This is a genomic window from Methylocapsa sp. S129 (genome assembly GCF_009765995.1).
GTDB lineage: Bacteria > Pseudomonadota > Alphaproteobacteria > Rhizobiales > Beijerinckiaceae > Roseiarcus.
The window spans coordinates 66,640-123,359 of sequence record NZ_LMUI01000023.1; the positions used below are offsets into that span (position 1 = coordinate 66,640).

The 56,720-nt window shown below is 62.0% G+C and carries 53 protein-coding genes and 1 tRNA gene (1 of these 54 running past the window's edge); 29 read left to right on the forward strand and 25 right to left on the reverse strand.

Annotated features, from left to right (window positions below; all coding sequences use genetic code 11):
• Positions 1–412: 412 nt before the first annotated feature.
• Both GSQ90_RS14925 and GSQ90_RS14930 read right to left on the reverse strand, forming a co-directional pair.
• On the reverse strand, positions 413–1,204 hold the full coding sequence (locus tag GSQ90_RS14925; protein WP_158815641.1) for a PIG-L deacetylase family protein: 792 nt from the start codon (positions 1,202–1,204) through the stop codon (positions 413–415).
• Positions 1,205–1,207: 3 nt separating this feature from the next.
• Positions 1,208–2,503: a glycosyltransferase gene (locus tag GSQ90_RS14930; protein ID WP_158815642.1), complete on the reverse strand. Its 1,296-nt coding sequence runs from the start codon at positions 2,501–2,503 to the stop codon at positions 1,208–1,210.
• Positions 2,504–2,697: 194 nt separating this feature from the next.
• Between GSQ90_RS14930 and GSQ90_RS14935 the strand changes: the two genes are divergently transcribed.
• From GSQ90_RS14935 to GSQ90_RS14960, 6 genes are all read left to right on the forward strand, one after another.
• On the forward strand, positions 2,698–3,207 hold the full coding sequence (locus GSQ90_RS14935; RefSeq protein ID WP_158815643.1) for a hypothetical protein: 510 nt from the start codon (positions 2,698–2,700) through the stop codon (positions 3,205–3,207).
• A gap of 5 nt (positions 3,208–3,212) precedes the next feature.
• Entirely contained in the window at positions 3,213–3,656 is a 444-nt protein-coding gene (locus GSQ90_RS14940) for a curli assembly protein CsgF (RefSeq protein WP_158815644.1), read from the forward strand.
• A gap of 37 nt (positions 3,657–3,693) precedes the next feature.
• The gene (locus tag GSQ90_RS14945; protein WP_158815757.1) at positions 3,694–4,599 is read left to right on the forward strand and encodes a CsgG/HfaB family protein; all 906 of its coding nucleotides are present in this window, start codon (positions 3,694–3,696) and stop codon (positions 4,597–4,599) included.
• Between the two features lie 363 nt (positions 4,600–4,962).
• Positions 4,963–6,789, forward strand: a complete 1,827-nt coding sequence (locus GSQ90_RS14950; RefSeq protein WP_158815758.1) for a hypothetical protein — start codon at positions 4,963–4,965, stop codon at positions 6,787–6,789.
• A gap of 187 nt (positions 6,790–6,976) precedes the next feature.
• Entirely contained in the window at positions 6,977–7,423 is a 447-nt protein-coding gene (gene csgH / locus GSQ90_RS14955) for a curli-like amyloid fiber formation chaperone CsgH (RefSeq protein ID WP_158815645.1), read from the forward strand.
• 89 nt (positions 7,424–7,512) lie between these two features.
• On the forward strand, positions 7,513–8,181 hold the full coding sequence (locus GSQ90_RS14960; RefSeq protein WP_158815646.1) for a hypothetical protein: 669 nt from the start codon (positions 7,513–7,515) through the stop codon (positions 8,179–8,181).
• 94 nt (positions 8,182–8,275) lie between these two features.
• On the opposite strand, the gene GSQ90_RS14965 is transcribed toward GSQ90_RS14960, so the two are convergent.
• Complete coding sequence (locus GSQ90_RS14965; protein WP_158815647.1) at positions 8,276–8,581, reverse strand: DUF4189 domain-containing protein; 306 nt, start codon at positions 8,579–8,581, stop codon at positions 8,276–8,278.
• A 306-nt stretch (positions 8,582–8,887) separates the two neighbouring features.
• Between GSQ90_RS14965 and GSQ90_RS14970 the strand changes: the two genes are divergently transcribed.
• The 3 genes from GSQ90_RS14970 to hpnH all read left to right on the forward strand — a co-directional run bounded on the left by GSQ90_RS14970 (position 8,888) and on the right by hpnH (position 11,002).
• On the forward strand, positions 8,888–9,280 hold the full coding sequence (locus GSQ90_RS14970; protein ID WP_158815648.1) for a DUF805 domain-containing protein: 393 nt from the start codon (positions 8,888–8,890) through the stop codon (positions 9,278–9,280).
• Positions 9,281–9,426: 146 nt separating this feature from the next.
• The gene (locus GSQ90_RS14975; protein WP_158815649.1) at positions 9,427–9,669 is read left to right on the forward strand and encodes a hypothetical protein; all 243 of its coding nucleotides are present in this window, start codon (positions 9,427–9,429) and stop codon (positions 9,667–9,669) included.
• Positions 9,670–9,838: 169 nt separating this feature from the next.
• Positions 9,839–11,002: an adenosyl-hopene transferase HpnH gene (gene hpnH, locus GSQ90_RS14980; protein WP_158815650.1), complete on the forward strand. Its 1,164-nt coding sequence runs from the start codon at positions 9,839–9,841 to the stop codon at positions 11,000–11,002.
• Here the strand turns inward: hpnH and GSQ90_RS14985 are convergent.
• The 6 genes from GSQ90_RS14985 to hpnA are packed head-to-tail and all read right to left on the reverse strand — an operon-like array spanning position 10,940 to position 16,775.
• Positions 10,940–11,638 (reverse strand): hypothetical protein, encoded by a 699-nt coding sequence (locus GSQ90_RS14985; protein ID WP_158815651.1) that lies wholly within the window; start codon positions 11,636–11,638, stop codon positions 10,940–10,942. The two genes, hpnH and GSQ90_RS14985, sit on opposite strands and share 63 nt — an antisense overlap.
• Entirely contained in the window at positions 11,638–12,897 is a 1,260-nt protein-coding gene (gene hpnE, locus GSQ90_RS14990; RefSeq protein WP_158815652.1) for a hydroxysqualene dehydroxylase HpnE, read from the reverse strand. Before hpnE ends, GSQ90_RS14985 begins: the two co-directional genes overlap by 1 nt.
• Positions 12,897–13,724 (reverse strand): presqualene diphosphate synthase HpnD, encoded by an 828-nt coding sequence (hpnD, locus tag GSQ90_RS14995; RefSeq protein ID WP_158815653.1) that lies wholly within the window; start codon positions 13,722–13,724, stop codon positions 12,897–12,899. Before hpnD ends, hpnE begins: the two co-directional genes overlap by 1 nt.
• Positions 13,721–14,599 (reverse strand): squalene synthase HpnC, encoded by an 879-nt coding sequence (gene hpnC, locus GSQ90_RS15000; protein WP_158815654.1) that lies wholly within the window; start codon positions 14,597–14,599, stop codon positions 13,721–13,723. The genes hpnD and hpnC overlap by 4 nt, the downstream gene beginning before the upstream one ends.
• The gene (locus GSQ90_RS15005; RefSeq protein WP_158815655.1) at positions 14,596–15,768 is read right to left on the reverse strand and encodes a glycosyltransferase; all 1,173 of its coding nucleotides are present in this window, start codon (positions 15,766–15,768) and stop codon (positions 14,596–14,598) included. Before GSQ90_RS15005 ends, hpnC begins: the two co-directional genes overlap by 4 nt.
• Complete coding sequence (gene hpnA / locus GSQ90_RS15010) at positions 15,765–16,775, reverse strand: hopanoid-associated sugar epimerase (protein WP_158815656.1); 1,011 nt, start codon at positions 16,773–16,775, stop codon at positions 15,765–15,767. Before hpnA ends, GSQ90_RS15005 begins: the two co-directional genes overlap by 4 nt.
• 407 nt (positions 16,776–17,182) lie before the next feature.
• Here hpnA and GSQ90_RS15015 point away from each other — a divergent pair, with 407 nt between their 5' ends.
• The 3 genes from GSQ90_RS15015 (at position 17,183) to GSQ90_RS15025 (ending at position 20,572) form a co-directional block, all read left to right on the forward strand.
• Positions 17,183–18,556 carry an NAD(P)-dependent oxidoreductase gene (locus GSQ90_RS15015; protein ID WP_158815657.1) on the forward strand — a complete coding sequence of 458 codons (1,374 nt, stop codon included), beginning with the start codon at positions 17,183–17,185 and terminating at the stop codon, positions 18,554–18,556.
• 11 nt (positions 18,557–18,567) lie between these two features.
• Entirely contained in the window at positions 18,568–19,878 is a 1,311-nt protein-coding gene (preA, locus tag GSQ90_RS15020) for an NAD-dependent dihydropyrimidine dehydrogenase subunit PreA (RefSeq protein WP_158815658.1), read from the forward strand.
• A 271-nt stretch (positions 19,879–20,149) separates the two neighbouring features.
• On the forward strand, positions 20,150–20,572 hold the full coding sequence (locus tag GSQ90_RS15025; RefSeq protein WP_158815659.1) for a DUF2314 domain-containing protein: 423 nt from the start codon (positions 20,150–20,152) through the stop codon (positions 20,570–20,572).
• A gap of 66 nt (positions 20,573–20,638) precedes the next feature.
• Here GSQ90_RS15025 and GSQ90_RS15030 read toward each other — a convergent pair whose 3' ends face one another.
• The 4 genes from GSQ90_RS15030 to GSQ90_RS15045 form a co-directional block, all read right to left on the reverse strand.
• The gene (locus GSQ90_RS15030) at positions 20,639–24,127 is read right to left on the reverse strand and encodes an indolepyruvate ferredoxin oxidoreductase family protein (protein WP_158815660.1); all 3,489 of its coding nucleotides are present in this window, start codon (positions 24,125–24,127) and stop codon (positions 20,639–20,641) included.
• Positions 24,128–24,259: 132 nt separating this feature from the next.
• Complete coding sequence (ilvN, locus tag GSQ90_RS15035) at positions 24,260–24,811, reverse strand: acetolactate synthase small subunit (RefSeq protein WP_158815661.1); 552 nt, start codon at positions 24,809–24,811, stop codon at positions 24,260–24,262.
• Positions 24,808–25,281 carry an endonuclease domain-containing protein gene (locus GSQ90_RS15040; protein ID WP_158815662.1) on the reverse strand — a complete coding sequence of 158 codons (474 nt, stop codon included), beginning with the start codon at positions 25,279–25,281 and terminating at the stop codon, positions 24,808–24,810. The genes ilvN and GSQ90_RS15040 overlap by 4 nt, the downstream gene beginning before the upstream one ends.
• Before the next feature lie 89 nt (positions 25,282–25,370).
• Complete coding sequence (locus GSQ90_RS15045) at positions 25,371–27,143, reverse strand: acetolactate synthase 3 large subunit (RefSeq protein ID WP_158815663.1); 1,773 nt, start codon at positions 27,141–27,143, stop codon at positions 25,371–25,373.
• 389 nt (positions 27,144–27,532) lie between these two features.
• Here GSQ90_RS15045 and GSQ90_RS15050 point away from each other — a divergent pair, with 389 nt between their 5' ends.
• Positions 27,533–28,024, forward strand: a complete 492-nt coding sequence (locus GSQ90_RS15050; RefSeq protein ID WP_158815664.1) for a MarR family winged helix-turn-helix transcriptional regulator — start codon at positions 27,533–27,535, stop codon at positions 28,022–28,024.
• A gap of 5 nt (positions 28,025–28,029) precedes the next feature.
• On the opposite strand, the gene GSQ90_RS15055 is transcribed toward GSQ90_RS15050, so the two are convergent.
• The 3 genes from GSQ90_RS15055 to GSQ90_RS15065 form a co-directional block, all read right to left on the reverse strand.
• Positions 28,030–28,839, reverse strand: a complete 810-nt coding sequence (locus tag GSQ90_RS15055) for an ATP-binding cassette domain-containing protein (protein WP_158815665.1) — start codon at positions 28,837–28,839, stop codon at positions 28,030–28,032.
• A gap of 11 nt (positions 28,840–28,850) precedes the next feature.
• Entirely contained in the window at positions 28,851–30,176 is a 1,326-nt protein-coding gene (locus GSQ90_RS15060; RefSeq protein WP_158815666.1) for a sugar ABC transporter permease, read from the reverse strand.
• A 142-nt stretch (positions 30,177–30,318) separates the two neighbouring features.
• Positions 30,319–31,383: a substrate-binding domain-containing protein gene (locus tag GSQ90_RS15065; protein WP_371418382.1), complete on the reverse strand. Its 1,065-nt coding sequence runs from the start codon at positions 31,381–31,383 to the stop codon at positions 30,319–30,321.
• A gap of 283 nt (positions 31,384–31,666) precedes the next feature.
• On the opposite strand from GSQ90_RS15065, the gene GSQ90_RS15070 reads away from it, so the two are divergent.
• Positions 31,667–33,082 carry a di-heme oxidoredictase family protein gene (locus GSQ90_RS15070; RefSeq protein ID WP_158815667.1) on the forward strand — a complete coding sequence of 472 codons (1,416 nt, stop codon included), beginning with the start codon at positions 31,667–31,669 and terminating at the stop codon, positions 33,080–33,082.
• Between the two features lie 71 nt (positions 33,083–33,153).
• Positions 33,154–34,800 carry a CRTAC1 family protein gene (locus tag GSQ90_RS15075; RefSeq protein WP_371418383.1) on the forward strand — a complete coding sequence of 549 codons (1,647 nt, stop codon included), beginning with the start codon at positions 33,154–33,156 and terminating at the stop codon, positions 34,798–34,800.
• A 51-nt stretch (positions 34,801–34,851) separates the two neighbouring features.
• Here the strand turns inward: GSQ90_RS15075 and GSQ90_RS15080 are convergent, their stop codons facing one another.
• Positions 34,852–35,223: a hypothetical protein gene (locus GSQ90_RS15080; protein WP_158815668.1), complete on the reverse strand. Its 372-nt coding sequence runs from the start codon at positions 35,221–35,223 to the stop codon at positions 34,852–34,854.
• Between the two features lie 220 nt (positions 35,224–35,443).
• Positions 35,444–36,067 (reverse strand): TetR family transcriptional regulator C-terminal domain-containing protein, encoded by a 624-nt coding sequence (locus tag GSQ90_RS15085; RefSeq protein WP_210254902.1) that lies wholly within the window; start codon positions 36,065–36,067, stop codon positions 35,444–35,446.
• A 223-nt stretch (positions 36,068–36,290) separates the two neighbouring features.
• Here GSQ90_RS15085 and GSQ90_RS15090 point away from each other — a divergent pair, with 223 nt between their 5' ends.
• From GSQ90_RS15090 to GSQ90_RS15125, 8 genes are all read left to right on the forward strand, one after another.
• Positions 36,291–37,538, forward strand: coding sequence for a Zn-dependent hydrolase (locus GSQ90_RS15090; RefSeq protein WP_158815669.1), 1,248 nt, complete (start codon positions 36,291–36,293; stop codon positions 37,536–37,538).
• Between the two features lie 37 nt (positions 37,539–37,575).
• Entirely contained in the window at positions 37,576–39,003 is a 1,428-nt protein-coding gene (gene hydA, locus GSQ90_RS15095) for a dihydropyrimidinase (RefSeq protein WP_158815670.1), read from the forward strand.
• 1 nt (position 39,004) lies between these two features.
• Positions 39,005–39,823: an ABC transporter ATP-binding protein gene (locus tag GSQ90_RS15100; RefSeq protein ID WP_158815671.1), complete on the forward strand. Its 819-nt coding sequence runs from the start codon at positions 39,005–39,007 to the stop codon at positions 39,821–39,823.
• Between the two features lie 84 nt (positions 39,824–39,907).
• Complete coding sequence (locus GSQ90_RS15105) at positions 39,908–40,894, forward strand: ABC transporter permease (protein WP_371418384.1); 987 nt, start codon at positions 39,908–39,910, stop codon at positions 40,892–40,894.
• Positions 40,891–41,667, forward strand: a complete 777-nt coding sequence (locus tag GSQ90_RS15110) for an ABC transporter permease (RefSeq protein WP_158815672.1) — start codon at positions 40,891–40,893, stop codon at positions 41,665–41,667. The genes GSQ90_RS15105 and GSQ90_RS15110 overlap by 4 nt, the downstream gene beginning before the upstream one ends.
• 29 nt (positions 41,668–41,696) lie before the next feature.
• A complete protein-coding gene (locus tag GSQ90_RS15115) occupies positions 41,697–42,689 on the forward strand; it encodes an ABC transporter substrate-binding protein (protein WP_158815673.1) in 993 nt (330 codons plus the stop codon).
• 128 nt (positions 42,690–42,817) lie between these two features.
• Positions 42,818–43,273, forward strand: a complete 456-nt coding sequence (locus GSQ90_RS15120) for a DMT family transporter (protein ID WP_158815674.1) — start codon at positions 42,818–42,820, stop codon at positions 43,271–43,273.
• A 246-nt stretch (positions 43,274–43,519) separates the two neighbouring features.
• Positions 43,520–44,746 (forward strand): hypothetical protein, encoded by a 1,227-nt coding sequence (locus GSQ90_RS15125; protein ID WP_158815675.1) that lies wholly within the window; start codon positions 43,520–43,522, stop codon positions 44,744–44,746.
• A 36-nt stretch (positions 44,747–44,782) separates the two neighbouring features.
• On the opposite strand, the gene GSQ90_RS15130 is transcribed toward GSQ90_RS15125, so the two are convergent.
• Entirely contained in the window at positions 44,783–46,384 is a 1,602-nt protein-coding gene (locus tag GSQ90_RS15130; RefSeq protein WP_158815676.1) for a glucan biosynthesis protein, read from the reverse strand.
• Positions 46,385–46,550: 166 nt separating this feature from the next.
• Between GSQ90_RS15130 and GSQ90_RS15135 the strand changes: the two genes are divergently transcribed.
• Positions 46,551–46,997, forward strand: coding sequence for a DUF983 domain-containing protein (locus GSQ90_RS15135; RefSeq protein ID WP_158815677.1), 447 nt, complete (start codon positions 46,551–46,553; stop codon positions 46,995–46,997).
• 3 nt (positions 46,998–47,000) lie between these two features.
• Positions 47,001–47,735: an SURF1 family protein gene (locus GSQ90_RS15140; RefSeq protein WP_158815678.1), complete on the forward strand. Its 735-nt coding sequence runs from the start codon at positions 47,001–47,003 to the stop codon at positions 47,733–47,735.
• Between the two features lie 10 nt (positions 47,736–47,745).
• On the opposite strand, the gene GSQ90_RS15145 is transcribed toward GSQ90_RS15140, so the two are convergent.
• A tRNA-Val gene (locus GSQ90_RS15145) sits at positions 47,746–47,820 on the reverse strand.
• 216 nt (positions 47,821–48,036) lie between these two features.
• Here GSQ90_RS15145 and GSQ90_RS15150 point away from each other — a divergent pair.
• The 3 genes from GSQ90_RS15150 (at position 48,037) to GSQ90_RS15160 (ending at position 50,008) form a co-directional block, all read left to right on the forward strand.
• Entirely contained in the window at positions 48,037–48,318 is a 282-nt protein-coding gene (locus tag GSQ90_RS15150) for a type II toxin-antitoxin system RelE/ParE family toxin (RefSeq protein ID WP_246731620.1), read from the forward strand.
• A gap of 50 nt (positions 48,319–48,368) precedes the next feature.
• Positions 48,369–48,710, forward strand: coding sequence for a DNA-binding transcriptional regulator (locus GSQ90_RS15155; RefSeq protein ID WP_158815680.1), 342 nt, complete (start codon positions 48,369–48,371; stop codon positions 48,708–48,710).
• Between the two features lie 260 nt (positions 48,711–48,970).
• A complete protein-coding gene (locus GSQ90_RS15160; RefSeq protein WP_158815681.1) occupies positions 48,971–50,008 on the forward strand; it encodes an aspartate-semialdehyde dehydrogenase in 1,038 nt (345 codons plus the stop codon).
• 664 nt (positions 50,009–50,672) lie between these two features.
• Here the strand turns inward: GSQ90_RS15160 and GSQ90_RS15165 are convergent.
• A complete protein-coding gene (locus GSQ90_RS15165) occupies positions 50,673–51,590 on the reverse strand; it encodes a LysR family transcriptional regulator (protein WP_158815682.1) in 918 nt (305 codons plus the stop codon).
• Positions 51,591–51,709: 119 nt separating this feature from the next.
• Between GSQ90_RS15165 and GSQ90_RS15170 the strand changes: the two genes are divergently transcribed.
• Positions 51,710–52,558 carry an oxidoreductase gene (locus GSQ90_RS15170; RefSeq protein ID WP_158815683.1) on the forward strand — a complete coding sequence of 283 codons (849 nt, stop codon included), beginning with the start codon at positions 51,710–51,712 and terminating at the stop codon, positions 52,556–52,558.
• A 43-nt stretch (positions 52,559–52,601) separates the two neighbouring features.
• On the opposite strand, the gene GSQ90_RS15175 is transcribed toward GSQ90_RS15170, so the two are convergent.
• The 4 genes from GSQ90_RS15175 to atpA form a co-directional block, all read right to left on the reverse strand.
• Entirely contained in the window at positions 52,602–53,000 is a 399-nt protein-coding gene (locus tag GSQ90_RS15175) for a F0F1 ATP synthase subunit epsilon (protein ID WP_158815684.1), read from the reverse strand.
• A 234-nt stretch (positions 53,001–53,234) separates the two neighbouring features.
• On the reverse strand, positions 53,235–54,677 hold the full coding sequence (atpD, locus tag GSQ90_RS15180; RefSeq protein ID WP_158815685.1) for a F0F1 ATP synthase subunit beta: 1,443 nt from the start codon (positions 54,675–54,677) through the stop codon (positions 53,235–53,237).
• A 56-nt stretch (positions 54,678–54,733) separates the two neighbouring features.
• On the reverse strand, positions 54,734–55,603 hold the full coding sequence (locus tag GSQ90_RS15185; protein ID WP_158815686.1) for a F0F1 ATP synthase subunit gamma: 870 nt from the start codon (positions 55,601–55,603) through the stop codon (positions 54,734–54,736).
• 155 nt (positions 55,604–55,758) lie between these two features.
• On the reverse strand, positions 55,759–56,720 hold the 3' portion of the coding sequence (gene atpA, locus GSQ90_RS15190; RefSeq protein WP_158815687.1) for a F0F1 ATP synthase subunit alpha. The gene runs 568 nt beyond the window's last position; only the last 962 of its 1,530 coding nucleotides appear in the window; the start codon falls outside the window, past its right edge; its stop codon occupies positions 55,759–55,761.

Below are 56,720 nucleotides of genomic sequence, written 5' to 3' on the forward strand. Positions count from 1 at the left end.
ACCGTTTTGAGAGAAAGTCGTTTTCCTTCAATGTTTTACGGCGAATTGACCCACCTTGGGAGTTACCATTTTTTCGTAACTCCCAAGGTGGGTGGTCTGGAATTTCTTGGCACTGATATCATTAGGTTTTTCGAAGCCGATGTCGGGCGGAATCGTTAAAATTGGGTGAAAAGCCGACGAATCGTTCGTCTCGGGGGCGGCCGTTTTGAGAGAAAGTCGTTTTCCTTCAATGTTTTACGGCGAATTGACCCACCTTGGGAGTTACATTTTTTCGGTTTTTCGCTTGCAAGCCATTGATTTTATTGAATCACGCCTGATTAAAATTTGCAAAGGCTTGGCGGGCGTCAGAAATTATCCAGCCATTTCAACGACCCTAAAAACGCTGACTTGTGCGCACCGCGCTTTTCCCGCGTTAGGCAAGGCCATCGCCCATCGGCCGTCCGGCGGCCTTGAGATAGGCGCCGATCGCCGCTGACACTTCCTCCGGCCGCGTGAAGTCGACGCGCGGATGCCGGAACGGCACCCATTGGTGCCGGGCGTACCAGAGCGTCCCGGGATGCGGCGGCCGGCTGTAATCGTAAGACGCCAGCTTTCGCCAGCATTCCCGGGCGGTTCCGACATAGTTCAGGTTCTGCCGCTCCGAGGCGTAAAGGCGCAGCAGGTCGCTTTTTCGCGCCTGCTCATTAGGCGTCAGATCGATCGTCTGTTCGCCGCCGTCGGGAAAGGGAAAGCGCTGCGCCTGAGCCTTGGCGCCGAAGAAATTATATTCGGCGAATTCCAGCACGCTCAATTGATCCCTAAACAATTGCCCGAGCGCGTTCAGGCCGTCGTGATCGGGATTGCCGCCTTCATAGGCGGGCAGCCAGATCTGATCGGGCCCGCAAGCCTCGATCGCCGCGCGCATCTCGTTGTGAACCTGCGGCAATTCCCGCCACAGGCGCCGCGTCGGGCGCGCCGACCAGCCGACCGACGACAGCCCCAGGCTCGCGGCGGCGGCCTCGCCCTCCGCCCGGCGACGAGCGACATCGTCGGCATGGCGCCCGCGCCGCCATGGCCAGACGGTGTCGCGCGCCAGACAGCCGTCGGTCAGATAGGCCGCGAAAACCTCCGCGCCCCGCCCTTTCGCGCGGCCGATCGCCGCGGCGCAGGCCACGACCTCGTCGTCGGGATGGGGAACAAAAATCAGGATGCGCCGACCGAACATGTCCTACACAATCTTCAACGCCGCCCGCCAGCCGCCCAGCAAATCCTCTCTCAGCACGTCGCGCCAGCTCGCCAGATGGCGGGCGCTATAATCGAGCGCCGCCGCGCGCATGGCCGGGAGGCTGTCGCCATTGTCGGCCAGTTCGCGCAGCGCCGCCGCCCAGGATTCCGCGCCGCCTTCGACTATGCGGATCGCCGGCGTATCGCCAAAAACCGCGGCCGTGCCGCTGCCCTGAGCGACAAGCGCGGGACAGCCCGAGGCGATCGCCTCGGTCGTCGCCATGCTGCCGATTTCCACCTCGGATGGCAGCGCGAGCAGATCAACGCTGGCGTAGAGCCGCGCAAGCCTCTCCGGCTCGACAAAGCCGAGCAGGCTGACATGGCCGCCGAGCCGGCGCGCCGCCTCGTCCGTCATCGGGCCGATTCCGGCGATCATGAGATGCAGCTCAACGCCCGCGGCGATCGCCCGCTCCGCCGCTTCGATCAGGACCGGAACATTCTTGCCGACATCGACGCGTCCGACAAACAGCGCGACGAGGCGTCCCTCGGGAATCGCGTAGTCGCGGCGCATGCCCTCGCTATCCCGGCGACGCGGATCAAACATCGCCTTGTCGACGCCAAGACGCAGGTTTCTGACCCGGGCGTCGCCAAGAACGCCCGTCGCCAGTTCCCGGTCCCGCGTACGCGTGACGAAGGCGCAGGCGCAGGCGCATTGGCCGAGATGGCGGCGCAGGCGGCGATCCATCACCAGGCCGCGTCGTTCGGGCGCGTCCCAATCCTCGATCAATTTGTTCTTCGCCCAGGGCCAGCGCGCAAAAAGCCTGTCGATGGTCTGACGCGTAAAAATGCGCGCATAGACCGGCGTATCCGTGTGGATCGATGTGGTCAGCGGGATGGCGCGCCGGCGCGCGATTCGCTCGGCGGTTCGCGCGAAGGCGAAGAAACCGTCGGTCGTATGGATGAGATCGTAATGGGGCAATTCGCGCGCCAGACGCGGGTGATAAGGCGCAAGATCGGTGTGGTCGGGGACGTAAGGAAGAAATGTCAGCCGCGCCGTGCTGAACACGGGAGGCAGATGGCGCAGCCGGACATGTGGGGAGAGAATTTCGTCGGGCCCACCGCCGGAAAAATAGACCGTGAGGTCGAACGGCGGATTGCCGGCCTCGGCGGCGGCCGCCGCCGCCAGGCGCTCCCACCATTTGACATGCCCCCCCGCCTGCGCCGAACGCGGCAGATCGACGAGCGCGGCTATGCGGAGCGGGCGTTGCTGGGCGGGAGGCGAAATCGGGGAGACGTTCATGAGGCGAGAAAGCAAACCAGAATCAACAAAAAGGGCGAACGACCAGGCAGCGGTCGGTCCAATCAAGTGAGTTACGCGTCCTGATCGCCGGGCGCCACCAAATTCAGAAGAGGCCGCCAGAGCCGCCGTCTTAAAAGTGTAGCCATTCGCCCCCTATGTGCGCCCAACTCAACCGCGACAGAGGAAGTTTTGCAATGATCGCATTGTGTGCGAATGCGGCGCGAGCCATAGCGCCGGCCAGCGTCGCGATCCTGTCCGTCCTGATTTGCTTGGTCGCCGGTCCCGTCGAAGCGCAGCAGGCGAATTCCGCCGCGCCTGATTCCTATACGAACCTGTCGCAATATCTTCTCGTCGGCGCCCAGCCCGCGTCGCAACAGGCGGCGGCCGCGTCAACGCCTGCGGCCTTGTCGTCATCCGTGATTCAGACAGGGCAGAACAACAATGCGAGCGCCAGTCTCTCCGGCGCCGGCAATATCACAATTCAGTATCAGAACGGCGCGAACAATTCCTCGACCCTGGTCGTCAACGGCGCGCAAAATTCGGTTGCGACATCGCAGATCGGCAATTCAAACACAACGTCGATCAGCGTGGCCGGCAATGGCAATTCGATCAGCAATCTTCAGGTCGGCTCCGGCCTCTCCTATCAAATTCAGGTGATCGGAACCGCCGCGCCGGTGTCCGTCCAGCAATACGGAAGAAAGTAGAACCCATGGCGTTTGGCTTCTCGATCTTCCGCTCGCGCGCTCTTTTTGTCGCCGCCGCGCTTCTTGCAATGGCGGGTTCGGCGGGAGCCGGCACGCTTCTCTATACGCCGACGAATCCGTCATTTGGCGGCAACCCTAGCAATGGTCCCAATCTCCTCGCCGTAGCCCAGGCGCAGAACCAGTTCACCCAGTCCAAGTCGACGGCCGGAACGACCGCTTCCGCGGCGCTGACGCCCGGACAGATTTTCGCCCAGCAATTGACCAGCCAGCTCTATTCCTCGCTCGCCAACAAAATCACGGAGGCAATCTTTGGCGCCAATGCGGCGCCGAGCGGCACATTCAGTTTCGAAGGAACGACGATCACCTATCAAACGGTGGGCGGCAATATCGAGATTTCCATCAACGACGGCTCGACCATCACGAACGTCACCGTGCCGGCGGGGCCCTGAGGCCACGGCTTCGGGCGGAATCACAAATCAGGACATGATGATGCGACGAGGCGTAGGATGTTTGGCGCTCTTGTGCGTGGCCGTGCTGCTGGCCGGCTGCGCGGTGCGGCCAGGCGATCGCGATCTTCCCGAGCAGGCGCCGGTTCAAACGCCGGCGTCGCCGACCGCGCTCGATCTGCAAGCCCTGCCTCCGCCTGCGCGCAAGCTCGATATCGCTGTCTATTCGTTTAACGATCTGACCGGCAAGAACGAGCCTAACGATACGGTGGCGGAGTTTTCCCGCGCAGTGACGCAAGGCGGCTCGGGCTTCGTGGTCGATGCGCTTCAGCGCGCGGGCGGCGGGCGTTGGTTCACGGTCGACGAGCGCACCGGTCTCAATGATCTCCTGCAGGAGCGGCAGCTTGTGAAGGCGACGCGCGCCGAATTCGAAGGGGAGAACGCCCGGCCGCTGCCGCCGGTGCGCTTCGCCGGCCTCCTGCTCGAAGGCGGCATTCTCGGCTTCGACGGCAATATCACCACCGGGGGCGTCGGCGCCAATTTTCTTGGCATCGGCGCCGACGTGCAATATCGACAGGACAACGTCATCGTCGGCATGCGCGTCGTTTCCGTGCAAACCGGCGAGGTCTTGACCAGCGTCACGACAACCAAGACCGTTTATTCGATCGGTCTCCAGGCGAATGTCTACAAATTCGTGTCCGCCGATCAATTGCTCCAGGCGGAAGCCGGCATTACGCATACCGAGCCGACCCAGCTTGCCGTCCGCCAGGCCATCGATCTGGCGGTCTATGCGACGATCATGCAGGGCGTGCGCAAGAACATCTGGAATTTTGCGGATCGCCAACGCGGTCGCGCGCTTCTCGACGAATATCAGGCGCGCGACGCGATCGTGACGTCTGGGATTCCCGGCAAGACAAACGACAAGGCGGCGGCGCCGCAAGGCTGAAGATTGCCTTCGATGCGCCGCGAACCCATACGTTCGCAAGTGATAATCTGCACGGAAGATACCTGACTAGGCCGTTGTTAAAATTAAAAATAACGCTGATATTATAATTATATGACCACGATATGTAAATATATAATCACGCATAATTGAATTGTTACAATATTAAGACATAATATTTCTATATACACATAACATTCATATTTCACTAATCTGTCATTATTGCTAATTATATAATTATCTATTGCGCATATATCATCTAATAGTTTAAAAATTAACGAGGTATTAACCTAAGGTCGCGGCACTGCCCCGGCTGTTAATGCCTGGCTAGGGGGGCGATGGCGCCTCCGGTAATGGAGTACCAAAATGAAAAAGCAGCTCTTGCTCGCCTCGGGGAGCCTCATCGCGGCTACGGTCGCGACGCTCGCCTATGCCGGTGACAACAATTCGGCCGCGGTGGACCAGACCGGCTCCCAGGAGACGGCGACGATCACCCAGTCCGGCGACAACAACCTCGTCGGCCCAGCCGCGACGCAGCCCATCTACCAGACCGGCGCCGGCGACAATCTGAGCGTGACCCAGTCCGGCGCCCAGAACACTTTCGACGGCAATGACGCCAAGACCGGCTCGCTCGTCCAGACCGGCGCGGGCAACGCCGCCGCCGTCACCCAATCGGGCGCGGCGAGCTCCGTCCGCCTGACGCAGTCGGGCAACAGCAACGGCGTGTTCAACAGCCAGACCTCATACGCCTTCTCCGTTTCCGGCCCGACCGACGTCATCAACCAGAGCGCCAACAACAGCACGGTCGCCCTGACCCAGAGCGGCTCCAACAATATCTTCGCCCTCACTCAGGCCGGCGCCAACAATACGATCGCCGTGACGCAGCAGGACGTCGGCAACCAGGCCGTCGCCAATCAGGGCGCCGGCTATACCGGCGGCGCGATCACGATCACTCAGAGCGACGGATCGCCTGCGACGGCCGGCAATTACGCTTCCGCCCAGCAGACCACCGGCGCTGGCGGCGTGACCACGATCAGCCAGGTCGGCGCGCGCAACTACGCCGCCTCGACCCAATCGTCGAACAATGGCGTCGTAACGCTCAATCAGACGGGCGCGTCCAACTCCGTCAGCGGTTCGCAGGCGGGCGTCTCCGACACCGTCACGACGATGCAGATCAACGCCGGTTCGTCGATCGACGGCAACAATATCCTGTTCGGACAGGGCGCGGGCACGGGCAGCAACCTGAACCTGAACCAGAACGGCTCCTTCCTCGCCGCCAACGCCACCCAGACCGGCGACAATAACGTCATCAGCTCGATCCAGACCGGCGCCGGCAACAATTTCAACACGGCCCAAAACGGCGCGACCAACGTGGTCACGAATAATCAGAGCGGGACGTCGAACTCTTTGATGGTCGGTTACGGCGGCCTCGGCCAGAGCCAGACCGGCAACGGCAATAACGTCACCAACAACCAGTCGGGCGACTACAGCACCGCCTACGTCGAGCAATATGGCAATGCGAACACGATCTGGAACCTGCAGACCAGCACCGTGCAGCAAAGCGGCAACGACGTCAGCGTCACTCAGGGAACTTATCTGGGCGCCGCCAACAACAGCTCCGTCGCGGACTCGCAGACTGGCGACCATGACAGCCTGACCGTCAGCCAGGCCGGCGCCGCCGACACGTTCACTTCGAGCCAATCGAACTCGTTCGATTCGGCAAACGTCGCGCAGACCGGCACAGGCAACAGCGTCAACAACGTGCAGTTCGGCGCGAACGATACGGTGACCGGCGCCCCCATCTCCGTCAACGGCCTTACTTTCCCCGGCGCTGCCGTCCAGACTGGCAACAACAATAGCGTCAGCACCACCCAGGCCGGCGCGAACGAAAGCCTCACCTTCGCGCAGGTCGGAAACAACAACAGCCTGATCAACGGCCAATCCACCGCCAACGACACGCTGGTCGCGTTGCAAACCGGCGACAACAACCTCATCAATTCGAACCAGTACGGCAGCGCCATGCAGGTTGCGTCCATCACGCAGACTGGCAATGGCAATACCGCCTATGGCACGCAGGCCGGAGGCGGCAACAACACCGCCACCGTGGGGCAGTACGGCAACAGCAATTACGCCGCTTATCAGCAGACAGGCTCGGGCAATGTCGTGACAATCACGCAGGGCGTGAAGCACTGAGCTATAGGGCCCGAGCAAGTTCCTGGAGGGGCGTCGACGACGCGCTCTCCAGGCGCTCCGCCGCCGAAGCAGCGTCAAGCAAGCTTCAAGGCTTGCTTGATTTTTCAAGATCTCAAGCGGCGCTGATTTCGACCGAACCCGCACGGTGTTTGTGACGCCAGGCGACAAACAAGGCAGGGAAGCCGACGTGCTTTTTTTTCAGCTCCAGACAAGACGACGCAATACGTTTGTCATGTTGGCGGCGTTGCTGTCGTCTTCCGTCATTGGGGCCGGCGCCGCCGGCCAAACCCTGGGCATCCATGCCATGAGCGTCCTGGCGCAAGCGTCTTCCGGCCCCCTTCGATGCGAAATTCGCAAGGACGCGGCGTCCGGCGCCGTCGAATTGACCGGAATCATTGTCGGCGCCCGCCACATCGTCGGCGCTTTCCGGTTCGTGGTGACGAAATCCGGGAAAGCCGGCTCGTCGAACATAGCCCAAAGCGACCGCTTTGATCTCGATCCCGATAAGGAAAAGACTGTCGGCCATATCCAGATCGGTCTCGAACGCGACGGTCATGTCATCGCGGACCTGTCTGTCCGGTCCGACGATGGGCTCGAATGCCGGGCGACGGCGCAAGTGGGACAGTCAGATTGATGGTGAAAGAAAACTTGAACAAGCCGTGTGGCGCAACCGCGCTTTCATCTTCAAGGCGAATGGACCACGCGGGTTCGCCGTGGCGCGCCATGCGCCTGTCGCCAGCTATAGCAGCGTCGTCGATTGTCGGCGCCGCGTCTTTGCTGTTTGTCGCGACGGCTCACGCACAGCAGGCCGCGCCCACGCAAACGAAACCCGTCTCGGCAAGCGGCGTGCAACTGGCCGCGCAAGCCGGACAGACGCCGCCGCCGCGCTGCGACGCCAATTGCGTGCGCGCTAATGCCGGCAAGGCGGCGGACGCCTGCGCGCCGCGCATCGAGGCGGAGGCTCCCAGCGACTTCGAATGGTTGACCCGGCCTACGCCCGGCATCTTCCAACAAGCCGATCCTTCCTCGCCCAGTGATTCGATCGTTCGCTTTCGAGGCGATTCGATCCGCTTCATCACGGTGGACAAATCATGGATGCGAGTGAGTTACGAATGCGCGTATGATGTCGGGACCCAATCGGTGGCCTTCGTACATGTGCGCTCCGGTCGCCTCGACCAGCCCCTCACAGCGGCTGCCGCGCAGCCGGGGACCGGCGGCGCGCCGGCAAGCGCCGCTGTCGCGACGCCCGCGCCGTCGACGGCCCATGCGGTAATGCCCCAGCCCGCCACGATCGCCGCTGCAATCGCGGCGGCGCTACGCCCCAAACCGCATGTCGGCGAGCCGAGCCCGGTTGAAATCCAGCAAGAGTCCGCCAATCCGAGGCTCCACTGAAGCGTGCTTTCCGCGCCGACCTCGGGCGTTCAATCGGCCCTGGAATTCAAGCGGGAAAGCACGCAAGCGTCAGGCTCAGGCCGCAGCCCGCGCCCTAATTGCAATCCGAGATCACGATCTTGCAATCGCCCTTTTGGCAAGCGCTCATCGCGCCGTCCTCGGCGCCCTTCTTTGTCGGCGATTTCCCCCAGCCGGCGTCATGGCCGTTTGAGGCGAAAGCGCCGCATTGTTGATAGGTCACCATCGATTTGCAGCCCTTGCCGCCGGCTTTGACGCAGAACTTCTGGGCGGTTTCGACCGCTTCAGCCTCGGTGTCCGCCCCGCCGACGCCATAAGCGGGCTCCGTCGTCGACGCTGAGGCGTCAACTGAAATCGCGCCCCAAGCATAGTCAGCCGCCAAGGCCGGCGCCCCGATAAAAAGCGTACTGACGCAAAGGCCGAGTCCAATACTCTTCATATATGTGGGGAACATGATTTGTCTTTCGCTGACGCGCCAGTGAAACGGCGTTTTCGACCAAAGGCTTTCGCGAACTCCTGTCACACGCGGTTTTTTCCAGCAATCGAAATCGGCGTCGCGGAAGCCTCCCAAAGAAAAAAATGATGCGTTCCAGCTCGGACGGCCAGAGACATTATCGTCATTCGCTATTCACAATCGGATTTCCTCATGCGACCCTACCTGTGTCTGGGAATTTCTTTGGGGGGCGTTATGAATAACTTGCTATTCTCCTATGCGGGGCGGATCAACCGGGCCAAATTCTGGCTCGGCGCCGTCGTTTTGATGGTTCTCGACGCGATCGTGTTTTCGATCGTCGGGGCCTATAGCTCAATGAGCGAGGATCACGATTCGATTGCCTTCATCGTGCTGGCGGCGATTTGCGTCGTGGTTTTGATCGCCACGATCTATGCTTCGGTTTGCCTGGGCATCAAGCGTTACCATGACCATGGCAAGTCGGGCGTCTGGGTGCTCATCCAGTTCGTGCCCGCCATCGGCGCGCTCTGGTATTTTATCGAGGCTGGGTGCCTGCGCGGCCAACCCGGCACAAATATCTATGGCCCCGATCCGCTTGATTCGTCCAACCGCCTCGCCTCGGCCTATTGATCTCGCCGATATCGATATTGGCGCCGCGGGCCGCCTCGAGCATGCGCTTCGAGGCGGCCGCCGTTTGCGCGCGAAGGGATCCGCGTCTGTAATGTCTCGACAGCCGCCGACAAAGCTGAGAACCCGAGGCGAATCTGGAGGAAAGCATGATGAAAAAATCGATATGGGCGGCTTTGTTTCTTGTTTTGGGCGGTTTATCGGCCGCCCATGCGCAGTCCGACATGAGCTGCGCGGATCTGCTCAAGGTCAACGCGCAGCTCGACGCGGCGACCAAGGCCGAGATGGCCAAGGACGCCACCGCCGCCGCGATGGACAAAAAAATCAACGATTACTGCGTCAAAAATCCGACAGCGAAGGCTTCGGAAGCCATGGAGAAGGCGCTGCAGTAATTTGTCGCGCCTAAATTCGACGCCTGGGAGGCCGCCCCGCACGCGGCCTCCCTTGTTTCGCCACGAAGATGAGCCAATTCCCCTCATGGCGCGATTGCTGTAGGGAAGGCGGATCGAACGACGAGCCACGAGCCTCCCGTCACTGAACTCGGTCTGAAGGATTCATCGCTTGGGCATACCTATGATGCAGATGGCGCGTGTCGGCGCCTATGTGCTTCGCCAGCGGATCGCCGGCGTCAAGCGCTACCCGCTGGTGCTTATGCTGGAGCCGCTGTTTCGCTGTAATCTTGCCTGCGCGGGCTGCGGCAAGATCGATTATCCCGACAAAATCCTCAATCAGCGCATTTCGGTCGCTGACAGCATTGCGGCGATCGAGGAATGCGGCGCCCCGGTCGTCGTTATCGCCGGCGGCGAGCCGCTGCTGCACAAGGAACTGCCGGAAATCGTCACCCAGGCCCTGGCGCGCGGCAAATATGTCACTGTCTGCACCAATGCGCTGCTGCTGGAAAAGAAACTGGCGCAATATAAGCCGCATCCGCGCTTCAACTGGTCGATCCATCTCGACGGCGACCCGGAGATGCACGACCGCTCGGTGTGCCAGAAAGGCGTCTATGATCGCGCCGTGGCGGCGCTGAAGGCGGCCAAGGACGCCGGCTTTCGCGTCAACATCAATTGCACCTTGTTCGATGGCGCGGATCCCACGCGCGTCGCCGCCTTTCTCGACGAGACCAACCGGCTCGGCGTCGAAGGCGTCACCATTTCGCCCGGCTACGCCTATGAGCGCGCGCCCGACCAGAAGCATTTTCTCAACCGCACCCGCACCAAGCAGCTCTTTCGCGACATTTTCGCCAAAGGGAAAACCGCGAAGGGCAACGGCAGCAAGGCCTGGGGCTTCTATCAATCCTCGCTTTTCCTCGATTTTCTCGCCGGCAATCAGAGCTATCATTGCACGCCATGGGGCAACCCGACGCGCACCGTCTTCGGCTGGCAGCGGCCTTGCTATCTCTTGGGCGAGGGCTATGCCGCGACTTTCAAGGAGCTGATGGAATCGACCGATTGGGACAAATATGGCGTCGGCAATTATGAAAAATGCGCCGATTGCATGGTCCATAGCGGTTTTGAAGCGAGCGCGGTCACCGATGCGCTCAATCACCCCCTGAAAATGCTGAAAATTGCGATCACGGGCGTGCGCACCGACCAGCCGATGGCCCCCGATATTGCGCTCGACAAGCAACGCCCGGCCGAGTTCGTGTTCTCACGCCATGTCGAATCAAAGCTCGCCGAGATCGATGCTGGCGAAACCCGCGCCAAGCAGCGCGTGAGCGCGAACTAACGCGGAAAAAGCCCTGCGCGAATCGAGCCCGAGCCGGACCAACGCCGGCAATTGGCCGGGGTCGCGGGCCAGTGCAGCGAACACGGCGGCAAAATCGACAGCGCCGTCCGCCCGCATCGCGACGAGCGCGGCGGGCGGCAACGGGCGATGCGCGGGATCGGCGATCGCGCGCAGAACAGCGAAAGGCAAGCCGTGGCGCTCGGCCGCCCGCGCTACGACCGCCGATTCCATATCGACAGCCCAAGCGCCGGTCGCGATCATTAACGCGGCCTTGGCGGGGGGATCGGCCACGGGTGCGTCGACGCCTACCAAGTCTGTCTGAAAAACAGCGGTTTTCATCGCCCGACCAAAGGCCGCCAGGCCTTTGATCATCGCCGCACGCCAGATCGGATCGCATGCTAGGCGACGTACGCCGTCGCGCACGCCCTCCGCGACGACCAGATCGCCAGGCGACATTTGCGGTGCGAGCGCGCCCGCGACGCCGAAGCTCAAAAGGCGCCGCGCGCCCCTCGCGATCCCGATCTCGAGATCGGCGGCGAGCCGGTCGGCGCGTCCCGCGCCAACAAGCGTCGCAGCGCCCGATGCGCTGACTATTCGCGCCTCGGCGGCAAGGCCCGTGACGATCAGAAGCGACATCAGACGGCGCCGAACCATTCCATCGCCGATCGCGCGGCCGCCTGTCCCGAGCGAACCGCCCCTTCGATCGTCGCCGGCAGCCCGGTCTGCACATAATCGCCGGCGAGCAGGAGATTAGGCCATTTTGTCTCCCTCACGGGGCGGCGCGCGTCTTCCTCCGGCGAAGCCGCGAAAGTGGCGCGCCGCTCCTTGATGATGCGCCAGGACGGCAAATCGTCGGAGAGGCCCGTCAGCCCGGCGACCTCGCGCCAAAGGTCGGCGGCCAATTGTTCGCGCGGCGTCTCCATCAGGCTATTGGCGTCGCTGACCGTCACGGAAAGATGGTCGGGATAGGCGAACAGCCATTGGACTTTCGCATTGACCACGCCAAGAATCGGCGGCGTGTTGGCTGGCGGGGCGATATTGAAATGGGCGTTGAGAATGGCGTTGAAAGTCTGAGGCGCTGAGAGGCCGGGCACAAGCGTCGCCGCTATATGAGCAGGCGTCGCCAGCACCATCATGTCCTGCCCGCCAAGCGCGATCGAATCGTGCTCGAATTCCAGCGCCGCGACCCGATCCTCCGCGAAACTCAGCGCACGCAACCGCCGCTCGAACCGAACCTGCGCGCCGCCCCGCCGCAACAGTTTCAACGCGGGATCGACGAAGGCGCGCGACAGGCCGTTGGCGGCGACCAGCGGATGGCAGGCGCGCCCGCCGCGCGCCAATGTCTCGCGCAGGATCGCCGCGGCGAGCGCGGCCGATGCGCCCCTCGGATCGGTATTGAGCGCCGCAAGAAAGAACGGGCCCCACAAGCGTTCATAGAGCGGTCCCGAACATTCCATCACATCGCCGACCCTCGCCTGCCCGGGCCCTCGAAGCAGCCGCGCGACAGATAAATAATCGGCCGCGCGCGTCCGCGGCACGCGGCGGCTTTCAACGAGCAGCCACCACGGCAGCCGCCCTTCATTGGGGCGCAACGTCCAACGTTCGCCGCTCGCCATATCGGCAAAAGCAATCTCGCAACGCTTTGGCCCGCGCAGCTCATGGCGCGCGCCGATCGCATCGACATAGGCGAGCGTGGACTTGTTGCCCGACAAAAGCAGATGATTGCCGTTGTCGATCGTCATGCCCATGGATTCATCGAAATAGGAGCGGCACCGTCCGCCCGCCTGCCGCGACGCTTCATGCACGACGATATCGAAAGGGCTTTGGCTCAGCGCCACCGCCGCCGAAAGGCCCGAAAGTCCGGCGCCGATAATATGAATGACCGGGCGTTGCATCAGAAAAGTCCGTGCCGGACGATTGCGGCCAAAAGGCGGGCGAGCGGAATATGCACGCGCGCGCGCGGCGGCGCGAAACCGCGTCGAACGAGGCGTTCCAGAATGGCTTCATAGGCCGCCGCCATCAAGCGAGGCGCGCGCACGGCCGCGCGCGGGCAAGCATCCATGACTTCGCTGGCCAAGCGATACCGACGTTGCGCTTCCTCAACCAGAGGACGCGTGGCGATATCGATTGCCGGAGAGGCAAGCACGACAGCCGGATCGCTCGCGTCGATGCCCGCTTTATCCAGCGCCTCGCGCGGTAAGTAGAGGCGCCCGAGCGCGCAATCTTCGTCGAGATCGCGCAAGATATTGGTCAATTGCAGCGCTCGGCCGAGATGTTCGGCGAGCGCATGGCCGGCGCGGGCGTCGAGGCCGAAGATGCGCGACGAGAGGCGGCCGACCGCGCAGGCGACGCGATCGCAATAGAGATCAAGCGTCGCCCAATCGGGCGCGCGTATGTCGGCCGCCACATCCATATCCATGCCGTCAATAACGGCCAGAAAATCGTCGCGCTGAAGGTCATAGGCGCCGATCGAACGCGCCAACCCAAGCAACAGGGACGGCGTCCGGCCGGCGAAAATCGCATCGATATCAGCCCGCCAGGATTGCAGCTCGGCATGCCGCCCTTCGCGCGCACGCCCGCAATCGTCGGCGATGTCGTCGACCGCGCGGCAGAAGCCGTAAACATCAAACATGGCTTGCCGCTTGTCGCGCGGCAGAATGCGCATTGCGGCGTAAAAGGAACTGCCGCGCGGCGCAGGCGGACTGGGCGCCGTCGCGCTCATTTACCTCTCGCTCCAACAGCCGCAGGCCGGCCTTCGCCCCTGGCGCGCGCGATCGCGCCCTCCGCGGCGCCGACCAGGCTGGTCCAGAGGAATGCGCCCTTGCCCGGATGGACGCGCTCGCTCAGCGGATCACATTTCATCAACCGGCCGACATTGGCGCGCGCGAGCCTGACGATCGCGCCGATTTCGCAGGCCAGGCGCCAATCGTTGACGCGACCGCCGAGGTCCGCGCCCCGGTCGAGAAGCGCGCCCGTCTTTTGCGCGAGATCGACGATCGCGGCGCGCAATCGCGGCGAGGCGCGCGGCGCCGCCAGATCATCATAACTCGCGCCCGCGCGTTGGAGCGCATCTTCGGGCAGATAGATGCGGTCCAGCCGCGCGAAATCCTCGGCACAATCTTGCAAATGATTGATGACCTGCAGGCTGGCGCAAATGGCGTCGCTCGCGGGCCATAAAGATGCGCTCTCGCCGTGAACGTCGAGCACGAAACGGCCGACCGGCATGGCCGACAGCGCGCAATAGTCCATCAAATCCGACCAGTCGCGATAGCGGCCTTTTGTAACGTCAAGACGAAAGGCGCCGATCAGGTCGCGCGCATGGGCCTGGCTCAGATTGCGCGACGCCAACGCGGCGCGCAGCGCGACCGCTTCAGGTTCCGAGTTGCGCGCGCCGGTCAGGCTCGCCTCTAGCGCGTCGAGCGCATCGAGCTTGGCCTGCGGCGGTAAGCTTGGGTGATCGGCGACATCGTCGGCTTTGCGCGCAAAACGATAGAAGGCGAGAATGACGGCGCGAAACTGAGGCGCGATAAGGCGCGAGGCGACGGGGAAATTCTCGTCGCGCTCCGTCTTGCCCGATTGCGCCTCGCCCGCCTTCATGCCTTCTCTCCGCCCGCGCTGTTGATCGCCTGCGCGCGGCCCTTCCATAGACCGCCGCGCCCGCGCCAATAGAGGTAAGCGGATTTGAGCGTGAAGGCCAGATAGGCGGCGGCGATCAACGGCAGGACTAGGCCCCATGACGTTGCACGACCGTAGAAACGCAACATCGGTTGGAAAGCCAGCGCCATGAAAATCCAGGCGATGAGACCGATGAGAGCGGCGACGTCCGATGCGAACAGAGCGACGACCGGAGCGACAAGAAACGTCACAACCATACCGGCGGCGACGCCGGCGAGTTTGATAAAGGAATAGTCAAGCTGCGCATAGGCCGAGCGCGCGACCATCGCGCCGATGTCGCCAAAACGCGGATAGGCGCGCAAACTGACGACCCCACGCGTTAGTCCCAGCGCGATCGCTCCATGGCGCTTCATCAGCGCGGCGAGCGCGCAATCGTCGATCAAGGCGCCGCGCATCGCCTCGAATCCGCCCGCGTGCAGCAGAGCCTGGCGATCCGCCAACATGCAGCCGCCCGCCGCGGCCGCCGTGCGAGCCCGGGGATCGTTCACCCAAGCAAAGGGATAAAGCATCTGGAAGAAGAAAACGAAGGCGGGGATCAGCGCGCGTTCAGCGCGGCTCTTGCAGCGCAGTTTCGCCATCAGCGACACAAGCACGCAATTGCCAACCTCCGCGCGGCGCACGAGCGCGCTCAGGATATCGGGCGCGAACGCAATGTCCGCGTCGCAAAACAGAAGGCGCTCTGGAGGCGCGGCGCTCTTGCCGACTTCTTCAAGACCCTGGCGCATCGCCCAGACCTTGCCGCTCCACCCCGGCGACCGCGGCGCGCCGCGCAATATCGTCAAGCGCTCTTCAGCGCCGCACGAGATCGCCGCGGCCTTGGCGACCTCGCTGGTCCCGTCGCTGCTCTCGTCATCCACAAGCACGATCGAGAACTGGCCGCGATAGTCCTGACGCAATAGGGAAGCAACGCATTTGCCGACGCATTCCGCCTCGTCCCGCGCCGGAATGATCGCGACGACATCGGGCCAGCGCAGCGGATCCGCATCCTGCGCCCAGAATTCGTCGCGTTCGCGCGCGCGCCAGAAGGCCCCACGGGCCAAAAGCAGATAGGCCCAAATCGCAAACGCGATGACGGCGAGAACAAGGTTCATCGGAGCATCCCTCGCTGTCTGAACCAGGACAGCGCGTCGCCCAAACCTTCGCGATGAGGGCGATGGCGATAGCCAAGCTCGCGTTGCGCTTTGGCCGAGGAAAAGAACATATGGCGTTTGGCCATCCTCAGGCCGTCGCGCGTGATGAACGGCTCACGGCCGGTAAAATGTGCGATTGCCTCCGCCACGAAGGCGACAGGAAACAGGGGCGCGCGCGGCAACTTTATGCGCGGCGGCTTTCGTCCAACCGAAGCGGCGATTTCGGCAAGCATGTCGCCAAGAGAGACATCGTCGCCGCCCAGAATATATCGCTCGCCGATCCGCCCAAATTTCAGCGCCGCCAGATGACCCGATGCGACATCGTCGACGTGAACGAGATTGAGGCCGGTGTCGACGTAAGCGGGCATCCGTCCGCGCGCCGCCTCCAGCAGGATGCGCCCGGTCGGCGTCGGCCGCCCGTCGCGCGGACCGATCGGGGTCGAGGGATTGACGATGATGGCGGGAAGTCCCTGCGCGACCAGTGTTTCGACAAGGCGTTCAGCGGCGATCTTGCTGCGCTTATAGGCGCCGATGGCATCGCCCTCATCCAGGCCGACGCTTTCGTCGGCCGGGGCCCCATCCGCGCGCGGCGCCAATGTCGCGACACTGCTGGTATAGACAATGCGCTCGACGCCCGCATGCGCCGCCGCCTGCATCGCGTTGCGCGTTCCCTCAACATTGGCGGCGATGATTTCATTGGGATCGCGCGCCCAGAGCCGATAGTCGGCGGCGACGTGGAAGAGATAGCGCACCCCCTCCATCGCCGCATTCATCGCAACGGGATCGCGCATATCGCCCCGGGCAATCTCAACATCGTCCCGCGGCAAATTCGCAAGCGGGCTCGTCGCACGGACAAGCGCACGGACGGGGACGCCTTGCGCGAGCAACGCCGCCACGACCGCCGAACCGACAAAACCCGACGCGCCCGTGACAAGCACACGGTCGCTCACGCCAATTTCAACTGCCATGGCGCCTTGTGCATTCGATGAGTTTGATCCCCGGCGCCATCGCCGGGCGGACTGAATAGGCGCAGATGTGGCGCCTTTCGATCAAATCGTCTACCGCGCCACCCGAGAGCGCCTTGATGCGTCTAAGCATGCCGTCTTTTTCAATGATCGCCCTAGCTGAACTCAAGAAGCGCCCTCCCCTGTCAGGCGCGCAAACTAACAAAGGCGTCGCCAGGAACAAAGGATGATTATGCCGCCTGCTTAGGCCATGAGGCTATTGTTCAGGCGCCGGCGCCCATTGAATCTGCGTGCAATGAATCCTGTCTGATGTCGACTTGACAAGGCGCGTATGGCGCGCGAGCATCTTGACCGTTTGGTCAAGATTGTGCCGCGGTCGTGCTCGGCCGCGCCAGCCGCCGGGGGCTTGAATGACGACGGTCCGTGAGACGAATGCGCTGCCGGGCGTCGCCGCCGGCCTTCTCGACGCCGAGACGTTGGCCGCGAATTTCGGCGACCTCCATCCACCCCTCGGCCGGCACGAAGCGTTGGTGGAAGCAGACCGCTGTTACTTCTGCTACGACGCGCCCTGCCAGCAGGCTTGTCCGACCTCCATCGACATTCCGCTGTTCATCCGCGAGATCGCCGCTGAAAATCCGCTCGGCGCGGCGCGCACCATTCTCGAAGAGAACATCATGGGCGGCATGTGCGCCCGGGTCTGTCCGACCGAAACGCTGTGCCAGGAAGCCTGCGTGCGTGAGGAGGCCGAAGGCAAGCCAGTGCGCATCGGGCTTTTACAGCGTTACGCCACCGATGCGATCATGCAAACGGGCAGGAATCCGTTCACCCGCGCCGCGCCGACCGGCAAGCGGGTCGCGATCGTCGGCGCCGGCCCTGCCGGCCTGTCCTGCGCCCATGCGCTGGCGGTGAGCGGACATGACGTCACAATTTTCGAGGCGCGCGACAAATCGGCCGGCCTCAACGAATATGGCATCGCCGCCTATAAGACGCCCGGCGGTTTCGCACAAAAAGAAGTCGATTTCATCCTGTCGATCGGCGGCATTGAAGTGAAGCATGGCGTTGCGTTGGGTCGGGATATCGACCTCGCATCGCTACGGCGCGATTACGACGCGGTTTTTCTTGGCCTCGGCCTCGCCGCAGTCAACAAGCTCGGTCTGACCGGCGAAGCGGCGAGCGCCAATGTGCTCGACGCCGTGAACTATATCGCCGAGCTTCGCCAGGCGGAGGACCTTGCCAGCCTCCCGGTCGGGCGGCGAATCGTCGTTATCGGCGGCGGCATGACGGCGGTCGACGTCGCCGTCCAGGCTAAATTGCTGGGCGCGGAACTCGTGACGATCGTTTACCGCCGTGGCCAGGAGCATATGAAGGCGAGCGGCTACGAACAAGACTTGGCCCAGACGCATGGCGTGCTGATCCGCACATGGGCACGCCCCGTCGCGCTTGAGGACGCTCATGGCAAAGTGAGCGGCGTTGTTTTCGAGCGCACGCGCGATGAAAACGGCAAACTGGTCGGCGCCGGCGAAACCTTCCGCCTTGACGCCGATATCGTGTTCAGCGCGATCGGCCAGTTGTTGACGCCCTCTTCCTTCGGCGGCGAGAGCGCGCTCAAAGGCAAGGACGGACGCATTCTGGTCGATGAAGAGCGCCGCACCAGCGCGCCCGGCATATGGGCGGGCGGCGATTGCATCTATGGCGGGCAGGATCTGACTGTCGGCGCGGTGGAAGACGGCAAGCAGGCGGCGCGCTCGATCGACGCGGCTTTGCGCGCCGGCCTCAAGAGCTGAAGGAGCAAGCCATGGCGGATCTCAGCACAAGTTTCCTTGGCATCAAATCTCCGAACCCATTCTGGCTCGCCTCGGCGCCGCCGACTGACCGCAAGACCAATGTCGAGCGCGCGTTTCGCGCCGGCTGGGGCGGCGTCGTCTGGAAGACGCTTGGCGAAGCGGGGCCTCCAGTGGTCAATGTTTCCGGCGCGCGCTATGGCGCCGTCTACGGCCCGGACCGGCGTCTCATGGCGCTCAACAATATCGAGTTGATCACTGACCGCGATCTCGAGATCAATCTGCAAGAGATCAAGGAGGTCAAACGCAAATGGCCGGACCGCGCCTTGGTCACATCCTTGATGGTGCCTTGCGACGAGAGTTCCTGGCAAAAGATTCTGGCGCGCGTCGAAGAGACGGAATGCGACGGCGTCGAGCTTAATTTTGGTTGCCCCCATGGCATGTCCGAGCGCGGCATGGGCGCGGCGGTGGGCCAGGTGCCCGAATATATCGAAATGGTCGCGCGCTGGTGCAAGGCCCACACGCGCATGCCCGTCATCGTCAAGCTGACGCCCAACATTACCGACATCCGCGCGCCGGCAAGAGCGGCGAAAGCTGGCGGCGCGGACGCGGTCTCGTTGATCAACACCATCAATTCACTGATGGGCGTTGATATCGACGCCATGGCGCCGATGCATGCCATCGAAGGCAAGGGCACGCATGGCGGCATGTGCGGGCCGGCGGTTAAGCCGATCGCGCTGTCGATGGTTTCCGAAATCGCCCGCGACCCGGAAACGCGCGGCTTGCCGATATCGGCGATCGGCGGCGTCACCACTTGGCGCGACGCCGCTGAATTCATCGCGCTTGGCGCAGGCAACGTGCAGGTCTGCACCGCGGCGATGACCTATGGCTTCAAAATCGTCCAGGAGATGATTTCCGGCCTCGGCAATTACATGGTTTCGAAAGGCTATCGGACGATCGAAGACTTCCGCGGCCGAGCCGTGCCGAACGTCACGGACTGGCAATATCTCAACCTCAACTATGTCGCCAAGGCCGAGATCAATCAGGACCTCTGCATCAAATGCGGGCGCTGCCACATCGTGTGCGAAGACACATCGCACCAGGCGATCTTTCCGATCGTCGACGGCAAACGCAAGTTCGTCGTCAATGACGACGAATGCGTCGGCTGCAATCTGTGCGTTCTCGTCTGCCCGGTTGAGAGCTGCATCACGCTGGTGCATCGCACGCAAGGCGTCGATCCGCGCACGGGGCTCGATTACGACCGACCGGCCGCCAACTGGACGACGCATCCCAATAATCCCGGCGCCGTGCCGGTGGCGGGCTAGGGAGCGCGTCGCCAATCATCAGGGGGGACGGATCGAAAATGGCCGCCGACCGGGCGTTGATCTCGACGGCGGAAACGGTGATTAAATCCTGTGATTAGCGACGGAGAAAGTCGTGCGCCTTCCTTCACGAAGATCGCTCCACTTGATTCACATTCGCCCGACGCTCCAGGTCTGGATATGGTCGTCGCTTGCTTTGGCCTCGTTGCATTCGGGGATGGCCTTTGCCGACGATCCCAATCCGGTCCCCAAAGTCCCAAAGGGAGATCCCGCCATGAGCGCGGCTTTCGCTCACGCAGCGACCGGGCTCGATGATTTTTTCGCGAAATGGCGTCATCCTCCGAAGGGCGCGCAACGGTTTTCAGTCAAGATCGGCTTGATGGACGTTCCAGGCGCTCCAGGTTACGCCCTCGTGCGGCCAGATGCGTTTCCGGCCGGTCAGGTCGAATGGTTCTGGATGCACGATCTGCGCGCCGATGGCGCGGGCTTCTCGGCGCAAATCGGCAATGACGCCGAGGAACTGCACAACGTATCCTTCGGCCAAACCATCCGTTTCACGCGACAGGATATTGGCGACTGGACGTATTTCCAGAACGGCAAGATCATCGGCAATGCGACGGCCTGCCCCGCGCTGGCGCATGCCTCGGCCGAAGAGCGGCGCCAGATGAAAGAACAATACGGCCTAAACTGCGACTAAGGCGTATCATAGGTCGGTTCCAGACGGCGGCAAGAGTAAGCCTGCCCCGCTTGGAGCATGCCACGGCTATTCTGCGGCCTGCCGCTGAACCGGCGGCGCGCGCCAAGCCTCCAGCAGGCGATCCCATTCCTCGCGCACGCCAGCAACGCTCCGCGCTTTCACATGCCCATAGCCGCGTATTCTCTCGGGCAGCGCGGCGAGAGAGAGCGCGATCGCGTGATTGCCCGGCGTCAAGCCGACGACCAGTTCGCGGCATAAAGCCTCGTAATCGGCAATCAACGCGCGCTCTTCGCGCCGATCCTCGCTATAGCCGAAGATATCGAACTTCGTTCCGCGCAAGAACCGTAGCGTCGCGAGCAGCTGAAACGCTTTCATCATCCACGGTCCGAAGCTCATCTTTTTCGCTTCGCCCGTTACCGAATCCTTGCGAGCGAGCAGCGGCGGCGCGAGATGAAATTCAAACCGCAAATCGCCTTCAAAGGCTTGCGCGACCTGCTTTTGGAACGAGCCGTCGGTATAGAGTCGCGCAACTTCGTATTCGTCCTTGTAGGCCATCAGCTTGAACAGATTGCGCGCCACAGCTTTTGCAAGGCCCGTCGCATTCGGCGCGCGTTTGGTCTCGGCGTCCGCAACCTGCGCAACAATCTGCTTGTAGCGCCCAGAATACGCGGCGTTCTGATAAGACATCAGGAACCCCGCGCGGCGCGCGACAATCGCCTCCAGGCTTTGTTCGTCCACAGGCGCCGTCTCCGCGCCGCTGCGAAGGTTAGCCCCAACCGTCGCCGGATCGGCGGCAGCCGCGCGGCCCCAATCGAACGCCGCGAGATTCATCGCCACCGCTTCGCCGTTAAGCTCGATGGCGCGACGGATCGCTTCGGCGGAAACCGGCACATAGCCGGCCTGATAGGCGTAGCCGAGCACGAACATATTCGCGCCGATCGCGTTGCCGACAAGCGCATTGGCCGCCGCCGTCGCGTCGACGAATTTCGCGCCGCCCCCGCTTGCCGCGCTGATCGAGCGTTTGAGGCGTTCGCCGGGCAGCGAATAATCGGCATTGCGGGTGAAATCGCCGGGATACAGTTCGGCGCTGTTGACGATGAACCCGGTCTCGACGCCGCGCACAGCGGCGAGCACTTTCTTGGCGCCCGACACCACGAGATCACAGCCCAGAATGAGATCGGCGTCGCCGGCGGCCACGCGAATGGCGTGGATGTCTTCCGGCTTTCGGGCCAGTTTGACATGGCTGAACACAGCGCCGCCCTTTTGCGCAAGGCCCGCCATGTCGATCATGCCGCATCCTTTGCCCTCGAGGTGCGCCGCCATGCCGATGATCGCGCCGATCGTGACGACGCCGGTGCCGCCGACGCCGGTGACGATGATCGAATAGGGCTTGTCGCCGATCTCGCGCCGGACCGGCTCTGGGCTCGGCGGCGCGGCTTTAGCTTTGCCGACGATTCTTTTCGGTTTTGCGCCATGGACTGTGACGAAGGACGGACAGAAGCCATCGGCGCAGGAGAAATCCTTGTTGCAGCTCGACTGGTCGATCGCACGCTTGCGGCCAAATTCGGTTTCCAGCGGCTGTATTGAGACGCAATTGGATTTGACGCCGCAATCGCCGCAGCCCTCGCAAACGAGTTCATTGATGATGACGCGCTTGTCGGGATCGGGATATTCGCCGCGCTTGCGGCGCCGACGCTTTTCGGCGGCGCAGGTCTGGTCATAGATCAGCACGGTGGCGCCGGAGACCTCGCTGAGTTCCTTCTCGACCGCGATAAGATCGTCGCGCGCACGCAATGTCACGCCGGCCGGCCAATCGGTCCCCGTCGGATATTTGCTGATGTCATCGGCGACGACGACAACGCGTTTGGCGCCGTCGGCGGCGACCTGCCGGGCGATCTGCGGCACGTTGAGGCCGCCTTCGTGCCGCTGGCCGCCCGTCATCGCCACGGCGTCGTTGAACAGGATTTTGTAAGTGACGTTGACTTTCGAATCGATCGACCAGCGCAGCGCGAGCGCGCCCGAATGGTTGTAGGTGCCGTCGCCTAGATTCTGGAAGACGTGCCCGCGTTTGGAAAAATGCGATTCGCCAATCCAATTGGCGCCTTCGCCGCCCATTTGCGTGAAGCCATCGGTGCCGCGGTCCATATATTGAGCCATGAAATGGCAGCCGATGCCGGCATAGGCGCGCGCGCCTTCGGGAATCACCGTCGAACGATTATGCGGGCAGCCCGAACAGAAATAGGGCGTGCGCGCCGCAACCTCCTTGATATCGGCAAGCGCCGCCTGCGAACGTCTGACATGAGCGACGCGCGCGGCTAGCTCATCGCTCGGATGAAACTTCAACAGGCGCTCGCCGATCGCAATGGCGATATCGTTGGGATCAAGCGCGCCTTTAACGGGGAACAACCAGTTTCCGGCCTCGTCTTTTTTGCCGATGCAAGTCGGTTGGTTCGGCTCGCCATAAAGTTCCTCGCGCACCTGCACTTCGATCAGCGAGCGCTTTTCTTCGACGACGATGATGAGCGAAAGACCGCGCGCAAATTCGCGCAACGCCACAGGTTCGATCGGCCAGGCGCAGCCGAGCTTGTAGAGGCGCAGCCCAAGCTCATTGCACTTGATTTCATCAATGCCGAGATCGTCGAGCGCTTGTCTCGTATCGAGATAGGATTTGCCGAGCGTGATGATGCCGATCTTGGCGTCCGAGCCGCCCGACGCGATGATGCGATTGAGCTTGTTGGCGGCGATCCAGGCGACGACAGCGGCGCGCTTATGCTCCTGGAGGCGTGCTTCCTGTTCGAGAATGCCGTCGGGCGTGCGAATGTTCAGGCCGCCCGGCGGCATCGGGAAATCGGCGGGCGCAATCGGCGTGACGCGATCCAATGACGTGTCGACGACAGCCGTCGATTCGATCGTGTCCTTGATGCATTTCAGGCCGACCCAAACGCCGGCATAGCGGCTGAGCGCCCAGCCGAGCGCGCCGTAATCGAGCACCTCCTGCACGCCCGCCGGCGACAGGATCGGCATCATGACATCGACGAAGGCGAATTCGGACTGATGCGCCGTCGTCGAGGATTCGGCGGTATGGTCGTCGCCCATCAAAGCGAGCACGCCGCCATGGGGCGAAGTCCCTGCGAGGTTAGCGTGGCGGAAGACGTCGCCACAACGGTCGACGCCCGGTCCCTTGCCGTACCAGAGCGAAAAAACGCCGTCGAAGCGCCCCTCGCCACGCATCTCCGCCTGTTGCGCGCCCCAGACGGCGGTGGCGGCGAGTTCCTCGTTGAGGCCCGGCTCGAAATGGATATCGTTCGCCTTAAAGAGCTTGGCGAGGCGGGTGAATTGCAGATCGAGGCCGCCGACCGGCGAACCGCGATAGCCGGAGATGAAGCCGGCCGTGTTGAGCTTCGCGCGGCGGTCGCGCTCTTTTTGCGCAAGAAGCAGGCGCGCGACCGCCTGCGCGCCGTTCAGCAACACCGGCGATTTCGTCAGATCGAAACGGTCGCCAAGCGAAATGTCGGATAGAGCGGCCGCCGGCGAATCAAAAGGAACGCGATCCATGACCTCTCCCGCCGCCCGAATCGGGCGGATGCGGATTGGTTCCGCTTCGGCCTGAATTTGTGCCGTCCGGCGGCCAAATGCAAGACGCGCGGTTTTCCAGCTTTACCTGGAGATCGCTAGCGACAGCCGCCCTCAGATCGGCTCGGGCCCGCGCGAAATGGCGGCTATGCCGGTGCGCGAAACTTCGACGAGGCCGACCGGACGCATAAGTTCGACAAAGTCATCGATCTTGCGCGGCGCGCCCGTCAGTTCAAAAATGAAACTTTCGATCGTCGCGTCAATGACTTTGGCGCGAAACGCCTCGGCTAGGCGTAGCGCCTCGACGCGGTTTTCGCCCTTGCCGCGCACCTTGACCATCGCCAGTTCGCGCTCGATCGCCCGCACTGTCAAAGTTAAATCGGTCACCGAATGGACCGGCACCAAGCGTTCAAGCTGATGACGGACTTGCTCAACCACCTCGGGCGTGCCGGAGGTGGCGATCGTGATGCGCGACAGATGCGTCTCATGTGTGACTTCGGCGACCGTCAGGCTTTCAATGTTGAAGCCGCGTCCCGAAAACAGGCCGACAACCCGCGCCAGAACGCCAGGTTCATTATCGACCAGCACCGAAAGCGTGTGACTCTCGGCGTTCGATTTGCCGATCGCGGAGGAATAAGGAGAGGGCGGCGTAGCGGGAGCGTTCATGTTTCTGCTTCCTGTTGCATTAATCTCTTCTCCCCGCTCTGCGGGGAGAAGGTGGCGCGAAGCGCCGGATGAGGGGCAACGCCGACGTCTGGCGTTGGCGTCTTAAAACGTTCGAACGGTTCAAGTTTCCCTTCGAGCGCGGCGAAGATTGTCTCGCATACACTGTCGATTGCGCGAAGCGCGTCGGCGTTCCAGAAGCGCAAGACAGAATAGCCCTGCGATAGAAGAAAAGCGTCACGCTTTGCATCGTGTGCGCTGTCGGCATGCTGACTTCCGTCAAGCTCGACGATGAGCTTCGACTCACGGCAGGCGAAGTCGGCAAAGTATGGGCCAACCGGCGCCTGCCTTACGAACTTCACGCCGTTCAGACGGCGATTGCGCAAGCGGAACCAAAGCTTGCACTCGGCATCGGTCGAGACCGCGCGCAGCGTTTGCGCGCGAGCGGTTGTTGGCAAATCTCTGGTGCGCATCGGGTGCCTTCGAAGGTTGGCGCCGCCCCTCATCCGGCGCTGCGCGCCACCTTCTCCCCGCGCAGCGGGGAGAAGGATTGGAAAAGGCCTCACACCAGCATCTTGCCTTTCTCATCGATGACGCTGCCGATTTCGATGCCGGCGTCGTCGCCGAGATCGGCGAGCAGCATTTCGTTATGCGCTTTGCCCGACGGAATCATCGGAAAGCAATTCTCCTTCTGATCGACGAGGCAATCGAAAATGACCGCCTGGGGCGTATCGATCATTTCCTTGATCGCGGCGTCGAGATCGGCGGGGTCGCTGCAACGGATGCCATGGGCGCCATAAGCCTGCGCGAGTTTGACGAAATCGGGCAGCGATTCCGTGTAGCTCTCGGAATAGCGTCCGCCATGCAGCAATTCCTGCCACTGGCGCACCATGCCCATATATTGATTGTTCAAGATGAAGATCTTCACCGGCAGCCGATATTGCGCGGCCGTCGACATTTCCTGCATATTCATCAAGATCGACGCTTCGCCCGCGATGTCGATGACCAGCGAATTGGGATGGGCCATCTGCGCGCCGATCGCCGCCGGCAAGCCATAGCCCATAGTTCCCAGGCCGCCCGAGGTCATCCAGCGATTGGGCTCGTCGAAATGAAAATGCTGGGCCGCCCACATCTGGTGCTGACCGACTTCGGTCGTGATGTAAACGTCGCGATCCCTGGTCAATTCGTAAAGTCTGCGCACCGCGTGCTGCGGTTTGATGATTTTGTTGGAGTTACGAAACGCGAACGAATTCCGGGCGCGCCAGTGATCGATGTGCCCCCACCATTTGACGAGCGCCGCCGGGTCGGCTTTGGCGGCGCTGGTGCGCCACAGACGCACCATGTCCTCCAGCACATGAGCGCAATCGCCGACGATGCCGAGATCGACCTTGACGTTCTTGTTGATCGACGACGCGTCGATATCGATGTGGATCTTCTTCGAATGCGGCGAGAAGGCGTCGAGACGCCCGGTGATGCGATCGTCGAATCGCGCGCCCACGCAGATCATCAGGTCGCAATCATGCATCGCATTGTTGGCCTCGAACGAGCCATGCATGCCGAGCATGCCAAGCCATTGCTTGTCGGAGGCGGGATAGGCGCCAAGCCCCATCAGGGTCGAGGTGATGGGAAAACCGGTCAAACGCACGATTTCGCGCAGCAGCGTCGAGGCGGTCGGCCCCGAATTGATGACGCCGCCGCCGGTATAGAAAACCGGTTTGCGCGCCTTGGCCATCATCTCGACGGCTTGCTTGATGCGTCCAAGATCGCCCTTCACTTGCGGCCGATAGGTCTTGTGCTGGATGTTCTTCTGGAACGTATAAGCGCCGGTCGCAAACTGGATGTCCTTGGGAATGTCGATCACAACAGGGCCCGGTCGCCCGCTGGTGGCGACATAGAAAGCTTCGTGCAGGATGCGCGGCAGATCCTCGATACGCCGCACAAGGTAATTATGCTTCGTGCAACTACGGGTGATGCCAATCGTGTCACATTCCTGAAAGGCGTCCGAACCGATCAGATGGGTTGGCACCTGCCCGGTGATGCACACAAGCGGGATCGAATCGAGCAAAGCGTCGGTGAGGCCTGTGACCGCATTGGTGGCTCCCGGTCCCGATGTGACCAGCAGCACGCCAACCTTCCCTGTCGAGCGCGCATAGCCTTCGGCCGCATGAGCGGCGCCCTGTTCGTGGCGCACGAGCACATGACGCAATTTATTCTGATGAAAGATCGCGTCGTAAATTGGCAACACCGCGCCGCCGGGGTAGCCGAACAGAACGTCCACGCCCTGATCTTTGAGCGCCTCGACGACCATTTCAGCGCCGGTCATCTGCTTCGACATCTTGGTGCTCCGTACGGTTCAAGGGAATGCCGCGACTTTTCCCATTTAAATCAAAGGCGGCGGGCGAGGAATTGCAGGCAATAAAAAAGGCCCTCTCGGGCCTTCGGGTAGCGCCAGATCCGGGATCGCAAGCTCTAAGCCTGTCCCGTCTCCAGCGCCAAGGATACAATAAGGGTCAAAGTCACAGTAGCTCTCGTCCAAAGTCTATTGATTTGCGGAACCTAGCGAGGCGCGCCGCAAGCGTCAAGAGCTTTTCGGCGCGCCCAGAAGGGCGTCGCATCGACGCGCTTTCCCTTTGAAAGTCATTTAAATTGCGATAGCGCTTGGCGATCTTGAGGCAAAGCCGCCGCCAGATTGCAAGTCGGGCCAAGCGATTGAGGGGAGCCAGAATGCCGAGCGATACGGACGAGGCGGCCAAGCTCGAGACCGGCGGACCGATCGATTTATCCGCGCTCGTCGCGCTTATAGGCTATCAGCTTCGGCGCGCGCAGCTTGCCGTCTTCGACGATTTCATCCGCTCTTTCGCCGACCATAACATTCGCCCATCCCAATATGGGGTGTTGACCGCGATCGATCGCAACCCGGGCTCGTCGCAAGCGGCGATCGCGCAATCCCTAGCGATCAAGAGATCGAATTTCGTCAAACTGATCGACGAATTCGAAAGGCGAAAGCTGGTGGTGCGTCGTCAGGTCGCCGCAGACCGCCGCGCCAATGCGCTCTATCTGACCAAAGCGGGGCAGTCGGTCATTGAACAGTTCCATGCGATCCGCGCCGCCCACGAGGCGCGCATCAGCGCTTTGATCGGCTCGCCGAAGGAACAAAAGCTTTTTCTCGAACAACTCTCGCGGCTCAGCGCGTTGCGCGAAACGCTGGAGGATTAGGACCTTCAATTGGCGCGCAGCGCGCCCGGGCCCGGAATCGCGCCGGGCGGACATTTGCCAAGGATGATCATGCCGAGCACTTCGTCTTTGGTGACATCCTCTGTTCTGGCGGCGCCCACCACCTGACCGTTCTTCATGACGGCGACGCGATCGGCCAGATCGAACACATCGTGGATATCGTGGCTGATGAGGAAAATGCCGATGCCTTCCGCCTTCAATTGCTTGATGAGTTCGCCGACCTGCGCCGTTTCCTGCGGGCCGAGGGCGGCGGTTGGCTCGTCCATAATGAGGATGCGCGCATTGAAATGAATGGCGCGCGCAATGGCGACGGACTGGCGCTGCCCACCCGAAAGCGATTTAACAGGATCCTTGAAGCGACGAAAATTCGGATTGAGCCGCCCCATAACCTCTCGCGCCTGCGATTCCATCGCCACGTCGTCGAGTGTGCCCCAGCGTGTGCGGATTTCCCGCCCCAGAAATAGGTTCGAGGCGGCGTCGACATTATCGGCGAGCGCGAGCGTCTGGTAAATCGTCTCAATGCCATAGGCCTTGGCGTCGCGTGGATTGTTGATCGCCGCTTCTTCGCCGTTGATCAAAATCACGCCGTGCTCGCGCTTATAGGCGCCCGACAACACCTTGATCAGCGTCGACTTGCCGGCGCCATTGTGACCGAGCAGGCCAACGACTTCGCCGGGATAGAGGTCAATGGAAGCCCGGTCGACGGCCTTGATGCCGCCGAAGGCGATGGAGATCTCGCGCAATTCCACGAGCGGAGCTGGCCTCGCGTCATTGGCAGGCGCGGCTTGGGTTTCCATCGGAGCCTCGATCATGTCTTCCGGCGGCGGTATAGCTGGTCGATCCATACCGCGAACACCAATACCGATCCAACGATTACGTCCTTCACGGCGCTATCGAAGTTAAGCAGCGTCATGCCCGATTGCAGCGATTGCATCACCAGCGCGCCAAGCATGGCGCCATAGATGGTGCCGACGCCACCCGCCAGGGAGGTGCCGCCAATGACGGTCGCCGCGATCACGTACAACTCGTCGAATTGGCCGAGGGAGTTCGACGCGGCGTCAAGCCGCCCGGCGGTGATGCAGGCCGAAATCGCCACAAGCATGCCCATCAGCATGAACATCAGCAGCGTGATCTTGCGAGTATTGACGCCCGCCAGTTCGGCCGCCTCGGGATTGCCGCCGATGGCGTAGACATACCGACCGAATCGGGTGCGGGTGGCGATGAAGGTCATCACGATGCCGACGCCGAGCGCGATCAGTACAGGAATGGCGAAACCGTGCGAAAAATTGAGCCCTTCTGGAGGTATTTGGATGTTATGTTCATTGGCATAGGCCTCGGCAACCTTTGGCGGCCAGGCGTATGAGTTGACGACGAAGACGGCGCCCAGTGAAAGGGCGCAACCGACAATCCCCAGAAACAATTCCGCCCAGATCGGGCGTTGCGGAAACCGGAACCGAGCCCGAGCGGCTCGGTTAGAAAGAATTCCAACCAGAATGGCGAGACAAGCGACCGCGCCAAGCGCCCAGCTTGCCGTAGCGCCAATCCAAGCCGCCCTCGGCGTGCCGCCGATCAGTTCGAAGCGGCTGTCCATGGGGGCGACGGTCTCGCCGCGGATCACCCACCAGGCGGCGCCATTGTAAACGATCAAGCCGCCTAACGTGACGATAAAGGAGGGAATGCCCGCATAGGCGACGAGGAAACCATTGAAGGCTCCAAGAGCAGCGCCAAGGGCGAGCGCAATAACAACAGCGATGATCCAAATGACCGGGTGGTCCGAACCCAGCGTGGGCGCCAGCCAATAGGCCTGCGCCACGCCTGTCACGACGCCGATGAAACTCAGCATCGACCCCACCGACAAATCGATGTGGCGCATGACAATGATGAGCACCATGCCGGTGCTCATGATCGCGATAGCCGAGGTTTGGACAGAGAGGTTCCAGAGATTGCGGGGGGTGAGGAACACGCCATCGCCGGTGAGCCACTGGCCGACGACCTGAAAACCAAGCCAAATGAGGATCAGCGCGCCGATCATGCCCAACAGGCGGGTGTCAATCTCGGTCGCCCGGAAAAAGCGCTGCACCGGACTTTCTTGCGCCATCATAGGGCTGGGCTTCGCGTCCGCCACGCTCGCCATTCTCGCCTCCCCGGCATTGTCTTCTTATCCCATCCCACCACGAACCGGGGGAGGGGAATAAATTAACCGCGTGGCTCTTACGAGCCGCGCGGTCAATCATGCAGACGGAAACCGGTTTTGCAACCAGCTTCTCACGTCATCCTCAGCCACAGCCCTTGACAGTACCGGGCTTGACGCCGGCGCAGGCCTTGTCCTTGCTGATCCAGCCGGTGTCGATCACGTCGCCGAGATTGTTCTTGGTGATCGGATCGGGGGGAAGCAGGATGGAGTTCATCTCCACGCCCTTCTTGCCCTTGTTGAACTTCGCCACTCCCGGAAGATCGGCGATCTTCTTGCCGTCCGCGATGGCGATCGCGGCCTCGGCGGCCGCCTTGCCAAGAACGCGGCTGTCCTTCCAGATCGACACAGTCTGCGTGCCGAGCGCAACGCGGTTGATGGCGGCAAGATCGCCATCCTGACCAGAAACCGGCACCTGACCGTCCATACCCTGCGCCTTGAGGGCTGCGACCACGCCAGAGGCCATGCCGTCGTTCTCGGACACGACAGCATCGACCTTATTGTTCTGCTTGGTCAGGCATTGCTCCATGTTCTTCTGGGCGTTGTCGGGCTTCCACCCATCGGTGAAGGTCTCGCAAACGTTCTTGATCTTACCGGCGTCCATCGCCGGCTTCAGAACTTCCGTGATGCCGCTGAAGAGGAACGTCGCGTTCGGGTCGCCCTTGTCGCCCTTGATGAAAGCGTAGTTGCCCGCCGGTTTGGCCTTCAGGACCTCCTGCGCCATCAGGCGGCCGACGCCGATATTGTCGAAGGTGATGTAAAGCGAGTTCGGATCCTCGAACTGCACGTCATAGGCGATCATCTTCACGCCGGCGTCATTGGCCGCCTTGATCGAGGGCAGAATCGCGTCCGAATCATAGGCGACGACGAGAATGACGTCGACCTTCTGCGCGATGAGGGCTTCGATGTCGGACGCCTGCTTGGCGGCGGAGCCTTGCGCGTCCGCCGAGATATAGGTGTCGCCGGCGGCCTCAATCACCTTTTTGATGGCGGCGTCGTCGGTCTTCCAGCGCTCTTCCTGGAAAGTCTTCCAGGACGCAGCGATCTTCTTGCCGGCGGCATCGGCCGGCATCGCCGAGGCGCTGAGAAGCAGCGCGCTTGTCAACCCTAATAGCGCCGCCCCGAAGGCGCGTGTCTGCGCATTCCTCATAGGTTTTCCTCCCCTCGAAGGGCGCGGACGTCAATAGACGCGCCCAATTTAAGCAACCGGCCAATTAGCACGGCGGCGCGTTGATCGCGCGATCCGACACTGCTTGTACCGGCCATCGCTGTCAATATACTGATGACATTCAAAAAATAATTTTTTTGTATCACGCATAAATAACGGGCGCCCGGCTTGCCGGCGCGACAAATATCGGGTTTTCTATTCCGGAAGAGACGGGGTCAGGCCGACGGCCAAAAAGAACCCGAGATTTAGAGGGAGGGCGCCGCGAATGAAAAAGGCGGCGATGGCGGCCGGAGTTGCGATCGTGGTTTCTGGCGCGATCGGCCAAGTCCACAGCGCGAGTTGGGACGAGAAAGTCTTCACATCCCACGTCGATTTCGACGCTGTCGCCAAAGCAGGGCCGGAGGCGCTTCCCGCGCTGATCGAGCGCGGGCGCCAATTGTTCAAGGCGAAATTTACCCTTGAGGACGGCGCCGGCCGTCCTAAAGCAACCCAAGCGATTGTCCCCACCAAACGAAAGACTGGTACGAACCCGCCGTTCAGCCGCACCAGCGGCCCCGATTCCAATTCCTGCGCTGGCTGCCACAATGATCCGATCACGGGCGGCAGCGCGGATTTCGTCGCCAATGTCTTCGTCTCCGAAGGATTCGAAAGCGCCGCATTCGACAATACCGATCCGACTTTTTCCAGCGAACGCCATACGATCGCACTGATGGGCGCGGGATTGATCGAACTGCTGGCTCGCGAAATGACCGCCGATCTACAGCGCGCGCGCGACGAAGCGGTCAAACAGGCGCGGGTGGGCGGCAAGGACATACACGCCGACCTCGTCGCGAAAGGCGTGCGCTTCGGTTCGATCCTTGCTCATCCCGACGGCATCGTCGATCTGGATCAAATAGAGGGCGTCGACGCCGATCTCGTCTTGCGCCCGTTCAGCCGCAAAGGCGTCTTCGCTTCGATACGTCAGTTCACAATCAACGCGATGAATATCCATCACGGCATGGAGGCGACCGAGCGGTTCGGCGTGCGCTGGACCGGCACGCATGATTTCTCTGAAAGCGGCGTGCCCGACGCCGTGACGCCGGGCGATATTTCCGCGCTTGTCGCATTTCAGGCGAGCCTGCCGCCGCCCACCGTCAAGCAGGATCTGCCGGACGACTGGCGCATCGCCGCGGACGAAGGCGCCAAGCAGTTCACAGCGTTGGGTTGCGCGAGCTGCCATATCGCGACGCTACCCCTAAAATCGCTGACCTTTACCGACCCCGCGCCCTATGACATGGCCGGCACCCTGCGCGCATCGGAGACCGAGCGGTCGATCCAAATTGATCTGTCAAAAATGCCTTTCGCCAGCCAATTGCAAAAGAACGAAAAGGGCGAATGGCTGATTCCGCTGTTCAGCGATCTCAAGCGTCACCTGATGGTCGACGCGCAGGTCAATGCGCTCGGCAATGAACTGCAGGCGCAACGTTTTGTCGAACGCGATGTGTTCCTGACGCCGCGGCTCTGGGGGGTCGGCTCGACGGCGCCATATGGTCACCGCGGCGATTTCCGCTCGCTCGATGAAATCATTCGCGCCCATGGCGGCGAAGCGCGTTTTGCACGCGACGCCTATCTGGGGGCGGATAAGGAGATGAGAGATGACGTCATCGCCTTTCTGCGCTCCCTGGAAATCAAGGCGCCGTGATGACAGACTTTCCTTCAAACGACCGGCGTTTGCGCTTTCCGCGAAAGCAGGCAAGCGCGTGCGTCCTTTTCGTGTCGGCTATCGCCTTCGTCATGTTTTGCGTCGCGCCCGCGCGCGCCGAGGATGCGCCGCAAAAACCGCTCGGCGACATTCCGATCATGCATGAAGAGGCGGCGGCGGCCGACCTTAACAGCGTCTATGACGGGCCATGGGAATTCTTCGTCGGCGGCGGAGGGGCGGCGGTTGATTGCGACGGGTCCGGTTTTCCATCCGTTTTCTTGGCCGGCGGCAAAAATCCCGCCAAGCTCTTCGTCAATAAGTCGACGGCGGGCGGCCCGCTTCGCTTCGAAGAGAAGCCGCTCACCTTCGATACCGGCCATCACGAGCTTGAAGGAATTATCGGGGCCTATCCCATCGATATCGACGGCGATGGCCATATGGATATGTTCGTTCTGAGGGTCGGCGGCAATCTTCTGCTGAAAGGCGGCCCCGACTGCTCTTTCACGATCGCCAATAAAGAATGGGGTTTTGACGGCGATCCCGGCTGGACGACCGCGTTCGCCGCTGAGTGGGAGCCTGGTCAAAAGTTCCCCACGCTGGCGATCGGCCATTATGTCGATAGGCACGCGCCGGGATCGCCTTGGGGCACCTGCGAGGAGAATTCGCTTTACCGCCCGCAGCCCGGCGACAAGCCGGACTATTCGGTGCGCACGCCGCTGGCCCCAGGCTTTTGCGCGCTGTCGATGCTATTCACCGACTGGAACAAGTCGGGCACGGCGTCGCTGCGCGTCTCCAACGATCGACAATATTATCGCGGCGGCGAAGAGCAGATGTGGAAGATTGAACCGGACAAAACGCCCAAGCTTTATGGGCGCGCCGACGGCTGGCGGCATGTCTCGATTTTCGGTATGGGCATCGCGGAAGGCGACATCGACGGCGACGGTTATCCCGAATATGCGCTGACTTCGATGGGCGACACGAAGCTGCAGAAGTTGGATGCCGAAGAGAGCGGCAAGGGCGAGGCGCCGGTCTATCGCGACATCGCCGGCGAGCGCGGCGCGACCGCGCATATCCCTTACGCGGGTGGCGACCAGAAGCCTTCGACCGGTTGGCATAGCGAATTTGCCGATTTCAACAATGACGGCCTGCTCGACTTGTTCATCGCCAAAGGCAATGTCGAGCAAATGCCCGATTTTGCTTCTTTCGATCCCAACAATCTGCTTCTTGGCCAATGGAACGGCAAGTTCGCGGAGGCAGGCGCGGAGGCGGGGATCGCGCTGAACAGAAAAGGACGCGGCGCGCTCATCTCCGACTTCAATCTCGACGGCAAGCTGGATATTCTCGTCGTCAATCGGGGCGCGCCGGCCAGCCTCTTTCGCAATCTCGGCGCCAAGGTCGACGATGGTCCGCCCGGACCGATGGGCAATTGGAGCGAAATCCGCCTCAGCGAGCCTAATCCCAATCGCAATGCGGTCGGCGCGAAAATCGCGGTCAAGACAGGAACGCGCACGATGATGCGGACGATCCAGGTTGGCGGCGGCGACGCCTCGGGCCATGCAGGCTGGGTGCATGTAGGCCTGGGCACCGCCGAGCGCGCGGAAATCCGCGTGCAATGGCCAGACGGCGAATGGAGCTATCCCTATCGCGTCTTCGCCAATCAGTTCGTCGTGGTGGACCGCACCAAGGCGCAGGCGGCATATTGGTACCCTGGCCGCTGACGATCTTGAACGATCCGACGTTTGCGGCGGCTTCGGCCAGAAGGGGTTCCCTTACTCTGCCCGCGCCGCCTCGACCTTTATTGTCTTCGCGTAGGCGCCGCTGATCTGAATCGTCAGCGGGCCGCCGTTGGTCTTGAAGCGGATGCTTTTGTCGATGCCGGGACAGTCCTTGGTGCGGACATAGCCCGATTGCTTGATGATTTCGCCGTTCTCGATGACATCGACCCACGCGCCGTCCGAAACCGTGACCTGATAGGTCGCTGCTGGCTCGGCGCCAAGCTTGACGACCGCGGCGTAAGCGGGGTTGGCTTTGCTTTTCCGGCCGGGCGCATGCGCGAATGTGACTTCGTTTTGCGCCGACAAATTGATCAGCACGGGCGCGCCAAGCGTGGGCAGAGAATCGCCGTTGGCGAGGGCTGGCAACGTTCCACCAAAATGAGCTTGAATGGCCGATAGCGGCCATTTGCCAACGTCGCATCCGGCTCCCGCCGCCCTGGCGGCCGAAGCCGAACATAACGCAAAGCCAATCGGCGCAGCGATGATAGAAACGACAAAAATGACGTGAAATTTCCAGCGACGACAGTTCATTGCGGCCCCCAATCCTCGGATTGATCCACCCATGCAATGCAACCTTAGCGTGTGGTCACCTCGCAATCAAGCCTTCGACGATGGTCTCGATCACCTGCCGGCGCGCCAATTCGAATTTGGAATCGTCGAGCGAGTTTCCATTCTCGATCGTCGAGATTTCATGGGCGGCATTGGCGTAATGCTGGGTCGTCGCCCAGATCATATAGAAGAGGTAGCGGGGTTCGATCGGCCGTAATTTCCCCTCGCCGATCCAACGCCGCACAATGCGGCTGCGCGATTCCACCCAGTCGGCGAGCGTCGTTTCGAGAAAGTCCTGGATGAAAGGGGCCCCGCGCATGATCTCGCTCGCCCAGATCTGCGATCCCAACGGCATCGAGCGGGCAAGATCCATCTTCGCGCCGATATAGCGCGACAGAGCTTCGCGCGGATCGTCGCTCTGATCGAAAGAAGAGGCCGCCGCCAGCCACGCGGTCAGCACACGCTCGATCACGGCGCGATAAAGCGCCGCTTTGGTCGGAAAATAATAATGCAGGTTGGCTTTGGGAACGCCCGCCCGCGTTGCGATGGCCGCCGTCGTCGCGCCGCCAAAGCCTTGTTCGGCGAAGACGGCTTCCGCCGCCTCCAGGATCATCCGTTCGTTTTCGGCGCGGATTGAGACTTTAACAAGCGGCTTGTTCACAAAAGATCCTCGCAAACCCGGCTCGATCCGCCGGCGCGATGGGCGGGCTGGCAAGGCAGGTCTTTGTTTTCAGTCATTTTCTCAGGTGGAGACGACACCCGCCTCGCGGCAAATTCCTCTTTTGAAGGCGCCGTAATTATTGGCGCCTTGGACAAGATCGCGGCATTTGACCATTTGGTCAAATTCATAATAGCGTTGCCAGCGTTTCAAGGGGGCGGCGAGGATGTCAGACCTGTCGAATGTGCGCATCAACGGCCAAAGGCTGTGGGACGCACTCATGGAAATGGCCAAGATCGGCGGCACGCCCAAAGGCGGTTGCAAACGCCTGACGCTGACCGATCTCGACAAGCAGGGTCGCGAGCTCTTCGCCGCCTGGTGCGAGAAAGAGGGCTGCGTCGTCAAGGTTGACGAAATGGGCAATATGTTCGCGCGCCGCGCCGGCGTCGAAGATCATTTGCCGCCGGTTATGATGGGCTCTCATCTCGATACGCAGCCGACGGGCGGCAAATTCGATGGCGTGCTCGGCGTTCTGGGCGCGCTGGAAGTCGTGCGGTCGCTGAACGATCTCAAGATCAAGACGCGCCGCCCGATCGAGATCGCCAACTGGACCAACGAGGAAGGGTCGCGCTATGCGCCGGCGATGATTTCATCGGGCGTGTTCGCAGGCGCCTATACGAAAGAATTCGCCTATTCGCGCATCGACGCCGAGGGCAAGAAACTGGGCGATGAACTGGAGCGCATCGGCTACAAAGGCAGCGAGCCGATCGGCGGCCGGCCGATCCACGCCTTCTTCGAATTGCATATCGAGCAGGGACCGATTCTCGAGGATGAATCGATCGATGTCGGCGTTGTTACCCATGGCCAGGGCCAGCGCTGGTATGAAATCCGGCTGACCGGCTTTGAAAGCCACGCTGGCTCGACGCCGATGCCGCGCCGCAAGGATGCGCTGCTGGGCGCCGCGCGGATTGTCGAACTCGTCAATCAGATCGGCCTGTCCAAGGCGCCGCTCGCGGTGTCGACGGTCGGCATGCTCAACCCCTATCCCAATTCGCGCAATGTGATCCCCGGCGAAGTCTTCATGACTTGCGAATTCCGTCATCCGATCGATGCGACGTTGAGCGAAATGGACGCCGCGCTCAGGGAAGGCGTCGAGAAGATCGCAGCGGCCATCGGTCTGACCGTCGACATCAAGCAGGTCTTTTACTATCCGCCTGTTCCATTCGACGAGAGCTGCGTCGCCGCGGTGCGCCAGGCGGCGAAACATCTGGGCCTGTCGCATCGCGATATCGTCTCGGGCGCGGGGCACGATGCTTGCTATCTCGCTCGCGTCGCGCCGACTTCAATGATTTTCACGCCCTGCGTCGACGGCGTCAGCCATAACGAGAGCGAAGATATCAAACAAGAATGGTCGACGGCTGGCGCCAATGTGCTGATGCATGCGGTGCTGGAAAAAGCGGAGATTGTGGCGTGAGAAGCCGCGCTCCCATCACATTCGCGGAGAACTAGATATGTCGCTTGTCATCAAGGGCGGTACTGTCGTCGCCGCCGACCGCACTTACAAAGCCGACGTCCTCGTCGAGGGTGAAAAGATTGCGGCTATCGGCCCCAATCTGACGGGCGATACAACGCTCGACGGGTCGGATTGTTTTGTCATGCCAGGCGGCATCGACCCGCACACGCATCTTGAAATGCCTTTCATGGGCACGACTTCCGCCGATCATTATGAGAGCGGCACCAAGGCCGCGCTTTCCGGCGGCACGACCATGGTCGTCGACTTCTGCATTCCCGGCAACGGCCAGCCCCTCATGGAGGCCTGGGCCGATTGGGATCGGCGCTCCAAGACGGCCTGCGCCGACTACGCCTACCACATGTGCATCACCTATTGGTCGGACAAAGTGCGCGAAGACATGGCCAAGGTCGTCGAAAAGGGCGTGACGACCTTCAAGCATTTCATGGCCTATAAAGGCGCGCTGATGGTCAATGACGAGGAATTATTCGCCTCGTTCCAGCGCTGCGCCGAACTTGGCGCCATGCCGCTCGTCCACGCCGAGAACGGCGACGTCGTCGCATCGCTGCAGGCCAAATATCTGAAGGCCGGCATTACCGGGCCGGAGGGTCACGCGCTGTCACGTCCACCGGAAGTCGAGGGCGAGGCGACCAATCGCGCGATCATGATCGCCGATCAGGCGGGTTGCCCGCTCTATGTCGTGCATACGTCCTGCATCCAGGCGCATGAGGCGATCCGGCGCGCGCGCGCCAAGGGCATGCGCGTCTATGGCGAACCGCTGATTCAGCATCTCATTCTCGACGAAAGCGAATATTACAACAAGGAATGGGCGCATGCGGCGCGACGCGTGATGTCGCCGCCGTTCCGCGACAAGAAGAATCAGGACGACCTCTGGAACGGTCTGCGCGCCGGCTCGCTGCAGGTCGTCGCCACCGATCACTGCGCCTTCACAACGGCGCAGAAAGCCTTCGGCAAGGACGACTTCACCAAAATCCCCAATGGCACCGGCGGCCTCGAAGACCGCATGCCGCTGCTTTGGACTTATGGCGTCGGCACGGGGCGCCTGACGATGAACGAATTCGTCGCGGCGACCTCGACCAATATCGCGCGCATCCTCAACCTCTACCCGAAGAAGGGCGCGATCATGCCGGGAGCGGACGCTGACATTGTCGTCTGGGATCCGAAGGCGTCGAAGACCATCTCCGCCGCCACCCAACTCTCGGCGATCGACTACAACGTCTTCGAAGGCGTCAAGGTGCAGGGCCTGCCGCGTTTCACCCTGTCGCGCGGCGAAGTGCCGTGGCGCGACGGCAAGATTCAAGTCGAGCCGGGTCGCGGCCAATTCGTCAAGCGCGAGCCCTTCCCCGCGGAGGCGCGCGCGCTCGCCGCCTGGAAGAAGCACACGGCGGCCAAAGGCGTCACGCGATAATATGTTGAGCCCGCTCGCCACCGACGGAAAAACGGATGTTGGCGCGCGGGTCATCGATGTCGCCGATTTGTCGCTGAGCTTTGTCACCGCGGACGGGCCGGTGCAGGCGCTGAGCGGCATTGATCTGGCGGTGGAGCGCGGAGAATTCATCTCCTTCATCGGCCCGTCGGGCTGCGGCAAGACGACGCTTTTGCGCGCGATCGCCGATTTGGAGGCGCCAACGTCGGGCGCCATTCGCGTCAATGGCATGAGCCCGCACGAAGCGCGCGCCAGTCGCGCCTATGGCTACGTCTTCCAGGCGCCGGCGCTTTACCCCTGGCGCAGCGTTGCGCGTAATATCGCGTTGCCGCTGGAGATCATGGGCTATCCCAAGGCGGATCGCGACGCGCGCGTCGCCAAGGGCCTTGAGCTCGTCAATCTGACCGGGTTCGGCAAGAAATTCCCATGGCAATTGTCGGGCGGCATGCAGCAGCGCGCCTCGATCGCTAGGGCCCTGTCCTTCGATCCCGATCTGCTGCTGATGGACGAGCCTTTCGGCGCGCTCGACGAGATCGTGCGCGACAAGCTCAACGAGCAATTGCTGCGCCTCTGGGACGTGACGAAAAAGACCGTGCTGTTCGTCACCCATTCCATTCCCGAGGCGGTTTTCCTGTCGACCCGCATCGTCGTGATGTCGCCGCGCCCAGGGCGCATCCACGACGTCATCGCATGCGACTTTCCGCGCAATCGCACGCTTGACATCCGCGAAACGCCGGAATTTCTCGAGGTGGCCAATCGCGTCCGGCACGGCTTGCGCGAGGGGCACTCCTATGAAGATTGACCGCCGCGCGTCTTTGGCCCTTCTCGCACTTCGCGGGAGAAGGTGGCCCGACGAAGTCGGGTCGGATGAGGGCCATGCGACCGGGTGCGCCATTTTGCGGCCGCGCTCTACGATGCTGGCCCTCGTCTCAAGGCGAACTTCGTTCGTCCACGGGCGCTGCGCGCCACCTTCTCCCGCGAAGCGGGAGAAGGGATCGGCGCGCGCATGAAGAACGTCCTTCCCGTCACGATCGTCGTCGCGGCATTGCTGGTGGTCTGGTATGTCGGCGCGCTTGTGATGAACACGCCGCTTCAGCGTGACTTCTTCGCCAATGCCGGCGTCACGAACTATTCCGCCGAGGACCTAGCCATCGCCGATCTCAATATGGAGCGTCCGAAACTTCCCGCCCCTCACCAGATCGTCGCTGAGCTGAATAAGACGGTGCTTGAGACCGCGCCGACATCCAAACGCAGCCTTGTCTATCATGGCCTCATTACGTTGCAGGAGACCCTCCTCGGCTTCGCGATCGGCTCGGCGCTGGGCATTGCGCTGGCCATACTCATCGTCAATGTGAAGGTGCTTGAGAAGTCGCTGATGCCCTGGGTCGTCGCCTCGCAGACGATTCCGATCATCGCGCTGGCGCCGATGATCGTCGTCATTCTCAACCAGTTCGACATTACCGGCATCCTCCCCAAAGCGGTGATCGCCGCCTATCTGTCTTTCTTTCCCGTCACGGTCGGCATGGTCAAAGGCCTGCGTTCTCCCGATCCCCTGCAGCTCGATCTCATGCGCACCTATTGCGCGACGCGGGCGCAGACGTTTCTCAAACTGCGCGCGCCGGCGAGCGCGCCTTTCTTCTTCGCCAGCATGAAAATCGGCGTCGCCGCCGCGCTTGTCGGGGCCGTCGTCGCTGAAGTCACAAAAAGCGAGGACGGCGGCCTCGGCGCGCGACTTCTGGCGGGCTCCTATTACGGGCAAACGGTGCAGATCTGGGCGGCTTTGTTGACGGCGGCCGCGCTGTCGGCGACGCTGGTCGGACTGATCGGCCTAGCCGATCGCATTGTGTCCAGACGCATGGGCTTTGCGCGATGAACGCCCGTAGCGCCGCCGATCTCGCGCCGCCCGCCCTGTTTGGCGCGGGCGTATTGATCGTCTGGGAATTCGTTGTGCGTGGGTTTGGCGTGCCTTTCGTCATCTTGCCCGCGCCGTCGGTTATTTTCTTGCGCCTCATCCACTCGATCCCGATCCTCGCCGCTGATTTCGTGCAGACCATCCAGGGCGTCATCGCCGGCTATGTCATCGGTTGCGGCGCCGGCGTTCTCGTCGCGATCCTGATCGATCGATCGCAATTCCTGCAGCGAGGACTGCTGCCGCTTGGCAATCTTGTCTCGGCGCTGCCGATCGTCGGCGTCGCGCCGATCATGGTCATGTGGTTCGGCTTCGATTGGCAGTCCAAGGCCGCGGTTGTCGTCGTCATGACGTTCTTCCCGATGCTGGTCAGCGCGGTGGCGGGCCTTTCGAGCGCCGGCGCGATGGAGCGCGATCTGATGAAGACCTACGGCGCAAACTATGGGCAGACACTCAGGCAATTGCGGTTGCCCGCCGCCTTGCCGTTCATCTTCAATGCGCTCAAGATCAATACGACGCTGGCGATGATCGGCGCCATCGTCGCGGAGTTTTTCGGCACGCCGACCGTCGGCATGGGGTTTCGCATCAGCACCGAAGTCGGCCGCATGAGCATCGATATGGTGTGGGCCACCATCGTCGTCGCCGCGCTGACCGGATCGCTGTTCTATGGGATCGTTGCGCTGATCGAGCGCCGCGTGACGTTCTGGCATGCGTCCTACCGCCAGAGAGGCGCATGAATGTTTTTTGAAGCAGGAGGAGAAAGTCGATGAAAAAAACGATCTATGCATTGATTGCGTCAACGGCGCTGTTGGCTGCGGGCGCCGCGCACGCCGCCGATAAGGTGACGCTGCAGCTCAAATGGGTGACGCAAGCGCAGTTCGCCGGCTACTACGTCGCCAAAGACAAAGGCTTCTATAAGGACGCCGGCCTTGATGTCACGATCAAACCCGGCGGTCCCGACATTGGACCCGTCCAGGTGCTGGCGGGCGGCGGCGCCGATGTCGTGGTCGACTGGATGGCGGACGCGCTGCAGTCCCGCGAAAAAGGCGTCGCGATGGTCAATATCGCGCAGCCCTTCAAGCATTCGGGCCTGGAGTTGACCTGTCGCGCCGACACCGGCGTGAAAGCTCCCGCCGATCTCAAGAACCGCACGCTCGGCGTATGGTTCTATGGCAACGAATTCCCCTTCCTGAACTGGATGGGCAAACTCGGACTCAAAACTGACGGTTCGCCCGGCGGCGTCAAAGTTCTCAAGCAGGGCTTCAACGTCGATCCGTTGATCCAAAAACAGGCCGATTGCATTTCGACGATGACCTACAACGAATATTTGCAGGTGCTCGACGCCGGCTACAAGCCCGACCAGCTCGTCGTCTTCAAATACGAGGATCAGGGTGTCGCCGTTCTGGAGGACGGCCTCTATGTGATGGAAGACAAACTGAAGGATCCCGCCTTCGTCGACAAGATGGCGCGTTTCGTCAAAGCCTCGATGAAGGGCTGGGCGTGGGCGCGCGAAAACAGCGACGCCGCAGCCAAGATCGTGCTCGAAAACGATTCGACCGGCGCCCAGACCGAGAAGCATCAGATCGGCATGATGGCTGAAATCAACAAACTGACCGCCGGTTCCGACGGCAAGCTTGATCCGGCCGATTATGCGCGCACCGTCAAGACGCTGCTCACCGGCGGTTCGGATCCGGTCATCTCCAAGGAGCCGACCGGCGCCTATTCGAATGTCGTGATCGACAAGGCGCTGGCCAAGTAAACCCTCGCCGAGGTCGACGCATCTCTCGCGCGGCGCATTTCCTTGCGCCGCGCTTTTTTTCGCGCGAACAGCGCGATGGCGAAAGCCATTCGCCGTTCATTATGTTCTGACGCATCAAAGGTCGCGCCATGTCGCCCCTCTCTATTTTGCTTTCGCTTCTGGCGCTTATCGCGGGCTTCCTGTTCCCCTTTCAAGCCGTCATCAATGCGCAACTTGGGCGCGGCATCGGCGGCCCGATCGCGGCGACAATGATTTCTTTCGCCGTCGGTTTGATTGTTCTCGTCGCGGTTAATTTCCTTGCTTTTCGTCAAATACCAGCGCTCGACGATCTCACGAAACAGCCGCTTTATTTGCTACTCGCTGGCGGGGCGCTCGGCGCGATCTATGTGAGCGCCAATGTCTTTCTGGCGCCGCGCATTGGCGCTGGCGCCTTGCTTTGCCTCGTTGTCGCCGGGCAACTGATTGGCGCGCTGGCCATCGATCGCTTCGGCCTGTTTGGCCTCGCTATCCGGGAACTGACGCTTGGCCGGGTCGCGGGCGTGTTTCTCGTATTCGTCGGCGCCTTGCTGGTGCGGTTGACGTAACGGAAGGCGCGCGAGCCCCAGCCGGCAACGCGCAATTCCGAAGTCGCGGCATTATACCCCGTTATAACAACGAGATAAGCCTCAACATCGTGATTTTTAGCCCGCCGAACAATGCGGCTTCAGCCAATTAGGCCGTCCGCCGCCCCCGATTCGTACCAATATTGCAACGGCACTGTTGCCGTAACCCCACAGTGTTCCCCACCGCGGTGCGGTATGATGCCTGAATTCTATTGAGACCTCCCAAGAATGGCCAATTTCTCGATCCCAGCCTCCAACGACGCCGCAGAGGACGCCGCGCGCCTGCTGCAACGACTCGGCTATGTCGTTCTGGCGCTGGGGGCGCCTTGCGCCGAGGCTCTTTCGTCGCGTGCAATTTTCTTGTTCTTCCCGATCGGCATGGCGCTCCTGCTTGTCGCCGCCTTGCTCAGTCCGGTCCAGGGCGTTGGAGAGCGCCTCAATCAAGCGCTCTGGTCCCCGTTGGGATTGGTCAGCCTCGCACTTTTCGCCTGGAGCGCACTGTCATTGGCCTGGACGCCGTTTCCCGTCGAGGCGGTCGAGCATCTCTTCAAACTGGTGGGAACCGCATTGGTGGTTATCGTCGGGATCGCCTGCTCACGAGACCATATGCGGGCGGCGGACCTCTATTTGTTTCCGGTCGGCGTCGTTTTGGCGATGCTGGCGATCCTCGCGCTGGCCTTGGCGGACCATGCGGGCATAGGGTCCTATGCCGAGAGGATCGAGCGCAGCGGCGTCGCGCTTGTCGTCATGTTATGGCCCGCGATGGCGGGCCTGGCGGCGCGCGGACGCACCGGCCTGGCGCGTCTGCTCATGATCCTGACGGCGGCGTTCATTTTCGCCATTGGCGCGCCCGTCACGGCGGCGGCGCTGTTTGTCGGCCTTCTCGCGCTGTCTTTCGCCATGTCCGACGTCAAACGAACGGTCTTCGACTTAGGCGTTCTGGCGGCGGCGATCGTCGTGCTCTCGCCGCTGGCGCCCGCCATTTCGCCAACGCTGGCGCGGTGGTTCTTCCATGCGAAGCTTTCAAGCCTGTCGGGACCTTTTGCGCCGCTGGCCGGCGCCGCCGAGATTCTGCTGCATGAGCCGTTCCGACTATTCACAGGCCATGGGATCGACACCTCGATCCGAGGCGTGGAAACGGGTCTGACGGCGCCCATTCCTCGCGTCGGTCTCTTCGAGATTTGGTACGAACTAGGGATCATCGGCGCGCTGCTTGGCGCGGCGCTCACATGGCTGGGGTTCCGCGGCGTCGGCGCCACAGGGGCAAAGATCGCGCCCTATCTGTTGGCGGCTTTTGCCTGCGATCTGACTCTAGCGTTCCTGTCCGAGGATTTCTCGCAAATGTCCTGGGTGACTTTGCTTGCGGTGAGCGCCATCTCCGCTGGCGCGGCGGCCCGCAGTCAATATCGCACCAAACGCCCTTCCGCCACGACGACGCAGCAAGCAAGCCTGTGAACGCGCATGAGGAATGGCGAGTGACGGCTCCGCGACTTAAAACGGATGGTATTGGAACATCCAGGTCTCTGTGAGAGTCTCGCCATTGGCCTGCAGGAAGCAGCGTAATTCGACCGGATCGGGTCCGCTGACAGGGTCAAGGTCGAACTGGACGCGCCAATGTCCGGGGACGTCGTCGGGAACCGCTTCAACGAGCTTATAGGTCGAGAACGAACCGCGCGAGGCGCTGAGCACCGGCTCGGGCACCGCTCCATAGGGAAGGCTGGCGAGCGGGCCGCCTAAAAATTCGACCATGAACTTGCGTACGCCCGGAGGCCGCGGCAGACCCGCCTGCCCGCCCCTGCCCAGGCGCGTGGCGACGCAGCGTCCCAACTTGGACGGGTAAGGTTCGTCAGCGAGCCAATGCAGGCGATAAGAAAGATCGATCTGCGCATTGGCGGGAATCGGCTTCTCGGGCACCCACATGGCGACGACATTGTCGTGGATTTCGTCATCGGTCGGGATTTCGCAGAGCTGAATGGCGCCCTTGCCCCAGCCCTCGCCCTGCGGACCGGGCAAAGGCTCGACCCAAAGACTCGGACGGCGATCGTAGTTGACGCCGTCGAGATAATGGTCGAACACGCGATCGCGCTGAAGCAGGCCGAAGCCGCGCGGATTATTGTCCGAAAAGGCCGAGACCATGATGCGCGGCGGATTGTTGAGGGGACGCCAGAGCCGCTCGCCATTGCCGCTCCACATCGCCAGCCCATCCGAATCATGCACCTCGGGACGCCAGTCGATAGCCGTCTCTTTCTTGGTCTCGGAGAACCAGTACATCGAGGTCAAAGCGCCAATGCCGAAGCGTGAAACGGGGGCGCGCATGAAGAGCGACGAATCGATGTCCATCACGACGCCTTTGCCTCGCTTCATGATGAAGCGATAGGCGCCGACGATCGAAGGCCCTTCCATCAATGCATAAAGGGTGACGCTGTCGGCGCCCTCATTCGAATCGATGAAGAAATTGGTGAAGTCCGGGAATTCCTCGGGATGATCGTCGACTGCGACGTTGAGCGCAATGCCGCGCGCGGACAGGCCATATTGCCGGAGCTCGCCGATCGAACGGAAATAGGCCGCGCCGAGGAACGCCACCCAATCGTTCTTGTGCCAGTCGAGGGCGCCGTCGCGCGATTCCTGGATGCGAAAGCCGGCAAAGCCCGCCCCCTCCGGCATTTGCCGCGCAACCGAATCGGCGGGCATGTCGAAATAGGACTGATCGTAGATGATCTTGCGCGATTGACCGCCTTCGATCACATGAAGATCGACCGCCTTCTGGAAAAACAATCCTAAGTGAAAGAATTCGACGGGAAAGCGACCCGGGCCGTCGGCGAAAAGAGCGTGGTCGGTGCGGAACGTGATCTTGCCCCATTCCTCGTAATTGATCTTTTGAACAACCTGGGGCGCCGGATGCGCCGGCCCGACATAAGCCGAGCGCGCCATGTCCTTGGCGCGCGCCTTTAGTCCGTCATAGGAAAATGCGACCGGCTCGGTGAACCGCAGCGCTTCGGCGGCCTTCGCCTCGAAATCGGAAAGAGCGGCGAGACCGGCAGCCGTCGCGGCCGCGCCTTTCAACAGGGTGCGGCGATCAACCATGTCGGACATGAGAATCCTTTTTGGAGGGATGACGTTTCAGCGCTGCTTAAAGCATTTCTCGACCAAGTGGAATCAAGTTCAGGCGAAGAAAGAAGCGCCGGCAAATCGCCGCCGGCCCGATAGATTACGGGCTAGCGGCGCGAATGCCGCCGGAACGCCCGCGTGTTGCCATACAATGGCGCGGCGCCTATACCCTACTGGCTCGCGCTTTCGCGAGGCTGTCGGCGGATTGTGCGTGCAAACGGGTTCTGACGACCAAGATTACCCACCGATCTCGCCCATTTCAGCGGGTTTGGCGGGGCGCTGTCCTCGATGCGGCGACGGCCGGATGTTTTCCGGATTCATCAACGTCGCGCCCCGTTGCGAGAATTGCGGTCTCGATTATTCCTTCGCCGAATCGGGCGACGGCCCGGCGGTGTTCGTCGCGTTGTTCGGCGGGTTCGTCGTCCTTGGCGCCGCGCTATGGACGGAGGTCGTCTATCAGCCGCCGATGTGGGTCCATATGGTCGTCTTCCTGCCGCTGACGCTGATCGTCTGCCTCGGTCTGCTGCGCCCTTTCAAGGGCCTGCTGATCGCTCTGCAATACCGCAACAAGGCGGAACTCGGCCGGCTCAAGGGCTGAGCGATGTCGGCAAGGCTGCGATCCCTGCTTTGGCTCGGCCTGTTCGCTCTAGTGGGTCTGGCGGGCCTGCTCTGGCTTGGCTTCTGGCAATTGGACCGCCTCGCCTGGAAGGAAAACCTGATCGCTGAGGTACAGGCGCGCGTCGCCGCGCCGCCGGTCGAGGCGCCGCCCGAGGCCGATTGGGCGAAGCTCGCGCCAAACGACTACGAATATCGCCATGTGCGCCTCAGCGGCGTCTATGAGCTCGGCCGCCAGGTTTTTGTCTTTCGCGCGCTGGACAATCCGCATGGCCGCTTCAGCGGCCCCGGCTATCTCGTCCTGACGCCGCTGCGCCTCGCCGATGGCCCTGTTGTCATCGTCAATCGCGGATTCATTCCCAACGATCAAAAGGCGCGATTCGCCGCGCAATCGGACAAAGCGTCGGGAGAGACTGTCGTGACGGGATTGATGCGCGCGAGCGAACCGCGCACCTGGTTCACGCCGCCCGACGACGCCGCGCACGGCCAATGGTTCACGCGCGATCCCGGCGCGATCGCCGCCGCGCTCAAGCTGGAGCGCGCAGCGCCGTTTACGATCGACGCGGACGCGACGGGAAGCCCGGGCGACCTGCCGCAAGGAGGCGAGACAATTCTCGCCTTCCCCAACAATCACCTGGGATACGCCTTCACCTGGTTCGGGATGGCGCTGGCTTTGGCCGGCGTATTCTGCGCCTACGCCGTGACGCGGCTGCGGGCCTAAAGCTTAGAAATGGTGGGCACGACAGGGATTGAACCTGTGACCCCTCCCATGTCAAGGGAGTGCTCTCCCGCTGAGCTACGCGCCCATCTCCGACCCGAGCCGCGAGGCTCCGACGTGAGAAGGTCGGCGGGGTATAGCGACTCATCGCGGAGCGCGCAATCCCGATTCAACGCGGCGTTCAATCACCGATAATCCAACCTTGTCCCATCTACCCCTTTGGGGTATGAGAAGGGGGAGGATGGCGCCTTCCCTAATCACAGTTGTCGAGACGAGCCCCTATCTCAAAATGGGCGCCGATATCATGGACGAGGCCGAAAGGACCGTTGTGATCAACATGATTGCTGCGGACCCGCAATCGGGTGATGTGATCCGGGACACCGGAGGTCTACGAAAGGTGAGAATTCCTTTGCAAGGTCGGGGCAAGCGTGGGGGCGGCAGGCTCATCACCTTTTTCCACGATATGGGAATGCCGGTGTTTCTGATCGCTGTTTACGCCAAAAGCGACCAAACGGATCTCGACCCGCTGCAACGCAAGCAGGCGAGAGCGCTGACTGACGCAATCCGCGCGCAGTATGGAAGATAAAGCAGTCGCCCAGGGTGCTCATGCCCGCCGAGATTACGAAAGATAAGTCGATGAACAAGAAAGACTTCGAGACGCTGATCGCGGGGCTTGGCGACGCCTTGTCTTACGCCAAAGGGCAGCCGAGTCCCGGCGCGAGAGTCCATAAAGTGAAGGTCGACCGCACCTTCGTCGCGACGACACGATTGAACGCCGGCTTGACGCAGGAGGAATTTGCCAAGGTCACGGGCGCCTCTCTCGGCACGGTGCGCAAGTGGGAACGCGGCGAGCGCTCGCCATCCGGCGCTGCTGGAATGCTCGTGCGAATTCTTGCGCGCAAACCCAAACTGGTGATTGAGGAAGCCGGGATCAGACCGGCGAAGACGCGTCGCCAGCGCCAAACCAAGGCGGCGTGAACTTTACGCAAGCGCCGATTGACTTGGGCGTCGCGACGTGGTTTCCAACGTCCTGCGCTACAAGTGAGACGAGCGCCTGAGCGAACCATGACCATCGCAATGTCCAAACGGCTGACGAAAACCCAGCCCGCCGCCCGCAAAGGCGGCGCGACGCTTTAGTCTTGCCCTCAGCTCCGGTTCCTCCCCCGGCGGGGGTTTTGAGGAACCAGCCCCCAGGGGCGACGCGGGGGGAATATCGGTCAGCAAAAGGAAATCGTGAGATGGCAGGCTTCAAGGTCGCAATCGTCGGCGCGACGGGCAATGTGGGCCGCGAAATGCTCGACATATTGGCGGAGCGCCGCTTTCCCGTGAGCGAAGTCGTGGCGCTGGCTTCGTCTCGTTCATTGGGCCGCGAAGTGTCGTTCGGCGACAGGACGCTGAAGTGCAAAAATCTCGAGCACTACGATTTCTCGGACACCGACATCTGCCTGATGTCGGCGGGCGGCGCGGTGTCGAAGGAATGGTCGCCGAAGATTGGCGCCAAGGGCTGCGTCGTCATCGACAATTCCTCGGCCTGGCGCATGGACCCTGACGTGCCGCTGGTCGTGCCGGAAGTGAACGCGGACGCGGCCAAGGGCTTTTCCAAGAAATATATCATCGCCAATCCCAATTGCTCGACCGCGCAACTCGTCGTCGCCCTCAAGCCCTTGCACGACAAGGCGACGATCAAGCGCGTCATCGTCTCCACCTATCAATCGGTGTCGGGCGCGGGCAAGGACGCGATGGACGAATTATTCTCTCAGACCCGCGCCGTCTTTGTCTCCGATCCGGTCGAGGCCAAGAAATTCCCCAAGCGCATCGCTTTCAATGTGATCCCTGAGATCGACGTCTTCATGGAGGACGGCTTCACCAAAGAAGAGTGGAAGATGGTCGTCGAGACCAAGAAAATCCTCGACCCTAAGATCAAGCTTGTCGCGACCTGCGTGCGCGTGCCGGTCTTCATCGGCCATTCGGAGGCGGTCAATATCGAGTTCGAAAATCCGATCAGCGCCGATGAGGCGCGCGACATCTTGCGCGAAGCGCCGGGTTGCCTGGTCATCGACCGGCGCGAGTCCGGTGGCTACATCACTCCGCACGAAGCCGCCGGCGAGGATGCGACCTATATCTCGCGCATCCGCGAGGACCCGACCATCGACAACGGCCTCGTGCTGTGGTGCGTGTCGGACAATCTGCGCAAGGGCGCCGCGCTCAACGCGATCCAGATCGCCGAGGTTATCGTCAATCGCGGCTGGCTGAAGGCCAAGCAAAAGGTGGCGTGAAAGACGCCCGTCGCGCGGCCGCTTGCGACGCGCCAAACCGCCCTTCCGCCGATCGACAGGCGGGAGGGTTTCGAGCGACGCCTGGCGCCGCGCGCGAGGGCGACAAAAAGCGCCGATGGAATAGCCGCGGAATAGCCGGAGCGCCCGAAGGGCCAGAGAGGGTCCGTCGAAATTCCCGCTAAGTCCTTGATTTTTGGATGCGCGGAAGCGCCGATGCATCCGCGAAACGGGCGATATCAAAGACTTAACCCCCCTTTGGCCTTCCAAATCGAAATTTTCAGACGCAAAATCGCCTGCGCCTGACGGCAAAGCGGTCGCGCTGGCCGCGCGCTTTGGTCCAGGCGATCGGGTTTTCGGGCGGCGCGGACAGGCATTCAAAGCGGGCCTTCTTGTGAATTGTCCTTTTGGAAAACAACGCGGAAAGATTATCATAAATTCGTATTTTCAGAAAGAATATTCGTGGATGCCGTCTTCGCGGCGATATATCACATGGATCGTTAAAATCCATTTATTTACAGTGAAATATAGACGCGCAAAGGAAGCAGAATTTATCCGTTGATTGCATGGCGGAGCGGCCTCCATGCAATCAATGGAAGCGTGGCGCTGAGCCTAGCGCAAAGGCGTCCGGACGAAAGGACGACCGGCCCGACATTCCAAAGCGCCGCTAACCGCCCGCCTTCGCGTCCGGCGCCAGGACATCTCTGGCGGCGTCGATGAACGCGCGCAGTTTGGGCGCGTTCGATGCGTGACGCGGATAGTAGAGGAATAGGCCCGGCTCTTCGATCGCCGTCCGCGGCAGGAGTTGGACGAGCCGACCCTCTTCGATCTCGGTGCGGACCAGCGGTTCGAAGATATAGGCGATGCCGACGCCCTCGAGCGCGAGAGCTTTGGCGTAGGTCGAATCGGTGACGAGCGCCGTTCCCCTCACTTTGACCGAAACATCCTCGCCGTTCTGCGCGAGATCCCAGGCGTAAACGCCGCCCGATGCGATGAGCCGGTAGCCGATGCAATTGTGGCGCGCGAGATCCTCGATCGTCGCCGGCGCGCCGCGCGCTTCGATGTAGCTGGGGGCCGCGACAAGGATCGCCCGGAATGGCAGGGTGAGGCGAACGGCGATCATGTCCTGGGCGATCATGCCGCCGAGACGGACGCCGGCGTCAAAGCCGCCCGCCACAATATCCGTCAGGCCATCGTCCCCGGCGATCTCGACGACGAGATCGGGATGGCGCCGTGCGAGTTCGATCAGGACGGGCGTGATCGCAATCGGCAAAGCGACGCGCGGCGCATTGATCCGCAACAGGCCTGTCACCTGTCCGCGCGCCGAGCGCAGACGCTCGATCGCGGCGCGAATGTCCTCGAACGCCGGGCTGAGCGACGCCATGAGGCTCGCGCCGGCTTCGGTCAGCGCCACGCTGCGGGTGGTCCGCGCGAACAGAGGCGCGCCGAGGCGCTCCTCCACCGTCTTGACGGCATGGCTCACCGCGGAGGCCCCCATGCCGAGTTCAGCGGCGGCCGCGCCGAAGCCGCCGCGCCGCGCGACGGCGAGAACGACCGGCAGATGAGCGAGCAGATCGCGATCCATTCATGAATCATATCGTATAACGCATGCTAACTAAACCAAATTGTCAATATATCTGACCCGTGACATCTTTCGATCGTTCGCCGCCGAGGCGCGAAACGCCAGATCGAAAGGAGCCTCCGATGCCAAATTCTCAAAAGACCTGGTTCATCACCGGCGCGTCCTCGGGCTTCGGCCGCGCCTTCGCCGCCTATGCCCTCTCGAAAGGGCATAATGTGGTCGCCACCGCCCGAGACGTTGCCAAGCTCGCCGACCTATCCGCGCAGGCCCCCGAGCGCGTCCTGGCTCTGACGCTCGACGTCACCCGCCCCGAGCACGCGCCCGCAGCCGTCCAAAGCGCCGTCGAACGTTTCGGTCGGATCGATGTCGTCATCAACAACGCCGGCTATGGAATCGTCGGCGCGGTCGAGGAAACCCCTGAGGCGGAATTGCGCGCGCTGATGGAGACCAATTTCTTCGGCATGGCTGCGGTCACACAAGCCGTGCTGCCCATTCTGCGCGCCCAACGTTCGGGAGCCATCGTCAATATTTCGAGCATGGGCGGCCAAATGTCTTTCGCCGGCTTTGGCGCCTATTCCGCCTCGAAATTTGCGATGGAGGGCCTTTCGGAAGCGCTGGCGCTCGAAATGGCGCCGTTCGGCGTCAAAGTCCTGATCGTCGAGCCTGGCGCTTTTCGCACCGATCTGATGGGCGCGGCGCTTCGGCACATGCCCGCGCTCGGCGCCTATCGCGACACGGTCGGGGGCACGCGCGACTACGCGCGCGGCGCCCATCGCACGCAGGCGGGCGACCCTCTCAAGGCCCCGGCGGCGATCGAAAAAGCGATTGACGCGGAAGCGACACCGCTCCGCCTGCAACTCGGGCAAGATGCGGTCGACGCGATCCGCGACCACGCCGAAACCTTGTTGCGTCAACTGAAGGCGTGGGAGCCGGTCGCCATCAACACGCGCCTCGATAGCGCGGACGTGTAAGGAACGCAGTCGGCGCGCTCATGGCGCGCCGGCCGATCGCGCGTCAGATTTTCAACGCGTCTTTCAGCTCTTTCAGCCGGTCGAGCTTTTCCTGCGCGAGGCGTTTCTGATCTTCGGTCGCGTCGGCAAGATCCTCCTCCGCGTCCTTGATCTCGCCGCCGAGGCGCTCGGCGCTGAGTTCATCGACCGGTATGGCGGTCTCAGCCAGCAGGATGAGCCCGGCCGCGCTGACATCGGCAAAGCCGCCGCGCACGAACAGGCGCGTATGCTTGCCCTGGGCTTCGCCGATATCGACGATGCCGGGCCGCAGCGAGGTCATGACCGGCGCATGGTCGCGCAGGACGACAAAATCGCCCTCGGTTCCCGGCACCAGCACATCCTCGGCCTCGCCGTTGAACAACAGCTTATCAGGCGAAACGAGTTCGAAGTGAAAACTGGCCATCGTCAATCCCGTCTCAAAACTGTCTACGAATCCGCATCAGCTAAATTGGCCGACACGTCCCCTCCCCCCTTGTGGGAGAGGGCTGGGGAGGGGGGTCGCGCTAACCTATCAAACCGTTGGCGCAATCCTTTTTGGATAGGTCGGTGCGACCCCCCAGCCCTGCCCTCCCCCACAAGGGGGGAGGGAGAAACAGCACCGCGCCCTTTCAACTCGTCGACAAGGCCGCCGCGCGGATCACGCCGCTTCCGCCGCGAGCTTCTTGGCCTTGTCGACAACCTGTTCGATCGTGCCGACCATATAGAATGCGGCTTCCGGCAGGCTGTCGTATTTGCCCTCGAGAATGCCCTTGAAGCCCTTGACCGTGTCCTCGATCTTGACCTGCACGCCGGGCGAGCCGGTGAACACGGCGGCGACGTCGAAAGGCTGCGACAGGAAGCGCTCGATCTTGCGCGCGCGCGCCACCGTCAGCTTGTCCTCTTCGGACAATTCATCCATGCCCAGAATGGCGATGATGTCCTGCAAAGCCTTGTAGCGCTGCAGCACCTGCTGCACCTGGCGCGCGACGGCGTAATGCTCCTCGCCGACGACGGCGGCGGTCAGCATGCGCGAGGTCGAATCGAGCGGATCGACGGCGGGATAAATGCCCTTTTCCGCGATCGAGCGCGACAGCACGGTGGTCGCGTCCAAATGGGCAAAGGAGGTCGCCGGCGCCGGATCGGTCAAATCGTCGGCGGGCACGTAGATCGCCTGCACCGATGTGATCGAACCCTTTGTCGTCGTCGTGATGCGCTCCTGCAATGCGCCCATGTCGGTAGCGAGCGTCGGCTGATAGCCCACCGCCGAAGGAATGCGCCCGAGCAAGGCCGACACTTCGGAGCCCGCCTGGGTGAAGCGGAAGATGTTGTCGACGAAGAACAGCACGTCCTGTCCCTGATCGCGGAAATGTTCGGCGACGGTGAGGCCTGACAAAGCCACGCGCATGCGGGCGCCCGGCGGCTCGTTCATCTGGCCGAACACCAGGGCGCATTTCGATTTGACGTCAGGGTCGGGATGATGGGGATCGGCGTTGACCTTCGATTCGATGAACTCGTGGTAGAGGTCGTTGCCCTCGCGGGTGCGCTCGCCGACGCCGGCGAACACCGAATTGCCGCCATGCGTCTTGGCGACATTGTTGATGAGCTCCTGAATGAGCACGGTCTTGCCGACGCCCGCGCCGCCGAACAGGCCGATCTTGCCGCCCTTGGCGTAGGGCGCGAGCAGATCGACGACCTTGATGCCGGTGACGAGAATCTGCGCTTCCGTCGATTGCTCGGCATAGGACGGCGTCGGCTGGTGGATCGCGCGCCGCGCCTCGGCGGGGATCGGGCCAGCCTCGTCGACCGGCTCGCCGATGACGTTCATGATGCGCCCGAGCGTTCCCGCGCCGACGGGAACGGAGATCGGCACGCCCGTGTCGGTCACGTCCTGGCCGCGCACCAGGCCCTCGGAAATGTCCATCGCGATGCAGCGCACCGAGCTTTCGCCAAGATGCTGCGCGACTTCAAGCACGAGGCGCGAACCGTTGTTGGTCGTCTCCAGCGCGTTGAGAATTTCCGGCAGATGGCCGTCGAACTTCACGTCGACGACGGCGCCGATCACCTGGGTGACGCGGCCGGTCGGTCTGTTGGCGTTTGCCATGTCTGTCGTCCTCGCTTCGCAATGGGCCGCGCTCATCAAGCGCGGCATAGATGGGCTCAGAGCGCCTCAGCGCCCGAGATGATTTCGATCAGTTCCTTGGTGATCATCGCCTGACGCGTGCGATTATAGCGTTGCGTCAGCTTCTTGATCATTTCGCCGGCGTTGCGCGTCGCATTGTCCATCGCGCTCATCTGCGAGCCGTAGAAGGACGCCATATTCTCGAGCAGCGCGCGATAGATGCGCACGGCGACGGCGCTCGGCAGCAATTGCGCGAGAATCTCGCCCTCTTCCGGTTCGTAATCATAGGTCGGCGCGTTCTCGTCCGATTTCTCGAATTCGGGCGGAATCAATTGCTGGGCGGTCGGGATCTGCGCGATCACCGATTTGAAACGCGCGTAGAACAAGGTGCAGACGTCGAACTCGCCGGCCTCGAAGAGATCGAGGACCTTTTTGGCGATCGGCTGCGCGTTGGCGTAGCCGAGCGTGCGCACGGCGCGCAGATCGACGAGGTCGATGATCTGCTTTTCAAACGTGCGGCGAAGCTGGTCATAGCCCTTCTTGCCGACGCAAATGATCTTGATCGTCTTGCCCTGCGCGATCAGCGCATTGGCCTTTTCGCGCGCCAGGCGCACGATCGACGTGTTGAAGGCGCCGCACAGGCCGCGCTCGCCCGTGCAGACGAGAAGAAGATGGGTCTGTTGGGCGCCGGTGCCGGTCAAGAGCTTCGGTCCTTGCGCGCCGTCGACGGCGCCGCCGGCCAGATTGGTCAGCACCGTTTCGATGCGCTCGGCATAGGGACGCGCGGCTTCAGCGGCGGCCTGGGCGCGGCGCAGCTTGGCGACCGCGACCATCTGCATCGCCTTGGTGATCTTCTGCGTCGACTTGACGGAGGCGATCCGGTTTCTGAGGTCCTTTAAGGACGGCATCGCTTAGGCTCTCCAGGCGCGTCCCCTCCCCCCTTGTGGGGGAGGGTTAGGGAGGGGGGTCGCGCCGCCCTAACAGATTGAAACGAAATTATTCCTAGGGATGGGACAGTGCGACCCCCACCCCAACCCTCCCCCACAAGGGGGAGGGAGAAACATTAAGCAAAGCTCTTGGCGTAGGCCTCGACCACCGCCTTGAGTTTGGCCGAAGTGTCGTCCGACAAATCGCGCGAAGTGCGGATCGTCTCAAGAATCTCAGGGTTCTTGGTGCGCAGCGTCGACAGCAATCCGTCCTCGAACGCCTTGACGCGATCGAGCGGCAATTTGTCGAGATAGCCGTTGACGCCGCAATAGATCGAACAGACCTGTTCTTCCATCTTGAGCGGCGCAAATTGCGCCTGCTTGAGAAGTTCGGTCAGGCGCGAACCGCGATTCAGCAGGCGCTGCGTCGTTGCGTCGAGATCGGAGCCGAACTGCGCGAAGGCCGCCATTTCGCGATATTGCGCGAGCTCGCCCTTGATCTTGCCCGCGACCTTCTTCATCGCCTTGGTCTGCGCGGCGGAGCCGACTCGCGACACGGACAGACCGACGTTCACCGCCGGGCGAATGCCCTGGTAGAACAGATCGGTCTCCAGGAATATCTGGCCGTCGGTGATCGAAATCACATTGGTCGGGATATAGGCCGAAACGTCATTGGCCTGCGTCTCGATGACCGGCAGGGCGGTCAGCGATCCCGCGCCGTGCTCGTCGTTCATCTTGGCGGCGCGCTCGAGCAAGCGCGAATGCAGATAGAACACGTCGCCGGGATAGGCTTCGCGGCCCGGCGGGCGGCGCAGCAGCAGCGACATCTGGCGATAGGCGACCGCCTGCTTGGACAGATCGTCATAGATCATCAAGGCATGCATGCCGTTGTCGCGGAAGAATTCGCCCATCGCGCAGCCGGAGAACGGCGCCAGGAACTGCATCGGCGCCGGATCGGAGGCGGTGGCGGCGACGATGATCGTATATTCAAGCGCGCCATGCTCTTCGAGAACCTTGGCGAACTGGGCGACCGTCGAGCGCTTCTGTCCGATGGCGACATAGACGCAGTAAAGCTTGGCCTTTTCGTCCGTGCCCTGAT

Excerpts from the sequence above, each read along its gene's own strand:
- GSQ90_RS14925 (WP_158815641.1), bottom strand. The coding sequence starts at position 1,204 with ATGTTCGGTCGGCGCATCCTGATTTTTGTTCCCCATCCCGACGACGAG.
- GSQ90_RS14930 (WP_158815642.1), bottom strand. The coding sequence starts at position 2,503 with ATGAACGTCTCCCCGATTTCGCCTCCCGCCCAGCAACGCCCGCTCCGC.
- GSQ90_RS14935 (WP_158815643.1), top strand. The coding sequence starts at position 2,698 with ATGATCGCATTGTGTGCGAATGCGGCGCGAGCCATAGCGCCGGCCAGC.
- GSQ90_RS14940 (WP_158815644.1), top strand. The coding sequence starts at position 3,213 with ATGGCGTTTGGCTTCTCGATCTTCCGCTCGCGCGCTCTTTTTGTCGCC.
- GSQ90_RS14945 (WP_158815757.1), top strand. The coding sequence starts at position 3,694 with ATGATGCGACGAGGCGTAGGATGTTTGGCGCTCTTGTGCGTGGCCGTG.
- GSQ90_RS14950 (WP_158815758.1), top strand. The coding sequence starts at position 4,963 with ATGAAAAAGCAGCTCTTGCTCGCCTCGGGGAGCCTCATCGCGGCTACG.
- GSQ90_RS14960 (WP_158815646.1), top strand. The coding sequence starts at position 7,513 with ATGCGCCTGTCGCCAGCTATAGCAGCGTCGTCGATTGTCGGCGCCGCG.
- GSQ90_RS14970 (WP_158815648.1), top strand. The coding sequence starts at position 8,888 with ATGAATAACTTGCTATTCTCCTATGCGGGGCGGATCAACCGGGCCAAA.
- GSQ90_RS14975 (WP_158815649.1), top strand. The coding sequence starts at position 9,427 with ATGATGAAAAAATCGATATGGGCGGCTTTGTTTCTTGTTTTGGGCGGT.
- GSQ90_RS14985 (WP_158815651.1), bottom strand. The coding sequence starts at position 11,638 with ATGTCGCTTCTGATCGTCACGGGCCTTGCCGCCGAGGCGCGAATAGTC.
- hpnE (WP_158815652.1), bottom strand. The coding sequence starts at position 12,897 with ATGCAACGCCCGGTCATTCATATTATCGGCGCCGGACTTTCGGGCCTT.
- hpnD (WP_158815653.1), bottom strand. The coding sequence starts at position 13,724 with ATGAGCGCGACGGCGCCCAGTCCGCCTGCGCCGCGCGGCAGTTCCTTT.
- hpnC (WP_158815654.1), bottom strand. The coding sequence starts at position 14,599 with ATGAAGGCGGGCGAGGCGCAATCGGGCAAGACGGAGCGCGACGAGAAT.
- GSQ90_RS15005 (WP_158815655.1), bottom strand. The coding sequence starts at position 15,768 with ATGAACCTTGTTCTCGCCGTCATCGCGTTTGCGATTTGGGCCTATCTG.
- hpnA (WP_158815656.1), bottom strand. The coding sequence starts at position 16,775 with ATGGCAGTTGAAATTGGCGTGAGCGACCGTGTGCTTGTCACGGGCGCG.
- GSQ90_RS15015 (WP_158815657.1), top strand. The coding sequence starts at position 17,183 with ATGACGACGGTCCGTGAGACGAATGCGCTGCCGGGCGTCGCCGCCGGC.
- preA (WP_158815658.1), top strand. The coding sequence starts at position 18,568 with ATGGCGGATCTCAGCACAAGTTTCCTTGGCATCAAATCTCCGAACCCA.
- GSQ90_RS15025 (WP_158815659.1), top strand. The coding sequence starts at position 20,150 with ATGAGCGCGGCTTTCGCTCACGCAGCGACCGGGCTCGATGATTTTTTC.
- GSQ90_RS15030 (WP_158815660.1), bottom strand. The coding sequence starts at position 24,127 with ATGGATCGCGTTCCTTTTGATTCGCCGGCGGCCGCTCTATCCGACATT.
- ilvN (WP_158815661.1), bottom strand. The coding sequence starts at position 24,811 with ATGAACGCTCCCGCTACGCCGCCCTCTCCTTATTCCTCCGCGATCGGC.
- GSQ90_RS15040 (WP_158815662.1), bottom strand. The coding sequence starts at position 25,281 with ATGCGCACCAGAGATTTGCCAACAACCGCTCGCGCGCAAACGCTGCGC.
- GSQ90_RS15045 (WP_158815663.1), bottom strand. The coding sequence starts at position 27,143 with ATGTCGAAGCAGATGACCGGCGCTGAAATGGTCGTCGAGGCGCTCAAA.
- GSQ90_RS15050 (WP_158815664.1), top strand. The coding sequence starts at position 27,533 with ATGCCGAGCGATACGGACGAGGCGGCCAAGCTCGAGACCGGCGGACCG.
- GSQ90_RS15055 (WP_158815665.1), bottom strand. The coding sequence starts at position 28,839 with ATGGAAACCCAAGCCGCGCCTGCCAATGACGCGAGGCCAGCTCCGCTC.
- GSQ90_RS15060 (WP_158815666.1), bottom strand. The coding sequence starts at position 30,176 with ATGGCGAGCGTGGCGGACGCGAAGCCCAGCCCTATGATGGCGCAAGAA.
- GSQ90_RS15065 (WP_371418382.1), bottom strand. The coding sequence starts at position 31,383 with ATGAGGAATGCGCAGACACGCGCCTTCGGGGCGGCGCTATTAGGGTTG.
- GSQ90_RS15070 (WP_158815667.1), top strand. The coding sequence starts at position 31,667 with ATGAAAAAGGCGGCGATGGCGGCCGGAGTTGCGATCGTGGTTTCTGGC.
- GSQ90_RS15090 (WP_158815669.1), top strand. The coding sequence starts at position 36,291 with ATGTCAGACCTGTCGAATGTGCGCATCAACGGCCAAAGGCTGTGGGAC.
- hydA (WP_158815670.1), top strand. The coding sequence starts at position 37,576 with ATGTCGCTTGTCATCAAGGGCGGTACTGTCGTCGCCGCCGACCGCACT.
- GSQ90_RS15100 (WP_158815671.1), top strand. The coding sequence starts at position 39,005 with ATGTTGAGCCCGCTCGCCACCGACGGAAAAACGGATGTTGGCGCGCGG.
- GSQ90_RS15110 (WP_158815672.1), top strand. The coding sequence starts at position 40,891 with ATGAACGCCCGTAGCGCCGCCGATCTCGCGCCGCCCGCCCTGTTTGGC.
- GSQ90_RS15115 (WP_158815673.1), top strand. The coding sequence starts at position 41,697 with ATGAAAAAAACGATCTATGCATTGATTGCGTCAACGGCGCTGTTGGCT.
- GSQ90_RS15120 (WP_158815674.1), top strand. The coding sequence starts at position 42,818 with ATGTCGCCCCTCTCTATTTTGCTTTCGCTTCTGGCGCTTATCGCGGGC.
- GSQ90_RS15125 (WP_158815675.1), top strand. The coding sequence starts at position 43,520 with ATGGCCAATTTCTCGATCCCAGCCTCCAACGACGCCGCAGAGGACGCC.
- GSQ90_RS15130 (WP_158815676.1), bottom strand. The coding sequence starts at position 46,384 with ATGTCCGACATGGTTGATCGCCGCACCCTGTTGAAAGGCGCGGCCGCG.
- GSQ90_RS15135 (WP_158815677.1), top strand. The coding sequence starts at position 46,551 with ATGGCGCGGCGCCTATACCCTACTGGCTCGCGCTTTCGCGAGGCTGTC.
- GSQ90_RS15140 (WP_158815678.1), top strand. The coding sequence starts at position 47,001 with ATGTCGGCAAGGCTGCGATCCCTGCTTTGGCTCGGCCTGTTCGCTCTA.
- GSQ90_RS15150 (WP_246731620.1), top strand. The coding sequence starts at position 48,037 with ATGGACGAGGCCGAAAGGACCGTTGTGATCAACATGATTGCTGCGGAC.
- GSQ90_RS15155 (WP_158815680.1), top strand. The coding sequence starts at position 48,369 with ATGAACAAGAAAGACTTCGAGACGCTGATCGCGGGGCTTGGCGACGCC.
- GSQ90_RS15160 (WP_158815681.1), top strand. The coding sequence starts at position 48,971 with ATGGCAGGCTTCAAGGTCGCAATCGTCGGCGCGACGGGCAATGTGGGC.
- GSQ90_RS15165 (WP_158815682.1), bottom strand. The coding sequence starts at position 51,590 with ATGGATCGCGATCTGCTCGCTCATCTGCCGGTCGTTCTCGCCGTCGCG.
- GSQ90_RS15170 (WP_158815683.1), top strand. The coding sequence starts at position 51,710 with ATGCCAAATTCTCAAAAGACCTGGTTCATCACCGGCGCGTCCTCGGGC.
- GSQ90_RS15175 (WP_158815684.1), bottom strand. The coding sequence starts at position 53,000 with ATGGCCAGTTTTCACTTCGAACTCGTTTCGCCTGATAAGCTGTTGTTC.
- atpD (WP_158815685.1), bottom strand. The coding sequence starts at position 54,677 with ATGGCAAACGCCAACAGACCGACCGGCCGCGTCACCCAGGTGATCGGC.
- GSQ90_RS15185 (WP_158815686.1), bottom strand. The coding sequence starts at position 55,603 with ATGCCGTCCTTAAAGGACCTCAGAAACCGGATCGCCTCCGTCAAGTCG.